Annotated in this window: 57 protein-coding genes, 2 tRNA genes and 1 pseudogene (2 of these 60 cut by a window edge); 32 read left to right on the top strand and 28 right to left on the bottom strand. The window is 68.8% G+C overall.

Annotated elements, in window-relative coordinates:
* The 4 genes from ACWIHT_RS22920 to ACWIHT_RS22905 all read left to right on the top strand — a co-directional run.
* Positions 1-1,903, top strand: the 3' portion of a protein-coding gene (locus tag ACWIHT_RS22920; RefSeq protein WP_456170024.1) for an excinuclease ABC subunit UvrA. The gene continues 554 nt to the left of window position 1, outside the view; 1,903 of the gene's 2,457 nt are visible here — the last part of the coding sequence; its start codon lies beyond the left edge, outside the window; it ends in the stop codon at positions 1,901-1,903.
* Between the two features lie 75 nt (positions 1,904-1,978).
* Positions 1,979-2,626 (top strand): PadR family transcriptional regulator, encoded by a 648-nt coding sequence (locus ACWIHT_RS22915; protein ID WP_456170023.1) that lies wholly within the window; start codon positions 1,979-1,981, stop codon positions 2,624-2,626.
* Positions 2,623-3,648, top strand: coding sequence for an ATP-binding cassette domain-containing protein (locus tag ACWIHT_RS22910; protein ID WP_456170022.1), 1,026 nt, complete (start codon positions 2,623-2,625; stop codon positions 3,646-3,648). Before ACWIHT_RS22915 ends, ACWIHT_RS22910 begins: the two co-directional genes overlap by 4 nt.
* A gap of 11 nt (positions 3,649-3,659) precedes the next feature.
* Positions 3,660-4,415: an ABC transporter permease gene (locus tag ACWIHT_RS22905; RefSeq protein ID WP_456170021.1), complete on the top strand. Its 756-nt coding sequence runs from the start codon at positions 3,660-3,662 to the stop codon at positions 4,413-4,415.
* 441 nt (positions 4,416-4,856) lie between these two features.
* On the opposite strand, the gene ACWIHT_RS22900 is transcribed toward ACWIHT_RS22905, so the two are convergent.
* Positions 4,857-5,816, bottom strand: coding sequence for a hypothetical protein (locus ACWIHT_RS22900; protein ID WP_456170020.1), 960 nt, complete (start codon positions 5,814-5,816; stop codon positions 4,857-4,859).
* Between the two features lie 51 nt (positions 5,817-5,867).
* On the opposite strand from ACWIHT_RS22900, the gene ACWIHT_RS22895 reads away from it, so the two are divergent.
* The gene (locus tag ACWIHT_RS22895; protein ID WP_456170019.1) at positions 5,868-6,359 is read left to right on the top strand and encodes a DUF4365 domain-containing protein; all 492 of its coding nucleotides are present in this window, start codon (positions 5,868-5,870) and stop codon (positions 6,357-6,359) included.
* A 243-nt stretch (positions 6,360-6,602) separates the two neighbouring features.
* On the top strand, positions 6,603-7,196 hold the full coding sequence (locus ACWIHT_RS22890; RefSeq protein WP_456170018.1) for a hypothetical protein: 594 nt from the start codon (positions 6,603-6,605) through the stop codon (positions 7,194-7,196).
* 89 nt (positions 7,197-7,285) lie between these two features.
* On the opposite strand, the gene ACWIHT_RS22885 is transcribed toward ACWIHT_RS22890, so the two are convergent.
* From ACWIHT_RS22885 to ACWIHT_RS22855, 7 genes are all read right to left on the bottom strand, one after another.
* Positions 7,286-8,035 (bottom strand): hypothetical protein, encoded by a 750-nt coding sequence (locus ACWIHT_RS22885; protein ID WP_456170016.1) that lies wholly within the window; start codon positions 8,033-8,035, stop codon positions 7,286-7,288.
* 13 nt (positions 8,036-8,048) lie between these two features.
* Positions 8,049-8,933 (bottom strand): DNA-processing protein DprA, encoded by an 885-nt coding sequence (locus ACWIHT_RS22880; protein WP_456170015.1) that lies wholly within the window; start codon positions 8,931-8,933, stop codon positions 8,049-8,051.
* 80 nt (positions 8,934-9,013) lie between these two features.
* On the bottom strand, positions 9,014-9,475 hold the full coding sequence (locus ACWIHT_RS22875) for a hypothetical protein (protein WP_456170014.1): 462 nt from the start codon (positions 9,473-9,475) through the stop codon (positions 9,014-9,016).
* Positions 9,476-9,545: 70 nt separating this feature from the next.
* Entirely contained in the window at positions 9,546-9,923 is a 378-nt protein-coding gene (locus tag ACWIHT_RS22870) for a hypothetical protein (protein WP_456170013.1), read from the bottom strand.
* A 595-nt stretch (positions 9,924-10,518) separates the two neighbouring features.
* A complete protein-coding gene (locus ACWIHT_RS22865) occupies positions 10,519-11,142 on the bottom strand; it encodes a flavodoxin (RefSeq protein WP_456170012.1) in 624 nt (207 codons plus the stop codon).
* Positions 11,143-11,234: 92 nt separating this feature from the next.
* Positions 11,235-12,053 carry an SDR family oxidoreductase gene (locus ACWIHT_RS22860; RefSeq protein ID WP_456170010.1) on the bottom strand — a complete coding sequence of 273 codons (819 nt, stop codon included), beginning with the start codon at positions 12,051-12,053 and terminating at the stop codon, positions 11,235-11,237.
* A 92-nt stretch (positions 12,054-12,145) separates the two neighbouring features.
* Positions 12,146-12,997 carry an aldo/keto reductase gene (locus ACWIHT_RS22855; protein ID WP_456170009.1) on the bottom strand — a complete coding sequence of 284 codons (852 nt, stop codon included), beginning with the start codon at positions 12,995-12,997 and terminating at the stop codon, positions 12,146-12,148.
* Between the two features lie 151 nt (positions 12,998-13,148).
* Between ACWIHT_RS22855 and ACWIHT_RS22850 the strand changes: the two genes are divergently transcribed.
* Positions 13,149-14,063 (top strand): helix-turn-helix transcriptional regulator, encoded by a 915-nt coding sequence (locus ACWIHT_RS22850; protein ID WP_456170008.1) that lies wholly within the window; start codon positions 13,149-13,151, stop codon positions 14,061-14,063.
* A gap of 81 nt (positions 14,064-14,144) precedes the next feature.
* On the opposite strand, the gene ACWIHT_RS22845 is transcribed toward ACWIHT_RS22850, so the two are convergent.
* Complete coding sequence (locus ACWIHT_RS22845; protein WP_456170007.1) at positions 14,145-15,071, bottom strand: helix-turn-helix transcriptional regulator; 927 nt, start codon at positions 15,069-15,071, stop codon at positions 14,145-14,147.
* Positions 15,072-15,225: 154 nt separating this feature from the next.
* Positions 15,226-15,633 (bottom strand): winged helix-turn-helix transcriptional regulator, encoded by a 408-nt coding sequence (locus tag ACWIHT_RS22840; RefSeq protein ID WP_456170006.1) that lies wholly within the window; start codon positions 15,631-15,633, stop codon positions 15,226-15,228.
* A gap of 151 nt (positions 15,634-15,784) precedes the next feature.
* Here ACWIHT_RS22840 and ACWIHT_RS22835 point away from each other — a divergent pair, with 151 nt between their 5' ends.
* The 3 genes and pseudogenes from ACWIHT_RS22835 (at position 15,785) to ACWIHT_RS22825 (ending at position 18,319) form a co-directional block, all read left to right on the top strand.
* Positions 15,785-16,237 carry an NAD(P)-dependent oxidoreductase gene (locus ACWIHT_RS22835; RefSeq protein ID WP_456170005.1) on the top strand — a complete coding sequence of 151 codons (453 nt, stop codon included), beginning with the start codon at positions 15,785-15,787 and terminating at the stop codon, positions 16,235-16,237.
* 31 nt (positions 16,238-16,268) lie between these two features.
* A pseudogene (locus ACWIHT_RS22830) lies at positions 16,269-17,027 on the top strand (NADPH-dependent F420 reductase); the annotation flags it as partial.
* 443 nt (positions 17,028-17,470) lie between these two features.
* Complete coding sequence (locus tag ACWIHT_RS22825; protein WP_456170004.1) at positions 17,471-18,319, top strand: SDR family oxidoreductase; 849 nt, start codon at positions 17,471-17,473, stop codon at positions 18,317-18,319.
* Positions 18,320-18,744: 425 nt separating this feature from the next.
* Here ACWIHT_RS22825 and ACWIHT_RS22820 read toward each other — a convergent pair whose 3' ends face one another.
* Positions 18,745-19,674: a helix-turn-helix transcriptional regulator gene (locus ACWIHT_RS22820; protein WP_456170003.1), complete on the bottom strand. Its 930-nt coding sequence runs from the start codon at positions 19,672-19,674 to the stop codon at positions 18,745-18,747.
* Positions 19,675-19,903: 229 nt separating this feature from the next.
* On the opposite strand from ACWIHT_RS22820, the gene ACWIHT_RS22815 reads away from it, so the two are divergent.
* Together ACWIHT_RS22815 and ACWIHT_RS22810 are read left to right on the top strand one after the other, a co-directional pair.
* Positions 19,904-20,317 (top strand): (R)-mandelonitrile lyase, encoded by a 414-nt coding sequence (locus ACWIHT_RS22815; RefSeq protein ID WP_456170001.1) that lies wholly within the window; start codon positions 19,904-19,906, stop codon positions 20,315-20,317.
* 25 nt (positions 20,318-20,342) lie between these two features.
* Positions 20,343-21,377, top strand: coding sequence for a zinc-binding dehydrogenase (locus ACWIHT_RS22810; protein WP_456170000.1), 1,035 nt, complete (start codon positions 20,343-20,345; stop codon positions 21,375-21,377).
* Between the two features lie 25 nt (positions 21,378-21,402).
* Here ACWIHT_RS22810 and ACWIHT_RS22805 read toward each other — a convergent pair whose 3' ends face one another.
* Positions 21,403-22,311, bottom strand: a complete 909-nt coding sequence (locus ACWIHT_RS22805) for a helix-turn-helix transcriptional regulator (RefSeq protein ID WP_456169999.1) — start codon at positions 22,309-22,311, stop codon at positions 21,403-21,405.
* Between the two features lie 189 nt (positions 22,312-22,500).
* On the opposite strand from ACWIHT_RS22805, the gene ACWIHT_RS22800 reads away from it, so the two are divergent.
* The 6 genes from ACWIHT_RS22800 (at position 22,501) to ACWIHT_RS22775 (ending at position 28,167) form a co-directional block, all read left to right on the top strand.
* On the top strand, positions 22,501-23,907 hold the full coding sequence (locus tag ACWIHT_RS22800; RefSeq protein WP_456169998.1) for an MFS transporter: 1,407 nt from the start codon (positions 22,501-22,503) through the stop codon (positions 23,905-23,907).
* The gene (locus ACWIHT_RS22795; RefSeq protein ID WP_456169997.1) at positions 23,904-24,296 is read left to right on the top strand and encodes a DUF2255 family protein; all 393 of its coding nucleotides are present in this window, start codon (positions 23,904-23,906) and stop codon (positions 24,294-24,296) included. Before ACWIHT_RS22800 ends, ACWIHT_RS22795 begins: the two co-directional genes overlap by 4 nt.
* Positions 24,297-24,352: 56 nt before the next feature.
* Positions 24,353-25,396, top strand: a complete 1,044-nt coding sequence (locus ACWIHT_RS22790) for an NAD(P)-dependent alcohol dehydrogenase (protein ID WP_456169996.1) — start codon at positions 24,353-24,355, stop codon at positions 25,394-25,396.
* A 249-nt stretch (positions 25,397-25,645) separates the two neighbouring features.
* Positions 25,646-26,029: a DUF2255 family protein gene (locus ACWIHT_RS22785; protein WP_456169995.1), complete on the top strand. Its 384-nt coding sequence runs from the start codon at positions 25,646-25,648 to the stop codon at positions 26,027-26,029.
* 138 nt (positions 26,030-26,167) lie between these two features.
* Positions 26,168-27,760 carry a Na+/H+ antiporter gene (locus tag ACWIHT_RS22780; protein ID WP_456169993.1) on the top strand — a complete coding sequence of 531 codons (1,593 nt, stop codon included), beginning with the start codon at positions 26,168-26,170 and terminating at the stop codon, positions 27,758-27,760.
* 23 nt (positions 27,761-27,783) lie between these two features.
* Complete coding sequence (locus tag ACWIHT_RS22775; RefSeq protein WP_456169991.1) at positions 27,784-28,167, top strand: nuclear transport factor 2 family protein; 384 nt, start codon at positions 27,784-27,786, stop codon at positions 28,165-28,167.
* Between the two features lie 24 nt (positions 28,168-28,191).
* Here ACWIHT_RS22775 and ACWIHT_RS22770 read toward each other — a convergent pair whose 3' ends face one another.
* From ACWIHT_RS22770 to ACWIHT_RS22755, 4 genes are read right to left on the bottom strand one after another with little or no spacing between them, the layout of a single operon-like run.
* Positions 28,192-29,139, bottom strand: a complete 948-nt coding sequence (locus tag ACWIHT_RS22770) for an alpha/beta hydrolase (RefSeq protein WP_456169989.1) — start codon at positions 29,137-29,139, stop codon at positions 28,192-28,194.
* Positions 29,136-30,242 (bottom strand): alpha/beta hydrolase, encoded by a 1,107-nt coding sequence (locus ACWIHT_RS22765; RefSeq protein WP_456169987.1) that lies wholly within the window; start codon positions 30,240-30,242, stop codon positions 29,136-29,138. The genes ACWIHT_RS22770 and ACWIHT_RS22765 overlap by 4 nt, the downstream gene beginning before the upstream one ends.
* Positions 30,232-30,645 carry a (R)-mandelonitrile lyase gene (locus tag ACWIHT_RS22760; protein ID WP_456169985.1) on the bottom strand — a complete coding sequence of 138 codons (414 nt, stop codon included), beginning with the start codon at positions 30,643-30,645 and terminating at the stop codon, positions 30,232-30,234. The genes ACWIHT_RS22765 and ACWIHT_RS22760 overlap by 11 nt, the downstream gene beginning before the upstream one ends.
* 16 nt (positions 30,646-30,661) lie before the next feature.
* On the bottom strand, positions 30,662-30,988 hold the full coding sequence (locus ACWIHT_RS22755; protein ID WP_456169983.1) for a carboxymuconolactone decarboxylase family protein: 327 nt from the start codon (positions 30,986-30,988) through the stop codon (positions 30,662-30,664).
* Positions 30,989-31,524: 536 nt separating this feature from the next.
* Between ACWIHT_RS22755 and ACWIHT_RS22750 the strand changes: the two genes are divergently transcribed.
* Positions 31,525-32,304 (top strand): hypothetical protein, encoded by a 780-nt coding sequence (locus tag ACWIHT_RS22750; RefSeq protein ID WP_456169981.1) that lies wholly within the window; start codon positions 31,525-31,527, stop codon positions 32,302-32,304.
* 511 nt (positions 32,305-32,815) lie between these two features.
* Positions 32,816-33,100: a hypothetical protein gene (locus tag ACWIHT_RS22745; protein WP_456169979.1), complete on the top strand. Its 285-nt coding sequence runs from the start codon at positions 32,816-32,818 to the stop codon at positions 33,098-33,100.
* Positions 33,101-33,295: 195 nt separating this feature from the next.
* On the opposite strand, the gene ACWIHT_RS22740 is transcribed toward ACWIHT_RS22745, so the two are convergent.
* A tRNA-Leu gene (locus tag ACWIHT_RS22740) sits at positions 33,296-33,379 on the bottom strand.
* Between the two features lie 443 nt (positions 33,380-33,822).
* Between ACWIHT_RS22740 and ACWIHT_RS22735 the strand changes: the two genes are divergently transcribed.
* From ACWIHT_RS22735 to pknB, 6 genes are all read left to right on the top strand, one after another.
* Positions 33,823-34,671 (top strand): FhaA domain-containing protein, encoded by an 849-nt coding sequence (locus ACWIHT_RS22735; RefSeq protein ID WP_200713817.1) that lies wholly within the window; start codon positions 33,823-33,825, stop codon positions 34,669-34,671.
* A 10-nt stretch (positions 34,672-34,681) separates the two neighbouring features.
* The gene (locus ACWIHT_RS22730) at positions 34,682-35,203 is read left to right on the top strand and encodes an FHA domain-containing protein FhaB/FipA (RefSeq protein WP_200713818.1); all 522 of its coding nucleotides are present in this window, start codon (positions 34,682-34,684) and stop codon (positions 35,201-35,203) included.
* Between the two features lie 98 nt (positions 35,204-35,301).
* Complete coding sequence (locus ACWIHT_RS22725; RefSeq protein ID WP_456170061.1) at positions 35,302-36,855, top strand: Stp1/IreP family PP2C-type Ser/Thr phosphatase; 1,554 nt, start codon at positions 35,302-35,304, stop codon at positions 36,853-36,855.
* Between the two features lie 30 nt (positions 36,856-36,885).
* Positions 36,886-38,325, top strand: coding sequence for an FtsW/RodA/SpoVE family cell cycle protein (locus tag ACWIHT_RS22720; RefSeq protein WP_456169978.1), 1,440 nt, complete (start codon positions 36,886-36,888; stop codon positions 38,323-38,325).
* Positions 38,322-39,809 (top strand): peptidoglycan D,D-transpeptidase FtsI family protein, encoded by a 1,488-nt coding sequence (locus ACWIHT_RS22715; protein ID WP_456169977.1) that lies wholly within the window; start codon positions 38,322-38,324, stop codon positions 39,807-39,809. Before ACWIHT_RS22720 ends, ACWIHT_RS22715 begins: the two co-directional genes overlap by 4 nt.
* Before the next feature lie 170 nt (positions 39,810-39,979).
* The gene (gene pknB / locus ACWIHT_RS22710) at positions 39,980-41,971 is read left to right on the top strand and encodes a Stk1 family PASTA domain-containing Ser/Thr kinase (RefSeq protein WP_456169976.1); all 1,992 of its coding nucleotides are present in this window, start codon (positions 39,980-39,982) and stop codon (positions 41,969-41,971) included.
* A 74-nt stretch (positions 41,972-42,045) separates the two neighbouring features.
* On the opposite strand, the gene ACWIHT_RS22705 is transcribed toward pknB, so the two are convergent.
* The 6 genes from ACWIHT_RS22705 to ACWIHT_RS22680 are packed head-to-tail and all read right to left on the bottom strand — an operon-like array spanning position 42,046 to position 46,241.
* Entirely contained in the window at positions 42,046-42,801 is a 756-nt protein-coding gene (locus ACWIHT_RS22705) for a class E sortase (protein ID WP_456169975.1), read from the bottom strand.
* 6 nt (positions 42,802-42,807) lie between these two features.
* Complete coding sequence (locus ACWIHT_RS22700; protein ID WP_456169974.1) at positions 42,808-43,911, bottom strand: class E sortase; 1,104 nt, start codon at positions 43,909-43,911, stop codon at positions 42,808-42,810.
* A complete protein-coding gene (locus ACWIHT_RS22695) occupies positions 43,908-44,546 on the bottom strand; it encodes an aminodeoxychorismate/anthranilate synthase component II (protein ID WP_456169973.1) in 639 nt (212 codons plus the stop codon). Before ACWIHT_RS22695 ends, ACWIHT_RS22700 begins: the two co-directional genes overlap by 4 nt.
* Entirely contained in the window at positions 44,543-44,740 is a 198-nt protein-coding gene (locus tag ACWIHT_RS22690) for a hypothetical protein (protein ID WP_174479444.1), read from the bottom strand. Before ACWIHT_RS22690 ends, ACWIHT_RS22695 begins: the two co-directional genes overlap by 4 nt.
* Positions 44,741-44,756: 16 nt before the next feature.
* Complete coding sequence (locus ACWIHT_RS22685) at positions 44,757-45,440, bottom strand: class E sortase (protein WP_456169971.1); 684 nt, start codon at positions 45,438-45,440, stop codon at positions 44,757-44,759.
* A gap of 21 nt (positions 45,441-45,461) precedes the next feature.
* Positions 45,462-46,241 (bottom strand): DUF881 domain-containing protein, encoded by a 780-nt coding sequence (locus tag ACWIHT_RS22680; RefSeq protein ID WP_456169969.1) that lies wholly within the window; start codon positions 46,239-46,241, stop codon positions 45,462-45,464.
* Between the two features lie 142 nt (positions 46,242-46,383).
* Here ACWIHT_RS22680 and crgA point away from each other — a divergent pair, with 142 nt between their 5' ends.
* On the top strand, positions 46,384-46,638 hold the full coding sequence (crgA, locus tag ACWIHT_RS22675; RefSeq protein ID WP_019073554.1) for a cell division protein CrgA: 255 nt from the start codon (positions 46,384-46,386) through the stop codon (positions 46,636-46,638).
* Between the two features lie 247 nt (positions 46,639-46,885).
* On the opposite strand, the gene ACWIHT_RS22670 is transcribed toward crgA, so the two are convergent.
* Both ACWIHT_RS22670 and ACWIHT_RS22665 read right to left on the bottom strand, forming a co-directional pair.
* Entirely contained in the window at positions 46,886-47,797 is a 912-nt protein-coding gene (locus tag ACWIHT_RS22670) for a rhomboid family intramembrane serine protease (RefSeq protein WP_456169967.1), read from the bottom strand.
* Positions 47,798-47,895: 98 nt separating this feature from the next.
* Complete coding sequence (locus ACWIHT_RS22665; RefSeq protein WP_456169966.1) at positions 47,896-48,423, bottom strand: peptidylprolyl isomerase; 528 nt, start codon at positions 48,421-48,423, stop codon at positions 47,896-47,898.
* Positions 48,424-48,773: 350 nt separating this feature from the next.
* Between ACWIHT_RS22665 and ACWIHT_RS22660 the strand changes: the two genes are divergently transcribed.
* Complete coding sequence (locus ACWIHT_RS22660; RefSeq protein WP_456169965.1) at positions 48,774-49,484, top strand: DUF5324 family protein; 711 nt, start codon at positions 48,774-48,776, stop codon at positions 49,482-49,484.
* A 427-nt stretch (positions 49,485-49,911) separates the two neighbouring features.
* On the opposite strand, the gene ACWIHT_RS22655 is transcribed toward ACWIHT_RS22660, so the two are convergent.
* Positions 49,912-49,984: transfer RNA gene (locus ACWIHT_RS22655), tRNA-Ala, on the bottom strand.
* 179 nt (positions 49,985-50,163) lie between these two features.
* On the opposite strand from ACWIHT_RS22655, the gene ACWIHT_RS22650 reads away from it, so the two are divergent.
* Positions 50,164-50,712 (top strand): helix-turn-helix domain-containing protein, encoded by a 549-nt coding sequence (locus ACWIHT_RS22650; protein ID WP_019073558.1) that lies wholly within the window; start codon positions 50,164-50,166, stop codon positions 50,710-50,712.
* Positions 50,713-50,864: 152 nt separating this feature from the next.
* Positions 50,865-52,265 carry a serine/threonine-protein kinase gene (locus ACWIHT_RS22645; protein WP_456169964.1) on the top strand — a complete coding sequence of 467 codons (1,401 nt, stop codon included), beginning with the start codon at positions 50,865-50,867 and terminating at the stop codon, positions 52,263-52,265.
* 32 nt (positions 52,266-52,297) lie between these two features.
* On the opposite strand, the gene ACWIHT_RS22640 is transcribed toward ACWIHT_RS22645, so the two are convergent.
* Both ACWIHT_RS22640 and ACWIHT_RS22635 read right to left on the bottom strand, forming a co-directional pair.
* Positions 52,298-53,689 carry a hypothetical protein gene (locus ACWIHT_RS22640; protein ID WP_456169963.1) on the bottom strand — a complete coding sequence of 464 codons (1,392 nt, stop codon included), beginning with the start codon at positions 53,687-53,689 and terminating at the stop codon, positions 52,298-52,300.
* Positions 53,690-53,841: 152 nt separating this feature from the next.
* Positions 53,842-53,970, bottom strand: coding sequence for a DLW-39 family protein (locus ACWIHT_RS22635; RefSeq protein WP_003999697.1), 129 nt, complete (start codon positions 53,968-53,970; stop codon positions 53,842-53,844).
* 337 nt (positions 53,971-54,307) lie between these two features.
* Between ACWIHT_RS22635 and ACWIHT_RS22630 the strand changes: the two genes are divergently transcribed.
* Together ACWIHT_RS22630 and ACWIHT_RS22625 are read left to right on the top strand one after the other, a co-directional pair.
* Positions 54,308-54,673, top strand: a complete 366-nt coding sequence (locus tag ACWIHT_RS22630) for a DUF6344 domain-containing protein (protein WP_456169962.1) — start codon at positions 54,308-54,310, stop codon at positions 54,671-54,673.
* Positions 54,674-54,930: 257 nt separating this feature from the next.
* Positions 54,931-55,580, top strand: the 5' portion of a protein-coding gene (locus tag ACWIHT_RS22625; protein ID WP_456169961.1) for an NERD domain-containing protein. 259 nt of this gene lie beyond the right edge of the window; the window shows 650 of its 909 coding nt (coding positions 1-650); its start codon is at positions 54,931-54,933; the stop codon falls past the right edge of the window.

The raw sequence follows: 55,580 nt of genomic DNA, 5'->3' as shown, positions 1-55,580 counted from the left end.
CACTCCCGAGCGAGCCGCGATGACAGCGCTGGCCCGGCGGTTCGGGACGGATCTCGCCCTGCCCTGGCGGGAGCAGCCCGGGGATTTCCGGGACGCGGTGCTGTACGGCACCGGCGAGGAGGAGCTGGAGATCGCCTACGAGACGACCATGAAGAAGAGCGGCACCGCGGTCAGCGTCCGCAACAGCCGTTCCTGGCCGGGAGCGGTCACCGAGGCCGAGCGGCTGTACACCGGCGCCCCCAGCCCGGCCGTCCGGGAGTCCTACGCGCCTTTCGTCAGGAACGAGCCGTGCGGCGAGTGCGAGGGGACGGGCCTGGGCGCGATCGCCCGTACGGTCCGTCTCGGCGGGCGGCGCCTGCACGATCTGCTCGGCAGCCCGGTCCAGGAGGTCCTCGGCTGGGGCGAGGACCTGGCAGCGACCCTCGGACCGACCCAGCAGGAAGCGGCCCAGGCCGTACTGCCCGCGCTGCGGGCGCGGCTGCGGCTGCTGGTCCAGCTCGGCGTCGGACACATCCAGCTCTCCCGCCCGGCCCCGACGCTGTCCGGCGGGGAGCTCCAACGCGCCCGGGTGGCAGCCCAGTTGTGCACCAATCTCTCGGGCGTGGCGTTCATCCTCGACGAACCCTCCTCAGGACTGCACCCGGCCGACAAGGCACTGCTGGGCGAACTCATCGAAGAACTGCGCGGCGCCGGGAACACCGTTCTCATGATCGAGCACGACCCCGAGCTGATCAGGCGGGCGGACTGGGTGATCGACGTCGGTCCGCGGGCCGGACGCGGCGGTGGCCGGCTCGTGGCCCAGGGCACGCCACAGGACGTGGCGGACTCGGCCGAGTCGCTGACCGGGCACTACCTCGCCCTGCGCGGCGGACGGGTGCGGCGTGACCGGCGCCCGGTCCGTGCCGACCGGATGCTGACGTTGACCGACGTCACGGTGCGTACGGTGCGTGCCGACCGGATCGACATCCCGCTGGGGGCACTGACCTGCCTCACCGGAGTGAGCGGCAGCGGCAAGAGCACGCTGCTCGTCGAGGGCGTGGCCGACGCGGTGCGGGCCCGGCTGAACGGCACGGCCGCACCCGGTGTGGGCGGGGTGACCTGGACGGGCCCGCTGCACTGGACGACCGTGGTCGACCAGGAGCCCATCGGCCGCACCCCGCGCTCCAACCCGGCCACGTACACCAAGGCCTTCAACCTGATCCGCGACCTCTTCGCGGCCACCGACGCCGCCGCGCGCCGCGGGCTGACGGCGGCCTCCTTCTCCTTCAACTCGCCGGGCGGCCGCTGTGAGCCGTGCACCGGGTACGGCGTGCGCCAGGTGGACATGAACTTCCTGCCCGATGTCTGGGTCACCTGCGACGTCTGCGAGGGCAGGCGGTACGGGCCCGATGTGCTCGCGGTGACCTACCAGGACCTGGCCATCGACGAGGTGCTGGACCTGACCGTCGACGAGGCGGCCCAGGTGCTCGACACGGCCGCGCTGCGACCGGTCCTCACGGCTCTGCGGCAGACGGGTCTGGGCTATCTGCGGCTGGGTCAGAGCGCCACGGTGCTCTCCGGCGGGGAAGCACAGCGGCTGAAGTTGGCGACAGCTCTGACCAAGGGCTCGCGACAGCCCGGCCTCGTCGTGCTGGACGAACCGGTCACCGGCCTGCACCCGGCGGATGTCCAGGTTCTCGTCGACGCGTTCGACGCACTTCTCGCCGCGGGCAACACCGTCACGCTCGCCGAACACGACCTGCACCTCGCGGCCGCCGCGGACTGGCTGATCGACCTGGGGCCCGGCAGCGGAGAGGCCGGCGGCAGGATCCTGCACTGCGGCCGTCCGGACGCTCTCGCGCCGGATTCCGGCCCTACGGGGGAGTACCTGTCGCGGCTCCGCTCGGAGTCCGCCACGGCTTGACCATCAGCCGACGTGCCGGCCGGTCCGCAATCTAGTCGATGCCGTATAGTCGGAACCGACTAAAGGAGTGGAAAGATGGCGACACCCAAACGACCGGTCTCCAACCTGCTCGGGCTGGCGGTCCTCGGACTGCTCCTGGAGCAGCCGATGCATCCGTACGAGATGGCCACGACCCTGCGGCAGCGCAACAAGGACACCAGCTTCAAGCTCAAGACCGGTTCGCTCTACGACGTCATCGAATCGCTCGCCCGTGCCGGCTGGATCGCGGAGCACAGCACCGAGCGCGAGGGACGCCGACCGGAGCGCAAGGTGTACGCCCACACCGAACTGGGACGCGAGGAATTCATGAGCTGGCTGGACGAACTCGTCCGCACGCCGGTGAAGGAGTACCCCAGCTTCCTCGCCGCGGTGAGCTACCTCGGCGCCCTGGGACCCGAACGCGCGGTCCTGGCCCTACAAGAACGCATCGCGCGGCTCGACGAGGAGATCGACCAGGCCCGCCGGGCACACGCCGAGGTACTGGCCCAGCAGACGCCACGACTGTTCGTGATCGAAATCGACTACGCCCTGACGATCGCCGATGCCGAGCGGGACTGGGCCCGCAGGATCGTCGACGAGATCCAGGACGGCACCCTCACCTGGCCCGAACTGACCACCAAGGAAGGCCGTCAGGTATGGACCGACCAGGAGGACAAGCGGGAACGCGAAGGACTGAAGGCATGACCCCACCATCCGCGCCCTACCGGCGCGCCGTACACGATCCGTCACGAGAGGCGTTACCCATGATCGAGGCCAAGGGGCTGGCCAAGACCTTCCACACCAAGCAAGGCCGCGTCGAGGCGGTGGCAGGAGTCGACTTCACCGTGCGGGCGGGGGAGATCGTCGGCTTTCTCGGCCCCAACGGTGCCGGCAAGACGACCACCATGCGAATGCTCACCACCCTGCTCGGCCCGAGTTCGGGCACGGCCACCATCGCCGGCTGCGACCTCCTGCACGAAGCGGCAAAGGTCCGCATGCACATCGGCTACGTCTCCCAGACCGGAGGCTCCAAGCCCAGTTCCCCGGTCCGCCGGGACATCGTCCTACAGGCACGCCTCTACGGTATGAGCCGCCGCGCGGCCGAGGCCCGTGCCGACGAACTGATCAGCCAGCTCGGTCTCGAAGACCTGGCGGAACGTGTGATCCAGACCCTCTCGGGCGGCCAGCGCCGCCGCGTCGACATGGCACTCGGTCTGGCGCACCAACCGAAACTGCTCTTCCTCGACGAGCCCACCGCCAACCTCGACCCCGAAAGCCGCAACACCGTCTGGGAGCACATCCGCCGCCTGCGCGACGAGCAGGGCACCACCGTGTTCCTCAGCACCCACTACCTGGACGAGGCCGACAACCTCTGCGACCGGGTCCTGATCATCGACAAGGGCCGCATCATCGCCGAGGACAGCCCGCAGAACCTGAAGTCCGCCATCGCCCACGACACCATCGAGATCGAGGTCGACGGCGAAGCGGCACGAGCCGCCGACCTGATCGGCGCCCACCCCGAGGTCCACGATGTGACGGTGAACGGGAGCGGTCTCACGGTCAGTTGCCGAGGTGCCGAGCGCATCCTCGCGGACCTGCTGCGCGAGTTGGAGTCCGCGCACATCCGGGCCGAGTCGCTGCGCGTGGCGAGGCCCTCGCTCGACGACGTCTTCATGACCATGACCGAGCGCCGTCCGCAGTCCGACGCCGACGCCGTCCACGCCTGAGGAGAATCCCCATGATGCACACGATCCGGGATGCGGGAATCGTCTTCCGGGACGAGGCCTCGGCCGCGGCGCAGAAGAGAATGGGCCTCCTCATCGGCCTCGTCCAACCGTTCGTCTACATGGCCCTGTTCGGCCCGGTCCTGGTCAAGATGCTGCCCGAGAGCGGCGCGTCCGCCTGGCGGGTCTACATTCCCGGCCTGCTCGTGCAACTGGGTCTGTTCGCCACCGGCTATGCCGGGTTCGGCCTGATCCCCGATGTCCGCTCCGGCTATCTGGAACGGCTCCGGGTGACCCCGGCGAGCCGGCTCGGCCTGCTGCTGGGGCGGGTGCTCTGGGACGTGCTGGCCCTGCTCGTCCAGTCGTTCGTCATCGTCCTCATCGCCCTGCTGTTCGGCCTGCGCGCTCCCGTGGGAGGCGTCCTGGCCGCCATCGCCATGATGATGCTCGTCGGGGTCAGCCTGGCCTTCCTCTCCTACTCACTGGCACTGAAGCTGACCTCGGAATGGCTCTTCGCGCCCGTCCTCAACGCCATCGCTCTACCGCTGATGCTGCTGTCCGGCATCCTCCTGCCCCTCTCGTACGGTCCCGACTGGCTGAAGGCCGTCGGCTCCGTCAACCCCTTGCGATACGCGGTGGAGGCCATGCGCGGATTCTTCGCCGGCCAGTACGGCTCACACACCGCCCTGACCGGACTGGCCGTAGTGGTGGGCCTCATGGTCGTGTCGGCGACGGCCGGTACCCGCGTCTTCGCCAAGTACAACGCCTGAGTTCTCCCCGGACCTGAAGAGGGCTCACCGCCGCCCCACCCGCCGCCGCAAGACCAAGCCACAGGGCATCTGGAGCCCCAAGGGCTATGCCACCGGGCCGGAAAAGACCGAGCCCGATGAGTGAAACTGCCCACACTTCAGCAGCCCACCAAAGATCAACAACCACAAAGATCGACTGCCCGGCGGCTCACCGGCCACCGGGCAGTCATACGTGTAAGCACCGTCACACAGCACCCGCCCTGCCCAGGCACACCAAAACGGGCTCATCGTGATCACGATGAGCCCGTTTCGTCGGTGCTACCAGGACACTCGTCGGTGTCCGGTTGTGGGGAACCGACGGAATGCTCTGGTCAGGCATTACGCCGAGGCTCTTGGAGATCGTTTCCCGCGACCTTGGTGACCATTTCCCACAGCCCTGGCCAGAGACCGTTCCAATGAGACTCACGACCGGGAAACGGCGCCACGTCCGCCGCCGCGGGATCCACTCGCCTGAAGGCGCAAGGCCAGCACTGTCATGTAGGAAAGCAGCGCTACCAGCCCGGCCATGAACAAGCTGAAGACGGTATCCGCCATCGTGCTGGTCAGGTCCTTCGGCGCCGTACTCATGATGAACAGCGGCACGGCCACACCGACCACCGTGAAGAAAATCAGGATGACAAGGCCGAGGGCGAGTCCCTTCGGTCTGACGATGGCTTCCCGAGCCTGCCTCAGCCGCGCAACCTCGCCCTCAAGATCTTCCAGTTGTTGCTGCGACCGCTCTTCCTGGGCTTTTAGAGCATCTCGTCGCATGCCGCGCCGCAAGATCACCGCGTCAGACAGACTCGCGCTGGTCAGCATCGAAGGAAGACGACCAGAACCGAGGCCGGGCAGGTTCCGGCTCCTGACAGGAGGCAGGGTGAGTACCGCGAACTTGATCTCCCACGCTTCCTCGATCTCGATCTGAAGCTCGGGGTGGGTCCGCCGGAAGTCCTCCCAACCGGTGGGCTCAGGCATCCCGTCGGAGGACAACAACGCCCTGCAGGTCTCCTCGGCTCGTGACAACTCCTCCGCTACCACAGCGGCATGGTTCTCGATCTCTGCGTCCGTCAGAACCGAATACCGGCCCACCTCGCGCAGTCCAGCAGCATCAACGACACCGTTACTGACAGCCACGATCACCTCTCTGCTGAAGAAGTAGTCAAGGTCGAAGTGCAGCCGCTTCCTGTGCGCCTTCTCTGCTCGGGTCTTCACTACCGCGAGTCGTGCCTCGGCATCGACCAGCACACGCTGGGCGCCCTCCTGCTCGGACCCCAGAGTCACGAACCTGGCGACGAGAAGGCCTCCCACGATGGCGACAAGGGCTGAACTGGCGGTCGTGATCGTGGACAGAAACGGAGCGGGATCCGTCGGCACGCTTGGCATGGCGAACAAGCTACGGCGTTCCGCTGAAGGCGAAGGCCCTTCACGTCCTGCATGGAGCAGCTCCAGGAGGGCTACGTGCAGAGTGTCGCCGCGACCGCAGGCTGCCTGTTCATCAGGCAGGAACGAGACATGTTCGGCATGGACGCCATGCTCGTGCGTCCGTCCACAGACCCTGCGGGGGAAGAAACCAGCTTCTATGTCCAGCTCAAGAGCACCACGATGGTGGCGCCCAGCCCGGACGCGGAGGACTTCAGCTACCGCTTCAACAAGCGGGAGTACATGAGCCGGCTCGCCGCGCCACGACGAACGGTGAAGGCAGTGCTGATCGTCATGGCCGTGCCGCCGGGCCAGGCCGACTGGACAGATGTCCGGCACTCCCATCTCGCTGTCAAGCAGGCTTGCTACTGGATCTGCCTGGAGGGGTATGAAGTCCCCGACGTCCAGAAGCCCTCCGTGAGAGTTCCCACCGCCAATTTGTTTGACGCTCAAGCGCTGACCGCCATGATGGGAAAGATCGAGAGGGGTGAGCCACTCCATGACTGACCTTTCGTCGACTGATCTCGATCTCTGGCGCGTCGACCCCGATCGACTCACCGCACTCCTCATCGAAGCGGGATGGCACGTCGTCGGCCGGCGATCAGGCATCTACAACCGGCTCGCCCCTCCAGGCGAGACCGAGGGCCGACTGGGATCGTTTGTCATCCCTCTGGACCGCGAGGCGCCGGAATTCGTCGAACTCATGCAGCACGTCCTTCGTCAGGCCAGTGCACCCACTTTTCGGAGCTTGTGGGCGAGGAGTATCGCGCCAAGGCAACAAGCGGATCCCTCGCTGGTTTCGACGAGGGCGTTCGGCATGGCGTCTCCTACGAGATGGCGACTGCGATTCTCGGGATCACAGAAAATTCCGACGGTTCCGACATCACGATCGAGTGGGACACATCGGTACCAGGGGACGTAGAAGATCAGATCTCACGCTACGAGTTTTCTGGCGGAGATACTCCCATCCTGGAGAAAGCGGCACACAGACTAGCTGCCGCAGAGGAGTCGACTTTCACATCTGTAGTTGGACGAGTACATCTACTCGCCCGAAAAGAGGCCGATAGTCCAGGCGTATTCGGGGTTGAAAACCTACAAGGTAATCAGCCGAAGAAGGTACGGGTCCGACTGGCTGACGATGATGAGTACCACGAGGCCATTCGCGCCTACGAGGAGAACCTTGCTGTCCAGGTGAGCGGAAAACTGGAGAGAGAGGGAAACCTGCACTGGCTCTACAATGCGCATCTGGTGCGCACTGTAGGCCACCTGGAGGAATTCACCAACACGCGCCATAGCGAGTCAGGACACATCGAGGGACAGACCAGCCTTGATGATCTGAGCTGACGCGAGTTCATCTATTCGAGTTGCCTCAGTGGACGATGGAGAAATGCTCCTGACCGCCAGGTCACCATCTGGCGGGCGTAGGTCCGAACTCAGCCGTGGTGCCAAGGCCGGAGCACACACGTGTCCCAGGAGAACCTGCGTAGCCGCGCCTGCTGGACGAGCGTGGCTGTGTCGCCGTACGAGTTGTTCAGGTGCCGTCCGAGAACGACTACCGCCACGCTCCCCGCCCCCGCTGCCTTCAGTGCCGCAGAGGCGGACTGAGCATGGTTTCCGCTGGTCCACGTGTCGTCGATGACCAGGACGTTCTCGCCCCAGAGTGCGGCCGAGGTATAGCGCGAGCGCGACGGATTCCGACCAAGAGCGGCTGCGTCCGGAGCTGATCTGAGCAGGTCGCGATAGCGGTCGCGGGTGGTTTCGACCATCTCGGCGGCCATGGTCCGCAGAGGGTGGTTCTCTCGGCCGCTTGTACTAGGTGCCGTAGTGACGATGTCGAAGCGGGGCACGGCGCAGTGGGCTGCAACGCAGGCTTCGTGAAGGGCGAGAAAACGCCACAGAACAGCCGCAAGGCCTGTTCGAAAGTACAGCTGCTGTGGGCCGGGGGCGTTCTTGTAGCGCCACAGTTCGTTCGCGTACTGCTCGCCTTTGAGGGCCAGACTCACCGGGACAATCGCGTCGGCGACACCCGGGCCGAGAAGGTTACTGGTCTGCTGGCACTGCCTGCAGCTCGGATAGCCAGGATTCGCGGTACCACGACAAACCTGGCATACGCCCTGACCGGACAGTAAGGGATGGACAAGGAAGTTGGCGTAGCGGTCGGACAGGCCGACAACGGTTGCCACCCGGGTCCGCCGACTATGCCCAGGTAAGCTCGCCCGTGGTGGGGACGAGAGAGTCGAGTACGTTGAAGACGTCATCCGCGCCGTCGATGACAGTCGTATTCGGCCTGGTCGCGTACTCCCGGGCCCACTCATGGATCATCAGAGAGCGCATCAGGAAGACCCGGCGCCCGTGCTCCAAGGCGAGACGAGCCTGCATACGGGCTCCGCTTCGATACGCGGCCTCAACCACAACCGTGGCCAGGCTGTAGCCGCTCATTACAGCATTGCGCATGGGGAAAGACGCCTTCGACGGCGGTGCGTCGGGCCAGAACTGGGAAAGAACCAGCCCTTTCTCGGCAATCTCCTCCTGCAGACCTGTGTTCTGTGTCGGGTAGGAGCGGCGCAAACCAGTACCGATGACTGCGACCGTGCGTCCGCCAACTGCAAGAGCGGTTCCGTGTGCGGCGGTGTCGATTCCGGCAGCCAACCCGCTGACCACCGTGACACCACGCTCAGCGAGCCCTCCCGCGATGGCCTGGGCGTGGGCGATTCCCTCCGGTGTGGGCCTGCGAGTCCCGACGACGGCAACCCGCAGGTCGTCCTCAATATGCGCGCCACGCAGAAACAAGAACGGTGGGCGCTGGTGCACCAGCCGCAGACACAGCGGATAGTCCTCATCCATGATCGTCACCAGCCGCATGCCTTCGCGTCCCCAGGCAGCGATCTCGGCGGCGATCGACTCCAGGTCCACGGCCGGCTCGGTGTCGAAGAGGGCGCCTTGCCCCGAAGCGTCGAGCGCGCTCTCCAGGACGTCCCGCGCGCTGCCGACGGTCTCGACCTGGTCGGTCAGCTGGGGCCATGAGCGGTCCCCGCGCCGCAATAGTGCGACGAGCGCGGCGTGCTCCAGCTCCTGGTCCATGCCATGAGTATAGGAACGGGCCACCTGAGCGGTAAGGGAATGGAGGGACCCGGACCGCAAAGACTCCGAGGAAGACCAGGTCACTCGTTGATCCGCCGCGCCGCTGCACCGACGACTTCCTTCGGGCTGTAGGTGCGCAACAGTTCGTTCAGCGAGCACTCCAGTTGGGCCCGGCGCGTCGACCGGTCGCGGGCCAGTGCCTCTGTGATCGCCTGCTGGAGGTACTCCTCCGGAGTCTTCCGCTCGGCGGCGGCACACTTCCGGATCCGCTCCTGGAGTTCTGCACTCATGGGGATGCTCATCAGGTACTTGCCGTCGGGTCCCGGAAACAGACTGCAGAGCACGTCGATCGGAAGCGAGTCCTCCAACCGCTTCCAGATCTTCCGCATGGCCCGCCGTTCATCCCTGGCGGACACCAGGACTACGAGGCATCTGCCGTCGTCAGCGGCCGCCATAGGCAGGGAACGGGCCTGCTGCGCTGCCTTCACTTCGACGGCTTCAACCGTACGGGTCAGGGTGATCTCGATGGCGTGCAAGGTCATTTCTTGCCCTCCTGCTCCTACGAGTTCGGTGTCGGTGTCGGTGTCGGTGTACGAGATACGGCGCGGACGGTCATTCGAGGGAGATCTCGCCGTCCGGCAGCCACCCGTCCCAGTAGCCGTCCATGAAGTCGAGCGGCTCAGCGGGCTCGACCAGTTCTCCGGACGACCGCAGTTCGGCCGTCGTCCGCCAACGGGCTTCCGGGGCGAGCGCGAAGCGGACGGCCGACGGCCAGCTCTCCGCGGCAGGCCGCACCACGACGACGTACTCAACGCCCTGCGGTGCGTCCTTGCGGGAGAGCCGGCCGATGAGCGGCGGGATGCGAAGTGCGGGGAGATGAGCATCTCGACGCAGATGCCGGGTTGCCGCGCGGCGGATGGTCTCGCCGGGGCGCATGGGGAGTGTCGGCACGGTCCAGCGGCAGGGTTCGCTGTCAGGCTCTGCCGGCATCAGAAGGAGCCGGCGTTTCGGGGAATCGATGAGGACTGGACGTACTACGTCGCGGCCATCCGAGGTGGGCATCGTCCATGCCCCAACTCTTCCTTGCTGTTATTCGAATAGCACAGAGTGCACCTGCCACAGGATTCCCGTCGTGAGTACCGCCAAGAAGACGGCGCAGAAGCGTCGCCCACCGCGCCGCACCCTGACCGAACCCGTGGTGCAGCCAATCCCCGGGGAGTCACTGACCAGCTGGATCGGCGCACTCGCCCATCAACAGGATTTCGAGATGAAGCCGCTCCTTCGGGAACTTCACCTCGACAGAGTCGGCGGACGTTCCGGGGCAGAACTGCGGTTGTCCGATCCTGTGGTTCGGCGGATGGAGAAGTCCCTTCGTCGAACCGCTGGTGCACCGCGAGTTGATCACTCTGGGCGGGTGGCTCTGACGGCGCCTTGATTTTCAGGTGGGGAATCGGGGGCTGCCATCACCGGGCCGTGCGATCCCGCCCAGGGAACTGGGGGGGCACAAGGAGGGAGAGGACTACCAGCACACCGAACACCAGGCGTATCCGCCAAGAGGCAGGGCGGCGGGGCTCCGGCGAGCGGGTCAGTCCTGGAGAGCACCGATGCGCCGCAGCCACGATCGGACCTCGGCGTTGGCCTTGCCGACTTCCTCGCCGCGTACCGCGAGCCCTTCCCCGATGGTCGCGCCTGGGCAGAGCGCCGCGTAGTCGCGCTCGGTCGTGCCCAGTCCGCTCATCGCATACGTCGTGACCGGATGGACCGTCCTGCCGCGGAAGTCGTAGCGTTCGGCGAAGGTCGACATGATCATGGGCGCTCGGACGTTCCAGATGGGGCCAGCCAGCAGGACGACGTCGTAACGGTCGATCGAGGACAGGGGGTTGGCGATGGCCGGCCGGGCGTCGGCGTCCTGTTCGCGGACGTTGCGCGCGACCGTGGCGTCGTAGTCGTCGGAGTAGGCATCGGCGGCTTCGATGCGGTGCACGTCGCACTCGATGTGCTCGCTGATCATGCGGGCGAGGACCTCGGTGTTTCCGGTCTTGAGGTCGGTACGTCCGCCGTTGTAGTAGTTCTCGCCCGCCCGGGAGAAGTAGGCCAGCAGTACCCGTTTACCGGACGTGGACGTCGCCCCGGTTCTCTCACTGGCCTCCGGCGTCGTCGCCCCGCTCGGCTGCGACGGGGAACAGCCCGTGATCTGGACACCGGTCATGGCGGTGGCTCCTCCCAGAAGGGCGCCACGAAGGAGCGTGCGTCGCCCCAGCGTGGCTGGATTCCTCTTCGCAGTGCTGGATCCGCGCGCTGTCATCCACTGCTTCCGTTCAGGGAACGGACCGCGTCGAGATCCGCGCGCACCGCCCGCGGTTCGGCTTCGACGGGGAGGTCGGCCGGGTCCAGCACGCCGTCCACGGAGCCGGGTTCGTCGTTCTTCAGGGCGCCGAAGAGTCCGGCCCAGTCGGACGGCTCTTCGCCCTCGGTGGCGATGAGCTCGAACGTCTTACCCAGTGCCGTGTCCGTCAGCAGGCTGCGTACCAGCGTCTCGGCGATCTGGTCGCGGGCGATCCCGCCGTCGGCCGTGCCGCCCTGCTCCAGGACGAGGCGCCGCTGGGTGGGTCCTGCCTGGTCGAACCAGCCCGGTCGGACGATGGTGTAGGGGAGGCCGCCGGCCCGCAGAAGGCGCTCGGAGCGCCGCTTCCAGGGGGAGTTGCCCGGGATGTCGCTACGGGTGGCGTAGATGGAGGTCATCAGTGCCACACGCGGCTGGGCGCCATCGAGAGCCTGTAGAAGGTTGCGTACGCCGCCGTAGTCGACACGGCGGCGGGTCTCGGGGTCGCCGCCGGAGCCGTGGGTGAGGACGATGGCATCGGCTCCGCCGACCGCGTTCCGCAGGGAGGCGGGATCCTCAAGGTCGCCCTGCACCAGTTCGACGCCGGGGAGCAGTCGCTCGGCGCGGCGGACGTCGCGTACCAGTGCCCGCGGGCGCAGGCCGTGCCGTTGTGCGGCCTCGACCGCGAGCCGCCCGATGCTGCCGGTCGCGCCGACCATGAGGACGTCGGTGATGTGCTGCTTCTGGGGCATGGTGAGGTCCTGGTCCGTGAGGTGGGTGCCGTCTGACGGCGTCAAGGAGTACCCCTCCCGGGCGGGTGCTCGGGGCCGTACGGGAGGAGTGCTCGCGCGAGAGCTTGTCCGGTGCGGTGGCGCGGCCGCCTGTCGGCTCAGGCCTCCAAGCGCCGTGCGCTGAGCCAGTTGACCATCGCCGGGTCGTGGTGGTCGAAGAACAGCGTCGCCCCGGTCTCCAGCGTGGCGATGGCCGCCATCTGGTCGCCGGTGAGCTCGAAGTCGAAGATGTCGAAGTTCTCCGCCATGCGGTCGGCACGGACCGACTTGGGGATCGCGACGACGCCGCGCTGGGTCAGCCAGCGGAGCACGACCTGGGCCACGGACTTGCCGTGCTTCGCGCCGATCTCGCTCAGGACCGGGTGGGTGAAGATGTCGTTCTTGCCCTCGGCGAACCCGCCCCACGACTGGATCTGGACCCCGTGCTCGCGCATGAGCTCCTGGTCGGCCGTGCGCTGGAAGAACGGGTGGGTCTCGATCTGGTTGACCGCCGGGGTGATCTCGTTGTTGAGGACGAGGTCGAGGAGCCGGTCGGGGTAGAAGTTGGCGACGCCGATCGCCTTGACGCGGCCCTCGCGATTGAGGGCCTCCATGGCGCGCCACTGGCCGTACACATCGCCGAAAGGCTGGTGCATCAGGTACAGGTCGAGGTGGTCCAGGCCGAGTTTGGCCAACGACGTCTCGAACGCCCGCTTGGTGTTCTCCTCGGCGGGAGCGTCCTGGACCCACAGCTTGGTGGTGACGAACAGCTCCTCGCGGGGGATGCCACTGTTCTTGATCGCGCGGCCGACGGCCTCCTCGTTCCCGTAGGCGGCAGCCGTGTCGAGGAGGCGGTAACCCGCGGCGAGGGCATCGCTGACGGCCTGCTCGGTCTGCTCCGGCGGGATCTGGTAGACGCCGAACCCGAGGATCGGCATCTCGACGCCGTTGTTGAGGGTGACGGTCTGCATGGGGCGTTCCTTACCTTTCGCGGGTTCTTCGAGCATCCCGCCTTCGCGCCCCAGGTGGCAGGTCGAGCTGTGCCGGGGAGCGGCGTTCGGGGTAATGACAGGGCCCCCCACGCGCCTGCCGCCCAGGTCAGCGCGGGGTGACACTGGCGGCATGGCATCCGAGCAGAGCACGGCCAGGGGCGACGGCGGAGAGCTGGGCCGGTTCCTGCGCGCGCTACGTACCCGGACGAGCCCCGACCAGGTCGGTCTCACCGTGGGGACCGGCCTGCGCCGCACCCCCGGTCTGCGCCGCGAGGAAGTGGCCACGCTCTCCGGCATCAGCATCGACTACTACGTCCGCCTGGAGCGCGGCAAGGAGACCCGTCCCAGCCCGGCCGTACTCGACGCTCTCGCCCGTGCCCTGCGTCTCGACGACGCCGAACACCAGCACCTGCGCGAACTCGCCACCCGAGCCGCGCAGTACGCCCCCGAGCCCTCGCCGCCCAGCCGCACCGTGCCCCCGCACCTGAAGCTGGTCCTGGAGACACTGCGGCCGAGCCCCGCCTACGTCATCAGCCGCAGCATGGACCTGCTCGCCTGGAACCCCGGCGGCCTCGCCCTGTTCGCGGGCCTCGCCGACTGGCCCGCCACCCAGCGCAACATCGCCCGCTACCTCTTCCTGCACCCGACCGCGCCCGCCCTCTTCCCCGACTGGGACTACCAGGTACGCGGCTGCGTCGCCCGGCTGCGCGCCCAGTCCGGCATCGACCCGGACGCCCCCGACCTCACCCACCTGGTGGGCGAACTCCTGCTCAAGAGCCCCGACTTCGCCAAGCTGTGGGAGCGCTACGACGTCGTCGGCCGCAAGAAGATCCAGAAGACCTTCCACCACCCCGAGGTCGGCGTCCTCACCCTGAGCGGCCAGAGCATGCACCTCGAAGACACCCCCGGCCAGCGTCTCGGCGTGTACACCGCCGAACCCGGCACCCCGGACCACGACGCGATGCTCCTGCTCGACCTGACCGCTCCCCGGCCGGCCGCGCATCCGGACGTGACGGCCGAACAGCGACGGCGTACACGGTCGTGACGGAGACACCTTCCGGCTCCCTGGACTTGGTGGCCGAGGGCGGCCTTGCCGGCGTCGGCATGAAAAGCCTGGCCGTCGGCGCTATCGGTTGGCCATGGGGGTGCCAGTGGCCAACCCGGTCCCGTTCTGGGGCTGGTCCATGTCGAGGAGCACCATCACGTCATGGGCGGGGGTGCCTGGTTCGGCGTAGTAGAAAATCACTCGGTGACCGTCGGTGCCGTCCAGGTCGAGGGCTTGAAAGCCGAGCGTGAAGACGCCGAACTCCGGGTGGTGGAAGGTCTTTGTGCCTGTGGTGTGGCCCTGGACGTCGTAGTGCTCCCACAACTCGGCGAAGTCCGCGCTCTTGTCACGCAGTTCAGCGATGAGGTGGCTGAGCCCCGGGGTGTCGGGGGCGGTGCCGGCGAGTGCGCGCAGCCGGGCCACGCAGCCGCGGATCTGGTTCTCCCAGTCGTCCGGATACAGGGCGCGAGCCCCTGGATGCAGGGCGAGCCACCGTACGACGTTGCGTTCCTCGGGCGGGGTGTCCTTCATACCGGGCAGCAGGCGCAGGCCGCCGGGGGTGGCGGCGAGCAGTTCGTAGGTGCGGCTGACGACGTGGACGGGGTGGGGCCGCAGTGTCCGGAGGAGCAGTTCGACGCCCCGGTTCACGGCCGGACGCTGCCCGGCACGATCCGGCTGGCCGCCTCCGTTGGCGCCACGGGCCGTCCTGGCGGCCAGGTCGCGCAGGTAGGCGCGCTCCGTCTCGCCCAGCCGCAGAGCGGAGGCGAGGGCCTCGACGACGGACGGGCTGGGCCGGGTCTCCTTGCCGCGTTCGAGCCGGGCGTAGTAGTCGATGCTCACCCCGGCGAGCGTGGCGAGCTCCTCGCGACGAAGGCCTGGTGTCCGGCGCGGCCCCGGACCGATGGACAGGCCGACGTCCGCAGGCTTGACCCGGGTTCGGCGGGCCCGCAGGAAACAGCCCAGCTCACTGTCGGCGCTCCGGCCGCCGGTCTGCCGCTCGGGATCCATTCGTTCAGTCTGGCACTTCCGTGAGTCCTGCGTTCGGTGGCAACGGTCGGACGCACATCCGCGCTGCGCCCCGGAAAGGGCACTCCCGCCCTCCGACTCCCTGCCGCGATCATGCTGCCGACGCCGATCCCGCCGGCGGACTTCAAGAACGGCCTCAGCCCGCCGTGTCTTCCGTGGGTGGAGCCGAGCCGGTGCCGTTCGCGCGCTGGTGGGCGACGATGCCGGGCAGTTGCTCGTAGATGGCGTCGATCAGGTCGCAGATCCGCTCGGCGATCGGGCGGCCGAGAGCGGTGAGTTCGTAGTCGACCCGCCTGGCGACCGTGGGGTGCGGTGTGCGGGTGACGAGGCCGTCGTCCTCCAGTCGCTGGAGGGTCTGCCACAGCATGCGGTCGGAGACCCCGGACACGTTACGACGTACCTCGGCGAACCGCAGGGGGCCTTCGACCAGGGCGGCGAGGGTCAGGGCGCCCCACCGGCCCGTCGCGTGCTCCAGCACCTCCCGCGACGTGCACTGCGGATCGAACACGCTCATCCCGGCCACGCGGTCCGTCCCTCGGCTCATGCGTTCATGCTAAACGGGCAATGTACTTATTCCTAGTAAGTACTATATTTTCGTAAGCATGAGCCACCACGGGCTCCCGAAGGGAGAAGTCGTCCGATGAAATTCCTCCTCCTTGGCGCTACCGGCGCCACCGGCACCCTGTTCACGGAGCGTGCCACCGCGGCCGGACACCACGCTCGGACTCGGCAAGGCCAAAGACCCGGGCAACTTGATCGCCGACACCACGCTCGCGCTGGTCCGGGCCGCCGAGGACAGCGGAACCAAGCGCGTACTGATCATGTCGGCGTTCGGGGTCGGCGAGTCCCTGGCCAAGGCCTCCGCGTTCGCCCGGTTCCTCTACAAGGGCGGCAAGGCCACCTTCGCCGACAAGGCCGCGGGCGAGCGGATCCTCACCGCCTCCGGCCTGGACTGGACGCTGGCCTATCCGGTGCTGCTCACCAACAAGCCCGCCACGGGCAACGTCCACGCCGTCGACCTGACCGCACTCGACCGCGTGCCCGGCCTGCCCAGGATCTCCCGGGCCGACGTCGCCGCCTTCCTGCTGGAGGCCGCCGTCGAAGGCGCGTGGTCCCGGCGCACCGCAGTGCTCACCGTCAGCCGCTGACCTCTCGTCACCCCACCACACACACCCACAAGGAGATCGCCCCATGACCAAGACCCTCGGCCTCATCGGCGCCGGCAACATCGGCAGCGCGCTGGCCCGCCTGGCGGTCGCCGCCGGCCTGAACGTCGTACTCAGCAACTCCCGCGGCCCCGAGACCCTCGCCGACCTCGTCGCCGACCTCGGCGAACAGGCCCGCGCGGTCACACCCGCCGAGGCCGCGCAGGCCGGTGACCTGGTGGTGGCGACCGTCCCGCTGAACGCATACGGGCAACTCCTCACCGCCGCCCTGGCAGGCAAGACCGTCATCGACACCATGAACTACTATCCCGAGCGCGACGGCAGGATCACCGAACTCGACTCCGGCGAGCAGACCTCCAGCGCCCTGGTCCAGCGACACCTGGCCGACTCCCAGGTGGTGAAAGCCTTCAACAGCATCGACTTCGTGCGCCTGTTCAGCTCCGCCCGGCCCGCGGGCGCCGACGACCGCAGCGCCCTGCCCATCGCCGGTGACGACCCGGCCGCCAAGGCACAGGTGGCCGAGCTGCTGGACGTCCTGGGCTACGACGCCGTGGACATCGGCACGCTCGCCGACAGCTGGCGCAGCGAGCCGGGCACCCCCGTCTACGTCCAGCCGTACCTGCCGGCACGGCCTGAGGGGCTGAGCCAGGAGGAGGCGGGGCGCTGGTTCTTCGAGGCCCCGGGCGTCCCGGTGCCCGCCGACACGGTGCGGGAACTGACCGACACCACCGTCCGGCGCGCCGCGGGCGACGCCAGCGCGACCCTCGGCTAGGGCGGCCTGTCCGGCGGGTGGGGGGCCGTGCCACAGCCTGGAACACGGCTCCCCCGTACAGCCCGGCCTGTCACCGACCAGGTCAGGCCCCTACCTTGGCATTGGGCCAAGTGGCCACGCGCGACACTGCGGATCGAGGACACCGGACACATCGCGTGGGCTCGCACAACGCCGACGCGGGGACACCGAATCGAACGCCGCCGACGTGGCCGAGCCCGACGAGCTGCCCGCTCTCGTGGACGGCCGCCAACGGATCCGCCTGGTGGGTGCGCCGAGCCCCGGGACGCGAAACTGCAGCAGGGAAGATCAACTTTTGTGCTCTGTTCGCCGCTTCCGCGTCCTGACCGGATCCACGGCGCCTGCGACGAGCAGCCGACCGGTCCGCCCACCCTGTCCCGGGCACCCGAACCCACCCCGAGAACATGGATTGAAGGAGCCGAAGCATGAGCACGGACAACAGGCCCGCGAAGGAGATCGTCGTCGTCATCGGCCCCGGCAGCATCGGCCTGGCCATCGCCCGCCGCGTCGGTTCCGGCCGCACCCTGCTGCTGGCCGCCCACGACGAGAAGGCCTCGCAGGTTGCCGCCGAGCAGTTGCACGGCGAGGGCTACGACGTCGCCGTCCAGGCCACCGACATCTCCGACCTGGCCCAGGTCGAGGCGCTGGCCGCCACGGCGACCGGGATGGGCGCGGTCACCCAGGTGATCCAGGCCGCCGGCGTCTCGCCCACCCAGGCGACCATCGAGCGGCTGCTGCACGTCGACCTGCTCGGCACGGCGTACGTCCTGGACGCCTTCGCCCGGGTGATCGCGCCCGGCGGGGCCGGCATCGTGGTCGCCAGCATGGCCGGGCACCGGGAGAGCCCCTACGCACCCGAGATCGAGCACGCGCTCGCGACCACCGAGACCTCACAGTTGCTCGCGCTGCCGTTCCTTCAGCCGGAGCAGCTCGGCTCGTCCGTCCACGCCTACGCCATGTCCAAGCGAGCCAACTCGCTGCGCGTGCAGACCGCCGCAGCCGCGTGGGGAAAGCGTGGCGCCCGCGTCAACGCCGTCAGCCCCGGCGTGATCATCACCCCGCTGGCCCTCGACGAGCTCTCCGGCCCACGCCGCGAGTGGTTCGACAAGGTGCGCGAGACCTCGGCGGCCAAGCGGTTCGGCACCTCCGAGGAGGTCGCCGCTGCCGCCGCCTTCCTGCTCGGGCGTGACGCCGGCTTCATCACCGGCGCCGACCTCCTGATGGACGGCGGTGTGACCGCGGCCCTGCGCGCCGGTGAGCTGACGACGCCGTAACGAGCCGAGAGCCACGGCCGCCAGTCCGCCCAGATCCGCGCCCGCAGTCCGGGTGGGGCGGTTCAGCCTGTGCGGTCCCGGCGCATGGGCCGTCGATCGAGAGTGCCGCGCCGGGACAACTGAGGCGGCGGCGTGACGGCCCTGACGACGGTGGTGCCGCGCCCGGTTGAGGCCGTGGTGGTCGAGGTGCCGAGGACGTTTCGGCTCTCGATGAGGCCTCCGCCGTCGACGACGCTCACATCGTCGTCCTCGTCCGGCCGGAGTCGCGGGCCCCGCGCGGTGCGGCGGTTTCCGGCGCGCGAAGGATGGCTGATCGACCGGGGCGCGGGGCGAACGCCATGGCCGTAGAACTCGTCGTCGGGCCTGTGATGCCCGTGAGCGTCCGAAGCGGAGCGGGTGGCAACAGGTCCACTCGCGTTCGACTGTCAGGGCGAGGCGGGGTGCCCCGCCTCAGTCGTCGACCGGTCGTCGCCCGCCGACGTCCCCTTGGCGAGGTGCTCCTGCCCCAGCAGGTCGAGCAGGGTCATCGCGTCGTGATCGGCGGTACCGGGCTCGGCGTAGTACGTCACCAGGCGATGGCCGGGGGTGCCTTCCAGCTCCATGGACTGGTAGCCGAGGGTGAGGTCGCCCACCTCGGGGTGGTGGAAGGTCTTGCGGCCGTGGGAGTGCCCCTTGACGTCGTAGCGCTCCCACAGGCGGGCGAACTCCGGGCTCTTGAGGAGGAGTTCACCGGCGAGCCGGGTCAGGTCCGGGGCATCGGGATCGGTGCCGGCCAGGGCACGCAGCCGCGCCACGCAGCCGCGGACCTGGAGGTTCCAGTCGTGGAACAGGTCACGCGAGGCGGGGTGGAGGAAGAGATAGCGGGCGATGTTGCGCTCCCTGGCCGGCCAGTCCTGGATGCCGGGAAGGAGTCGCATTCCGCCGGGGTTGGCGGCAAGCAGGTCGTTGGTACGGCTGACGACGTGCGCGGGATGGGGGCGCAGGCTCTCCAGGAGCAGCTTCACACCGGGCCGGACGGTGCGGCTGGGGGCGGCGGGCGGCTCGGGCGCACTGCGCGCGGCACGGGCGGCCAGGCTGCGCAGGTGCTCGTGCTCGTCGTCCTCCAGCAGGAGGGCGCGGGCGAGGGAATCGACCACGGACGCGCTGGGCCGGGTCTCCTTGCCGCGCTCCAGGCGGACGTAGTAGTCGATGCTGATCCCGGCCAGGGTGGCCAGTTCCTCGCGCCGCAGCCCGGGCGTACGGCGCAGACCCGAACCGGCCGTCAGACCGGCCTCCTCCGGGGCCACGCGGGCCCGGCGGGCGCGCAGAAAGGTCCCCAGCTCGTTGCCCCCGCCGTTCCGCTGCTCGCTGTTCATGTCTTCCAGTCTGCGGGCCCCCACCACCTCCTCGGCATATGCGTGGGGGGCCCTGTCACACCCCGGAATACCGCTCCCCTGCACAGCCCGCCCTGCCACCCGGCGGGTGATGGGGGAAGGGTCGATGTCATCGGAGATTTCCGTTCGGCGTCCCGCGCCGGGCGGCTCGACGCCATGAGCGCGATCGTGCACCTCAAGGACATCGTCGAGGACAGCAAGGAGCAGAGCGTTGGAAATCCTGAAGAAGCAGCCCACCGTCAAGGCACCCGCCGACTGGTTCACCGGGGACGTCTGGTTCGACGTGATCCACGCCGGCGAGGAGCCCTCACGGATGCGCGCCAACATGGTGCGTTTCTCGCCCTGCGCGCGCACCGACTGGCACTCGCACGTCCTGGGCCAGACCCTGCACATCGTCTCCGGCACCGCCCTGATCGGCACGCGCGACGGCACCGTCATCGAGGCTCACCCGGGCGACACGATCCACACGCCCCCGGGCGAGGAGCACTGGCACGGCGCGACCTCCGACCACTTCATGACCCACCTCGCGATGTGGGAGGGCGCAGGCGACGGCGGCCCGGAGACGACCTGGCTGGAGAAGGTCGACGACGCCGAGTACAACGCGCCGCGCAGCAGTACCCGCTGAACAGCGACCCCCTGGGAGAAGGCTCATGCGAGCAACAGTGATGTACGGCGCCGGCGATGTCCGCGTCGAGAACGTACCCGACCCCAAGATCCAGAACTCCACGGACGCCGTAGTACGCGTCGTGCGCTCCTGTGTCTGTGGCAGCGACCTGTGGCCGTACGGCTCGATGCCCGCCTCCGAGGAGGGCCGGCGCATGGGTCACGAGTTCCTCGGTGTGGTCGAGGACGTCGGCTCCGACGTGTCCGGGCTGACGAGCGGTGACCTGGTCGTCGCACCCTTCGTCTGGGCGGACAACACCTGCGACTTCTGCCGCGAAGGCCTTCAGACCTCCTGCCGTCACGGCGGCCAGTGGGGCCCGAACGGTGTGGACGGCGGCCAGGGCGAGGCCGTCCGCGTGCCGCAGGCGCAGGGCACGCTGGTCAAGCTGCCGGTGGCCGAGGACTCCGCCCTGCTGCCGTCTCTGCTGACTCTGTCCGACGTGTACTGCACCGGCCACCACGGAGTCGTGACGTCCCGGGTCACCCCCGGCAAGTCCGTCACCGTCATCGGTGACGGTGCGGTCGGACTGTGCGCGGTGCTGGCCGCCAAGCGGCTCGGCGCCGAGCGGATCATCCTCATGGGGCGGCACACGGACCGTACCGACCTGGGCCGCGACTTCGGCGCCACCGACATCGTGCCCGAGCGCGGCGAGGAAGGCGTCGAGCGCGTGCGGGAGCTGACCGGCGGCGACGGCACGCACGCGGTGATCGAGGCCGTCGGCGCCACGGAGGCGATGGACACGGCGCTGAGCATCGTCCGCCACGGCGGTGTGATCAGCCGGCTCGGCGTCGCGCAGTACACGGAGATCCCGCTCGGGTTCGAGTCGATGATGGGCAACATCACGGTCACCGGCGGCGCCGCCCCGGCCCGTGCCTACATCGAGGAACTGCTGCCCGACATCCTCGACGGCACGGTCGAGCCCGGCCGGGTCTTCGATCACACCGTCGGCTTCGACGGCGTACCGGACGGCTACCGGGCCATGGCCGACCGGACCGCTCTGAAGGTCCTGATCCGGCCCTGACCCGGTCGACAGCCCCCGTCGGACGTCAGTTCCGCTTCTCCTCGGCGGGTTCGGCGTCCGGCCCGTCCGACCCGGTGGCGACCATGTCCAGCAGGACCATCTTGTCGTGGTCGGAGGTGCCGGGCTCGGCGTAGTGGGCGACCATCCGGTGACCGGGGAAGCCCTCCAACTGCATGGACTGGTAGTCGAGGGTGAGGGTCCCGACGTCCGGGACGTGGAAGGTCTTGCGGCCGTGGGTGTGCGCCCGGACGTCGTAGCGGTCCCAGAGCTGTACGAACTCCGGGCTCTCGGCCAGGAGTTCGTCGACGAGCCCGACGAGGTCGGGGGCGTCCGGGTCGGTGCCGGCCAGGGCGCGTAGCCGCCCCACGCATGCGCGGACCTGCTCGTCCCAGTGGTCGAACACGGTGCGGGCGCCGGGGTTGAGGAAGATCCAGCGCGCGACGTTGCGCTTCTCCACCGGCCACTGCTCCATGCCCACGAACAGCCGTAGCCCGCCCGGGTTCCACGCGAGCAGGTCCATCGTGCGGCCGACCACGACGGCGGGGTGAGGCCGCAGGCTCTCCAGCAGCAGCCCGACCCCGGGCCCCACCGAAGAAGTGGGCGCCGTCGGTGGCCCGGCCGCGGTGGGGCGGGCGGCGCACACCGCGAGGTCCCGCAAGTGCTCGTGGGCGTGTTCGTCCAACAAGAGGACGCGGGCGAGCGCGTCGACGACGGACGGGCTGGGGTGGGACTCCTTGCCGCGTTCCAGGCGTGTGTAGTAGTCGATGCTCACACCGGCGAGGGTGGCCAGCTCCTCACGGCGCAGCCCCGGTGTGCGCCGCAGGCCGGGGCCGGCCTTGAGACCGGCCTGCTCGGGTGTCACGCGGGTGCGGTGGGCGCGGAGGAAGCGCCCCAGTTCGGTGCCGTCGCTGCCGTCGCGCTGCTCACGTGCCATGCGGCCAGTGTGTCAGGGCTGGCAGGACTGAATCCATGGGTCGGCCCTGGGGGGCCCTGTCACACCCCCGAACAGCGCTCCCCGGCACAGCTCGGCCTGCCACGCGAGACGTCCGGCACGCAGGCTGGATGACGGTTCGAAGAGCTCATTCCGTACCGCCCCGTCGTTTCCTCATCAGGAGATCCACCCGTGTCCAGTTCTGTCGCATCGGACAAGCCGTCGGCGCCGGCCGATACCGCCGCCGGGCAGCCCCGCACCGCGAACGGTGCCCGGTGGGCGCTGGCGGCCGCGCTGCTCGGCTTCTTCGTGATGACGCTCGACGCCCTGATCGTGAACGTCGCGCTGCCCGAGATCGGACGCGGCTTCGGCGGCGGGATGACGGGACTGCAGTGGGTGGTGGACGGCTACACCCTGATGTTCGCCGCGCTGCTGCTGTCCGCGGGATCGGTGACCGACCGGATCGGCGCGGGCCAGGCGTTCGGGGCGGGACTCGTGGTGTTCACCGTCGCCTCGGCGGCATGCGGATTCGCACCGAACCTGGGCGTGCTGGTCGCGGCCCGGCTGGTGCAGGGCGCGGGCGCCGCGGTGATCGTGCCGGCCTCGCTCGCGCTGATCCGCGAGGCGTTCCCCGACCCCGCCGCGCGTGCCCGGGCGATCTCGGTGTGGGCGATGGGCGGCTCGGTGGGCGCCGCGGCCGGACCCGTGCTGGGCGGTGTGCTGAGCGAGCTCAGCTGGCGGATGATCTTCTTCGTCAATCTGCCGGTGGGCGTGCTTGCGTTGTTCCTGCTCACCCGGACCGCCCGCTCGCCCCGCCAGAGTGACACCCCGTTCGACTGGACCGGGCAGATCGCCGCGGTGGCGGCGATGGGCGGCCTTACCTACGCCGCGATCGAGGCCGGTGCCGTCGGCCTGCTCGCACCGCGCGTGCTGCTCGCCCTGGCGGTGTCCGTGCTGGCGGGTGCGGTCTTCCTGCTGGCCCAGGCGCGCGGCCGTCACCCGATGGTTCCGCTGGAGCTCCTGCGCGCCCGGACGATGGCACTCTCGGCGACCATCGGGTTCGCGCTCAACGTCGGCTTCTACGGGATGATCTTCCTGCTCGGCCTGTACCTCCAGCAGGAACAGGACCTCTCGCCGATGGCCACCGGGCTGGCGTTCCTGCCGATGACGCTGCTGACCGCGGTCGTCAGCCCGACCGCCGCCCGACTCACCGCACGCTTCGGGCCGCGCATGCCGATCATCACCGGGCAGCTCCTGATGGCCGCGGGCCTGGTGGCGCTGTGCGTTCCGCCGGCGTCGGCGCCCGCCTGGCTGCTGGTCCTGCTGATGATCCCGGTCGGAACCGGCGGCGGCCTCGCCGTACCGGCGGTGACCTCACTGCTCCTCGACCGGACTCCCGCCCAGCGCGCCGGCACCGCGAGCGGCGTACTGAACGCCTCCCGCCAGCTCGGAGGCGCCCTGTCGGTGGCCGTCTTCGGCGCCCTGGTCTCGAACCACACCCACTTCCTGCACGGACTGCGCACCAGCCTCCTGATCGCCGCGCTGCTGGTGGTCCTGACCGCGGCGGCCTCCGTACTCCTCAAGGAGAAGACCTCATGACCTCGACATCGGCGCCATCGGCCTGGACGAGCCAGGAGCTCGACAGCGTCGAACACGCGGAGGAACTGGAGATCGCGTCCCTGCGGCGCGGCGGCGAGCTGAGCAGCCGACGGACGATCTGGGTGGTCCGGGTCGGCGACGGCATCTACGTCCGCTCCGTCCACGGCCCCGGCTCCGACTGGTACCGCGGCACCCGAGCCCGCCAGGAAGGCCGTATCCAAGCCGGCGGGGTGTCGAAAGACGTGACGATCGTCGACGCCGACGACGAGGTCAACGACGCCGTGGACACCGCCTACCGGACCAAGTACGGGCACTACGCCGCGTACATCGTCAAGGCCATCACCAGCCCCGAGGCGAGCTCCACCACGTTGCGCCTCGAACCGCGCTGACCGAATTCCCTTACGCACAAGCGCAGTTGAAACAGATCCACCAGACCGGAGAAGTCATGCTCACCGTCCCTGCCTACGCCGCCACATCCGCCACGGAACCTCTCACCCCCACGACCGTCGAGCGCCGTGACGTCGGCCCGCACGACATCCTGATCGAGATCAGGTTCGCCGGCATCTGCCACTCCGACATCAGCAACGCCCGCAGCGAGTGGGGCCCGTCCACCTACCCCCTGGTCCCCGGCCACGAGATCGCCGGCGTGGTCACCGAGGTCGGCGCCGAGGTCACCCGGCACGCGGTCGGCGACCGGGTCGGCGTCGGCTGCATGGTCAACTCCTGCCGCGAGTGCGCGTCCTGTCTGAAGGGCGAGGAGCAGTACTGCCTCAAGGGCAACACCCTCACCTACGGCTCCGTCGACCAGGACGGCACGGTCACCCAGGGCGGCTACTCCACCCATGTCGTCGTGACCGAGGACTTCGTCGCACGGATTCCCGAGGGCATCGGCCTCGACGAGGCCGCCCCGCTGCTGTGCGCGGGCATCACCACCTACTCCCCGCTGCGCCGCTGGGGCGCGGGCCCCGGCAAGAAGGTCGCCGTCATCGGTCTCGGCGGTCTCGGCCACATGGCTGTGAAGCTCGCGCACGCGATGGGCGCCGAGGTCACCGTGCTGTCCCAGTCGCTGAAGAAGATGGACGACGGCCTGCGCCTGGGCGCCGACCACTACTACGCCACCAGCGATCCGGCGACCTTCGAGCAGCTGGCCGGCACCTTCGACCTCATCGTCAACACGGTCAGCGCGAAGCTCGACCTCGACGCCTACCTCGGCCTGCTGGCCGTGAACGGCGCCCTGGTCAACGTCGGCGCCGCCGCCGAGCCGCTGTCGCTCAACGTGTTCTCGCTGATCATGCGCGGCCGCTCCTACGCCGGTTCCCTGATCGGCGGCATCCGCGAGACCCAGGAGATGCTCGACTTCTGCGCCGAGCACGGCATCGGCTCCGAGATCGAGGTCATCCCGGCCGAGAAGATCAACGAGGCCTACGAGCGTGTCCTCGCCTCCGACGTGCGCTACCGCTTCGTGATCGACACCTCGACGCTGAACTGATCGCAGCGGTCTCAGACCACCCCGTACGAGGAGCCGCGCCCCCGAGAGCACTCGTACGGGGTGCCGCGTGAGGGGCCTTGACACACCCTGGAACACCGGCTCCCGGCATGGCACGGTCTGCCGTGGTGCGAGAACGGTGACCAGGCTCGATGCTCGTGGAAGATCCTCCCGCACCCGCAGAAGTCCGCCTCCCCGTTTCCCTTTCCCGCCCCACAGACACAGCCGTACGAGAACCGAGGAGATGACCGGATGACCACCACCGCTCCCTGGACCGACGACGAACTCGACCGCGTCGGAGCGGCCGAGGAACTGGACGTCGCCTCCCGGCGGCCGGACGGCGAGCTGAGCGGCCCGCGCACCATCTGGGTCGTGCGCGTGGGCGACGACATCTACGTCCGCTCCGTCAACGGCCCCACCTCGGCCTGGTTCCGCGGCACCCGGGCCCGTCACGAGGGCCGTGTCGAAGCCGGCGGGGTCGAGAAGGACGTGGCGTTCGAGGACGTCGACGGCGAGATCAACGACGCGGTCGACGCCGCCTACCGCAGCAAGTACGGGCGCTACTCCGCCAACACCATCCAGCGCATCACGAGCTCGACCGCGGGCTCGACGACCATGCGGCTCCTGCCTCACTGACCGACGCGGGAGAGGAACGATGTTCACCGTCAAAGCCCCTGAGGCCGCTGCGCACTGCGCCCCGACCAGGGACGAGCACGGTCCCCACGATGTCGCGCGGTCGACCGTACGACCCCCGAACCGGCCGGGAGACATGCCGTGATCGGTCTCGAACTCGTAGTTGTCCTCGGTCTGGCGGTGCTCCTGGGCAACGTCGCGGGTGACCGCTACCGGATCGCCGCGCCTGTCGTGCTGCTGCTCTTCGGCGCGCTGCTCGGCTTCGTGCCCGCGCTGCGCGAGGTGGAACTGCCGCCGGAGGCGGTGCTGCTCATCTTCCTGCCGGTGCTGCTGTACTGGGAGAGCCTGACCACCTCCCTGCGGGAGATCCGGCGCGATCTGCGGGGCATCATCCTGATGAGCACCGTGCTGGTCATCGGCACCGCCGGCGCGGTGGCGACCGTGGCACACCAACTGGGCCTGGCCTGGGGACCGGCATGGGTGCTGGGCGCAGCCGTGGCCCCCACCGATGCGACCGCCGTGGGCGTCCTCGCCAAAGCGCTGCCCCGCCGCAACGTCACCCTGCTGCGCGCCGAGAGCCTCATCAACGACGGCACCGCGCTGGTGGTATTCGGGCTGGCCGTCGGCATCACGGTCGGCGAGGAGCACTTCACCGTCCCCCACGTCACCTGGCTGTTCGCCCTCTCCTACCTCGGCGGAGCAGCGGCCGGAGCCTTGATCGCATGGCTGGTGATCAGGGCTCGGCGGGTCTTCGACGACCCCCTGCTGGGCAACGTGGCCATGATCCTCACCCCCTTCACCGCCTATCTCCTCGCCGAACTCATCCACGCTTCCGGGGTCCTCGCGGCCGTCTCCGCCGGGCTGATCATGAGCCAGGCCGGACCGCGCATGGCCGCCGCCGCGATGCGCCGCCAGGCGGAGGAGTTCTGGTCGCTGGCCACCTTCCTGCTCAACGGCTCCCTGTTCGTCCTCGTCGGGCTTCAGGCACAGGCGGCCGTACGCGAGCTGCACGGCAGTGATCTCACCCGCGCCCTCATCGCTGTCGCGGCCGTCTCCGCCGTCCTCGTCGCCGCGCGCTTCGCCTTCAACTTCACCGTCCCCTACCTCATCCGCCTCCTCGACCGCCGTCCCCAGCAGCGGCTGCGCCGCATGAACTACCGCGCCCGGGTGGTCACCTCGATCGCCGGCTTCCGAGGCGCGGTCTCCCTGGCCGTGGCCCTGTCGGTGCCGACGGCGCTCGACTCCGGCGCGCCCTTCCCGGACCGGGACACGATCGTCTTCGTCACCTCCGGAGTCATCGTCACCACGCTCACGGTCCAGGGCCTGCTGCTGCCGGCTGTGGTGCGCTGGGCCCGGCTGCCGCGCGACACCTCGGTGGAGGAGGAGCGCTTCCTCGCCGAAACGACCGCCACGGAGGAGGCCCTCAAAGCCCTCCCCGCACTCGCCGAGGAACTGAACACCGACCCGGCGGTCACCGAACGCATGCGCGAGGAGTACGAGACCCACCTGCTCGTCGTCCGTGCCAGGGACGGCGAGACAGACGACGAGGACGAGGACGTCCTGCGCCACGACCGGCACTACACCGCACTGCGTCTGGCCCTGCTGGCCCACAAACGCGCCACGGTGCTCCGCCTCCGCGACGACCACGAGATCGACGACACCGTGCTGCGCCAGGTCCAGCGCCGCCTCGACCTGGAGGAAGTACGGCTGTCCCGACGGCCGGCCGCCGAATGACCCCCACCAGGACAGGAGAAACCATGCCCGCATCCCCGGACGCGAACGCCCGCGACGAGGTCCTGGCCGCCTACCGCGCCCACCTGCGGGCGATGGCCGACGGCGACACCGACGCCCTGGGCGACCTGCTCGACGACGGCTTCACCCTCACGCACATCACCGGCTACCAGCAGCCCAAGGCCGAGTGGCTGTCCCAGATGCGGGCCGGCCAGTTCGTCTACCACCGCGTGACCGAGAAGAACGTCACCGTCGACGCGGAGGGCGACACGGCCCGCCTCGTAGGCCGCATCGTCACCGAGGCGACGGTCTACGGCACCCACGCCGACTGGCCACTGCAATTCACCATGGACTGGGCCCGGAGCGGCGCAGAGTGGATCGCCCTGCGCTCCGTGGCGACAACCTGGTGACCCCTGCGTGGCCGGCGCGCCGGATCAGAGGTGCTTGGCGTAGAAGTCCGTCAGCTTCGCGAGGACCTGTGGGACGAACTCCGGCTTGTCGTAGAGGTCGATGTGCGTGGCGCCGTCGATGACGAACACCTCCCTCGGCTCCTTCGCCTGGGCGACGGCCTCCTCGCTGAAGTAGCGGGTGTCCGCCTTGGAGCCGGCGATCATCAGCAGCGGCCGCGGCGAGATCGACTCGACGTGCGTGAAGGCGTCGAACGCCATCTGCTTGTCCAGGCTGGTGAAGACGTACTTCCCCGGCGCGTTGGGGTGCTGCCCGCGGGGGGTGCAGTAGTAGTCGTAGCCCTCGCGGTACAGCTCCGGTGTGTCCGGCGTGATCTCGTCGGCGAACGCGGGCACGAAGTTGATCATGCGGAGGGGCTCGCCCGCCGCCTCCTTGGTGCGCTGCTCGCCGATCTCCTTGAACCGCCGCACGCGGAACTCCTCGGAGAACAGCCCGCGCGGCACGCCCTCACGGCGGGCGGAGCCGACGTTGAACGCGCTGACGGTGCCGACGGCCTTGATCCGTACCTCGGTCTGCGCCGCGTTGACGGTGTAGCCGCCGCCCGCGCAGATGCCCAGGGCGCCGATGCGGTCCGGGTCGACCTGGGGGTGGTTGCTGAGGTAGTCGACGGCGCAGCGGATGTCCTCGACGCGGTCGCCGGGGACCTCGTACAGGCGCGGCTCGCCGCCGCTCTCGCCGTAGTGGGAGGCGTCGTAGGCCAGGGTGATGAAGCCCTGTTCGGCGAGCTTCGCGGCGTACAGGCCGGAGGTCTGCTCCTTGACGCCGCCGAAGGGGTGGGTGGCGACGACGGCAGCGTACGTCTTGCTTTCGTCGAAGCCCGGGGGCAGGAAGAGGTTGCCCACCACCTGGTGCCGGCCATGCGGGAAGCTGACCTTCTGGGTGGTCACGCCGTCGTTCTGGGCAGCAGGGGTCATCGGGTCAGGCCCTTCTTGGCGAGGAAGTCGGAGATCTGGTCGGCGATCTGCACATTGTTGAGGTCCGAGAAGAGGAAGTGGGAGTTGCCGGTGATGCCGATCTCCGGCAGGTGGACGAGGGTGGCGTCGCCGCCGTGGCGGTTGACTGCGTCGACCCAGAGCCGGGCCATCGCAAGCCGGACGCGCCAGTTGTCCCGGCCGGCGATGTCGGTCGGCTCGGTCGGGATGTTGTCGCCGTAGTAGACGACGATGGGGACCTTCGTCAGCCGCTGGAAGTCCTTCAGCGGTACGGCCTCGCCAGCGAGGGTGCCCGCGGAGCTCGGCATCGGGTCGGGTGCTTCGCCCTCCGGGAAAACGAAGCCGCTGCCCGGCTCCAGCGCGACGACCGCCTTGATGTTCTTGTTCCTCATCGTCGTGTGCCAGCCGAAGCCGCCGGCGTGCGAGTGGGTGACGAGGATGCCCGGGCCGATCTCGTCGAAGAGCGCCGAGACCCCGTCGGCGAGGACCTCTCCGTCGATCGGGCCGGTGTCGGGGAGCATCGACCGGAAGAACTGTTCGCGCGCTTCCGGGCCCTGCGGGAACTGGCCGCCGGGGTAGGTGTCGGGCCAGAGGCCGAACCGGAACTGGTTGTAGAACCATTGGTCGGAGGTCGAGGCATCGGTGGCGGTACTCACCGTGGTCTGCCCGGCACTGCCCCGGCGCGGCTGGTCGAGGGTGTACACGGTGAACCGGCGGCGCAGGAAGATGGTCTGGAAGCCTTCGCGCCCGTCCGGAGTGGTTCCCCAGCCGGTCCCGGACTGCTTGTAGCCGTGCCACAGCACCAGCGGCAGGGTGCGTGCGCGCACCGGCTTCTGGAAGAAGACGCGGGCGTGGTCGCCGTGCAGCGTCTGGCCGGCAGGGTTGGTCGGGTTGCGGGGATCGAAGGTCCCGGGCGTGGTGATCACGGTGCCGCCGACCGCGAAGCTGCCCTGTTCCTGGATCGTCAGCGGTGCGGAACCACCCCGGCCTCCGCCCGCACCGGATGCCTGCGCGTCGGTGGCCAGTCCGACCGCCGGTACCGCGGCGGCCGCGGTGAGCCCCATGACGATGTCTCTACGCTTCACGGCCGTTTCCTTCGTACTCGTCGTCGCTTACGTGCTCGCCCCACTCGACGTCGGGCACGGCGGGATCTCCCGTGCTGTCCGAGAGGGCGAAATGGGTCATGAAGTGGCCGGGGGCGGCGCCGTGCCAGTGCCATTCGCCCGGTGGTGTGTGGACGGTGTCGCCCGGCCGCATCACCAGGACCTCGCCACCGCGGCTCTGCACCAGGCCGATGCCCTCGGTGACATGCAAGGTCTGCCCGAGCGTGTGCCGGTGCCAGGCGGTACGGGCGCAGGGCTCGAACCGCACCACGGCCGCCCGCAGTCGTGAAGGCGCCTGGGCCTCCGTGATCGTGTCCACCCACACTTCGCCGGTGAACCGTTCCGCAGGGGCCTTGGCCGAGGGCTTCCTGTCGAGGAACCTCATGGGACCCCGCCCCCCGCTACTTCGTCTCGTCTTCGACGATGGCCTTGAGCTGGGTGAGCGCGCCCATCCCGCTCGGCCATCCAGCATAGAACGCCAAATGGGTAAGGGCTTCGACGAGTTCCTCCCTGGTCAGCCCGTTCTCCAGCGCCAGCCGCAGATGGCTGTTCAGCTGTTCGGGGCGGTATGTCGCGGCCAGCACGGAGACGGTGATCAGGCTGCGATCGCGCGGGGACAGGCCCTCGCGCTTCCACACGTCGCCGAACAGCACGTCGTCGGTCAGCTGAACCATCTTCGGCGCGAGGTCACCGAGCAACTGCTGTGCCCGCGAGGGTTCCTGTGCCATGTGTGTGCCGCCCTTCCTCGTATTTCGTCTCGCGCTCGGACACCATCGGGCGGCAGTGTCAGGCTCGATGCCCGCTGTACCGCTTGAGCTACGGCGGGCCGACCGGCCCGCGCGTCGGCGGTCCGGCACCTCCGTGCGGGGAGGGAGTGGCCTGCGCCTGAAAACTCAGCCGCTGCCCTGAATCGCAGCCCCGATTCGATATCTTCGCGACGCGGCGAAGGTCCGGCGACCGGAGGCATTTCACGCGGATGACGTCGTTGCCCGGACAAGTGATCTTCGTTTCGCGTACAGCTTGCTCGACGCCGACGGCGCGTGACAGACCGTGCCGTGCCGGGGAGCAGCATTCAGGGGCATGACAGGGCCCCTCAGAGGTTCGGCGGGCGAGCGCACACTGGTCGGTTTCACGTACCGGTTTCGCACCGCGACCGCATCCCGCGGGGTGGAGCCGCGTCGGCGACGAAGTACGCCGCGTCGTCCGCCTCGCCGATCCCCTTCTGCCCTACCGAGCCCGTAAACTGCTCACCGCGCTGGCCCAGTTGGCACTCTTCTGCAACGGCGAGGGCCTGCCGGGAAAAGCCGAGGTGTGGCTCGCCCGGGAGGTGATCGAGCGGTTCATCGCGATCGGCTGCCCCAACGTGAGGGAGAGCACCCGCGGCAACTACCGGACCAGACTGCTACGGCTGAGCGAGATCGTCCTGGGCGGCGAATGCCGGACCGGAAAGCCCGCCAAACTGTCGGCCTCGGTTCCCAACAGCCCGTACAGCCGGACGGAGCTCGCGGACCTGTGGGGCTGGACCAGTGGGCAGCCCACCGAGGAGCTTCGATGGGGCTGCAAGACGCTCATGGCACTCGGTCTCGGTGTCGGCCTCGACTCACCGGAAGTCATCCGGGTCCGCGTCCATGACGTCCGCAGATCCTCGGAAGGTGCCGGCCCAGTCGTCGTGGTCACGCGCGGCTCCCGGAAACGGGAAATCCTCTGCCGCCGCCCCTGGGAAGCAGTCCTGGCCTCCGCCGCCGACCGTCTTGAGACCGTCGGCGCCGCGCAGTACCTGTTCCGCCCCAACTCCTACAGCCGTGGCACCAACAGCGTCACGAACTTCCTGGCCCGCACCCAGCCCAGCCCGAACGTCCCTCGCCTGGTCATGGGCCGCCTCAGGTCCACGTGGCTGGTCGAGCTCTTCGAAGCGCGGCTTCCCATCACCGTCATCGTGGCGGCGGCCGGCGTCGACACCCTCCACGGCCTCTCCCGCATCCTGCCGTTCCTGACTGCCATCCCCGCCGAAGAAGCCGCCCGCCTGCTGCGAGGCAGCCAATGACCGCGCCGCGCAGCCTGCCCACCGATCGCCACGAGCGCCTCCTGGCGATGCGCACCGAGCGCCGGTTCATCGACGACGCCGACGTCGAAGCCGCGATCGAGGAAGTCGACAACAGCCAACTCGTCCCGCTGTTGGAGGAGTTCGTCCACCTCCCGCGCGGCCGCCATCGCACCCTGCATCTCAGAAGCCTCCTGGTCGGCCTGCACCTCTGCACCCAGGACACCGTCGGCAAGATCGTGCTGGAACGGGTCACGGACATCCTGCACTTCCGCGTCAGCCCGCGCCTACGCGCCCGGCTCGGCATACCCGAGTACGAAGACCACGACCGGGGATTCGAGGCGGCCTACGCCGTTGTCCGGCGTCTCTTCCACTCCATGAAGGACGCCATGAACCCCTCCCCACTGCCGCCCAACAAGCACCTCTCACGCGGCGAGGCCCACGCACTGACCGCAGCGGCGGACACGGACGACCTGGCGGAGCACGAACGGCGTCTGGCCCTGTTCACCGAGTCGTGCCGGATGCCTCCGTACGTCCTCTCCACAGCCTCCTGGCGGAGCTGGCAGAGGTCTCCATGGGCATCGACGCCACCCCCATCCGCACGTTCTCGCGCGGTCGTGTCACGAACGGGCCCGAACTCGCAACCGACCCCGCCGCCGGCTGGTACGTACGCTACGGCGACCACCGCGACCCCGACGCCCCGGTCTCCGACTCCATGCGCCCGCCTCCACCGCCCGCCAAGAAAGGCAAAACCCAGACCTCCAAGCGCAAGAAGAAGTATCTGGCGCCGGCCTCCTGACCCGAGCCGGCACCACCCCAGCACCACCCGGAAAACAACCAGCATCAGACGAAGCAGGGCCCCGACCGTGAGATACCTCACCGCCGGGGCCCTGCCACGTCCTCGTCCGGGCCGCAGCCCGGCACACCAACGAGAAACAGGCCCTCACCATGACTTTCGTCACTGGTGAAGACCCGTTCCGTCGGTTCTTCGTTGTGCGCGAGGGGGGAGTTGAACCCCCACGCCCTTTCGGGCACTGGAACCTGAATCCAGCGCGTCTGCCTATTCCGCCACCCGCGCATTGGGTGTGTCCTCGGGCTGTTCCCCCAAGGGGCTGGCGCCTTCCGACATGCAGAAGATTAGCACGGTGCCCGGGGTGGATTCACATCGCTTATCCGCACCCCGTGACCTGCCCCGGGGACCACCGGAGCCCCCTCCGAACACCCCGCACCCCCCGCTACGTATCAACGTGGGCAGGTTCACGTATCAACCTCGTACCGGTAGCGGCCATCTCCCCAGGAGGCGGGCAAGGTCCACAGTCAGGTGCGGGACACTTGTCTGCGGCCCCCTCTACGATCCTGGGCAGGAGTAGTGGCAGGAGTAGTGCAGAAGGAGTTCGACGGGCCGACAAGGGGGAACCAGCCGATTTACCGGCGCGTGGATACGATCAGTAAGCAGTACCAAGGCAGCCGGCACGGCGGTCGGTACGACAAGCAGTGCGGCGACGACGGAGGAGGTGCCCCATGGGAGTCCTGAAGAAGTTCGAGCAACGCCTCGAAGGTCTGGTCAACGGCACCTTCGCCAAGGTGTTCAAGTCCGAGGTCCAGCCCGTCGAGATCGCCGGCGCGCTCCAGCGCGAGTGCGACAACAACGCGACGATCTGGAACCGCGACCGGACCGTCGTACCCAACGACTTCATCGTGGAGCTGAGCACGCCGGACTTCGAGCGGCTCAGCCCCTACTCCGGCCAGCTCGGCGACGAGCTCGCCGGCATGGTGCGCGACTACGCCAAGCAGCAGCGCTACACCTTCATGGGACCCATCAAGGTCCACCTGGAGAAGGCCGAGGACCTCGACACCGGTCTGTACCGGGTGCGCAGTCGTACGCTCGCCTCCTCCACCAACCAGCAGGCACCCGGGGCCGGCGCCCCGGCGGCGCCCCCGGCTCCGGCCGCGGGACGGCCCGGCGGCTACGGCTATCCGCCCGCCGCCGCCCCCGCGGGCGCGCCGCCCATGCCGCCCTCGCCGCCGCCGGGCCGTGGTTCCGCGCCGTATCTCCAGTCGGCCCCGGCCGCCCCGGCGGCAGGCGCGCGGATGCGGTACTGGGTGGAGATCAACGGCGCCCGCCACCAGATCTCCCGCGCGACGTTGGTGATGGGCCGCAGCACCGAAGCCGACGTGCGGATCGACGACCCCGGCGTATCCCGCCGGCACTGTGAGATCCGGACCGGAACGCCCTCGACGATCCAGGATCTCGGATCCACCAACGGCATCGTGGTGGACGGGCAGCACACCACCCGCGCTACGCTCCGCGACGGCTCGCGGATCGTCGTGGGCAGCACCACCATCATTTACCGGCAAGCCGAAGGGTGAAGCGGGGGCAATGTCAGAGCTGACCCTCACGGTCATGCGGCTGGGTTTCCTGGCCGTACTGTGGCTGTTCGTGATCGTGGCCGTGCAGGTCATCCGCAGCGACCTGTTCGGAACGCGTGTCACACAGCGCGGCTCGCGACGGGAAGCCGGACGACCGCAGCAGCAGGCCGCCCGGCAGGCGGCGCCTCCGCAGCAGCGCCAGCAGCAAGCGAGCGGGGGCGGCCGGCGGGGCCGTAACGCCCCCACCAAACTCGTCGTCAGTGAGGGAATCCTCACGGGTACGACCGTCGCCCTCCAGGGCCAGACCATCACCCTGGGCCGGGCGCACGATTCGACGATCGTGCTGGACGACGACTACGCCTCCAGCCGGCATGCCAGGATCTACCCGGACCGCGACGGCCAGTGGATCGTCGAGGACCTCGGATCCACCAACGGCACGTACCTGGACCGGTCCCGGCTGACGACCCCCACACCGATTCCGCTGGGCGCGCCGATCCGCATCGGCAAGACCGTCATCGAGCTGCGGAAGTAGTGCCACGTCATGAATGAGCGCGAGCGGAGCGAGCACGCACCGGCGGACCGCCTGGCGGACCCCGGCGCGCTCCCGACCGGAGGGTGGGCACCGTGCGGATGTACCCGGAGCCGACGGGCGAGGTGCGCATGAGTCTGTCACTGCGCTTCGCCGCCGGATCGCACAAAGGCATGATCCGCGAGGGCAACGAGGACTCCGGCTACGCCGGTCCGCGTCTCCTCGCGATCGCCGACGGGATGGGCGGCCAGGCCGCCGGTGAGGTCGCCTCCTCCGAGGTGATCTCGACCATCGTCTCGCTCGACGACGACGTGCCGGGCTCCGACATCCTCACCTCGCTCGGCACCGCCGTGCAGCGGGCCAACGACCAGCTGCGCATGATGGTCGAGGAGGACCCCCAGCTGGAGGGCATGGGGACCACCCTGACCGCCCTGCTGTGGACCGGGCAGCGGCTCGGCCTCGTCCATGTCGGGGACTCCCGCGCCTACTTGCTGCGCGACGGCGTACTGACCCAGATCACGCAGGACCACACCTGGGTGCAGCGCCTCGTCGACGAGGGCCGGATCACCGAGGAAGAGGCCACCACCCACCCGCAGCGCGCGCTCCTGATGCGCGCGCTCGGCAGCGGCGACCATGTCGAGCCGGACCTGTCGATCCGTGAAGTCCGCGCCGGCGACCGGTACTTGATCTGCTCGGACGGGCTGTCCGGAGTCGTCTCCCACCAGACGATGGAGGACACCCTCGCCAGCTACCAGGGCCCCCAGGAGACCGTGCAGGAGCTGATCCAGCTCGCGCTGCGCGGCGGCGGCCCCGACAACATCACGGTGATCATCGCCGACGTCCTGGACCTCGACACCGGTGACACCCTCGCCGCGCAGCTGTCGGACACCCCGGTGATCGTCGGCGCGGTCGCCGAGAACCAGCTCCACCTGCACGACAACGGCATCATGCAGACCCCGGCGGGACGCGCCTCCGGGCTCGGCCGCCAGGTGCCCGGACAGGGCGGCGGGGGCGGCGAGTTCGGCCCGCCCGGCTCCGGCGACACCACCGGCTACGTCCCCTCGGGCAGCTTCGGGGACTACACCGACGACGACTTCGTGAAGCCCTCCAAGGGCCGCAAGTGGCTCAAGAGATCCTTCTACACCGTGCTCACGCTGGCCGTCATCGGCGGCGGTCTCTACGGCGGCTGGCGCTGGACGCAGACGCAGTACTTCGTCGGCACCAACGGCGAGCACGTGGCGCTCTACCAGGGCATCAGCCAGGACCTCGCCTGGGTCTCGCTCTCGAAGGTGGAGAAGGACCACCCCGAGATCGAACTCAAGTACCTGCCGCCCTACCAGCAGAAGCAGGTCAAGGCGACGATCGCCGAGGGCGGTCTCCAGGACGCCCAGAAGAAGATCGCCGATCTGGCCGTCCAGGCGTCCGCGTGCAAGAAGGAGTCCGAGCGCGCGAGCGCCTCGGGCACGACCGGCACGACGGCGGGTCAAGGCCAGGCAGGCGGCACCACGGGAACCACCAGCACCTCCCTCACGTCCAAGGCCACGCCGTCACCTTCGGCCTCGACGTCCCCGTCCCCGACCAAGTCTGCAACTCCCAGCCCCGGTCCCAGTCTTTCGGAGGAAGAGCAGCAGGTCGTCTCGCAGTGCAGCAAGTAATAGGCAAGCCGTGAGAGGCCCCGTCACACGATGAGCAGTTCAACCAATTCGCCGACGCACCACACGTCCACGATCGGCTCCATCGGCGCACCGAGCAGACGCAACACCGAGTTGGCGCTCCTGCTGTTCGCAGTCGTCATCCCGGTCTTCGCCTACGCCAACGTGGGCCTCGCCATCAACGACAAGGTGCCGGCCGGTCTGCTGAGCTACGGCCTGGGCCTCGGCCTGCTGGCCGGCGTCGGCCACCTGGCCGTGCGCAAGTTCGCGCCGTACGCGGACCCGTTGCTGCTGCCCCTGGCCACCCTGCTCAACGGCCTCGGACTGGTCGTCATCTGGCGGCTGGACCAGTCGAAGCTGCTCCAGTCGATCAACCAGGCGGGCAACGCGGCGCCCCGGCAACTGCTGTACACCGCGATGGGCATCGGACTGTTCGCCGTCGTGCTGATCTTCCTCAAGGACCACCGCGCGCTTCAGCGCTACACGTACATCTCCATGGTCGGCGCGCTGGTCCTGCTGCTGCTGCCGCTCGTGCCGGGTCTCGGCGCCAACATCTACGGCGCGAAGATCTGGATCTCGGTCGGCGGATTCTCCATCCAGCCCGGTGAGTTCGCGAAGATCGTGCTGGCGATCTTCTTCGCCGGCTACCTGATGGTGAAGCGCGACGCGCTCGCGCTGGCCAGCCGCCGCTTCATGGGCCTGTACCTGCCGCGCGGGCGCGACCTCGGCCCGATCCTGGTGGTCTGGTTCATCTCGATCCTGATCCTGGTCTTCGAGACGGACCTCGGCACCTCGCTGCTGTTCTTCGGAATGTTCATCATCATGCTGTACGTCGCCACCGAGCGGACCAGCTGGATCGTCTTCGGTCTGCTGATGTCGGCGGCGGGCGCGGTCGGCGTGGCCAGCTTCGAACCGCACGTCCAGCAGCGTGTGCAGGCCTGGCTCGACCCGATGAAGGAGTACACGCTCAGCCAGGCGCAGGTGGCCGGCCACTCCGAGCAGTCGATGCAGGCCCTGTGGGCCTTCGGCTCCGGCGGCACGCTGGGCACCGGCCTCGGCCAGGGCCACTCCGACCTCATCCGGTTCGCCGCCAACTCCGACTTCATCCTCGCCACCTTCGGCGAGGAACTGGGCCTCGCCGGCATCATGGCGATCCTGCTCATCTACGGCCTGATCGTGGAGCGCGGTGTCCGCACCGCCCTCGCCGCCCGCGACCCCTTCGGCAAGCTCCTCGCCGTGGGCCTCTCCGGCGCCATGGCCCTCCAGGTCTTCGTCGTCGCCGGCGGTGTGATGGGCCTCATCCCGCTGACCGGTATGACGATGCCGTTCGTCGCGTACGGCGGTTCCTCCGTCATCGCCAACTGGGCGCTGATCGGCATCCTGATCCGCATCAGCGACACCGCCCGCCGGCCGGCCCCCGCGCCCGCCCCCAGCCCCGACGCCGAGATGACCCAGGTGGTCCGCCCGTCATGAACAAGCCCCTGCGCCGGATCGCGCTCTTCTGCGGTCTGCTGGTCCTCACTCTGCTGCTGCGCGACAACTGGCTCCAGTACGTCAAGGCCGACAGTCTCAAGGACGACCCGAAGAACCGCCGTGTCACCATCGCGCGTTACTCCACCCCGCGCGGCGACATCATCGTGGACGGCAGTCCGATCACCGGTTCCACCGAGACCAGCACCTCCGGGCTGAACGACCTCAAGTACAAGCGCACCTACAAGAACGGCGCGATGTGGGCGCCGGTCACGGGATACGCCTCGCAGGCCTTCGGCGCCAACCAGCTGGAGTCCATCGAGGACGGCATCCTCTCCGGCACCGACGACAGGCTGTTCTTCCGCAACACCCTCGACATGATCACGGGCAAGGACAAGTCCGGCGGCGACGTCGTCACCACCCTCAACGAGGCCGCGCAGAAAGCCGCGTGGAGCGGTCTGACGAAGCAGGGCGGCAAGGGCGCGGTCGTCGCCCTCGACCCGTCCACCGGCAAGATCCTGGCGCTGGCGTCCTACCCGTCGTACGACCCGTCGTCGTTCGCCGGGAACTCCACCACCACGGACGCCAAGGCCTGGCAGAAGCTGCAGAAGAAGTACGACCCGAACGACCCGATGCTCAACCGGGCGCTGCGCGAGACCTACCCGCCGGGCTCCACCTTCAAGGTGGTCACCGCGTCGGCCGCGCTGGAGAACGGGCTGTACGACTCCGCCGACTCGGCGACGGACTCGCCGCTGCCGTGGGTCATGCCGGGCACCACGACCCAGCTGAAGAACGAGGGCAACATCCCCTGCAAGAACGCGACCCTGCGCGTGGCGTTGCAGTACTCCTGCAACACCGTGTTCGGCAAGGTCGGCGCCGACCTGGGCAACGCCAAGATGCTGGCCGAGGCGAAGAAGTTCGGCTTCGACGCCGAGCAGTTCACGCCGGTCCGCTCCAGCGCCTCGATCTTCTCCGACAACATGAACGCCTCGCAGACCGCGCTCTCCTCGATCGGCCAGTTCAACACCGCGGCGACCCCGTTGCAGATGGCCATGGTCGCCTCCGCGGTCGCCAACGACGGCAAGCTGATGAAGCCGTACATGGTCGACAAGCTCCAGTCGTCGAACGTCGACACCATCGCGCAGACCGAGCCGCAGGAGCTGAGCCAGCCCCTGTCGTCGAAGAACGCGCAGATCCTCCAGTCGATGATGGAGACCGTCGTCAAGGACGGCACCGGCAAGAACGCGCAGATCAGCGGCGTCACCGTCGGCGGCAAGACCGGTACCGCCCAGCACGGCGTCGCCAACAGCGAGAACCCTTACGCCTGGTTCCTGTCCTACGCCAAGCTCGCCGACGGCAGTTCGCCGGTGGCCGTGGCCGTGGTCATCGAGGACTCCAGCGCCAACCGTGACGACATCTCCGGCGGCGGCCTCGCGGCCCCCATCGCGAAGAGCGTGATGGAGGCGGTCATCAACAGCAAGAAGTGACCCCGCTCACGTCCCCTTCACATCGGTGCACGTTGCGATACCGGTCCTGTATCGGGTGACGGGCTTGGCCAGGTCACACAGAGCCAGCCGGGTACGGTAGGCCCGGACGGCTAGCCTCCGACCGCACACCCGTGCGGGTCGGGACCGACGGAGAGGGCTGGTAGGGAACTATGGAAGAGCCGCGTCGCCTCGGCGGCCGGTACGAGCTGGGCCAGGTGCTCGGCCGTGGTGGCATGGCGGAGGTCTACCTCGCCCATGACACACGCCTCGGCCGCACGGTGGCGGTGAAGACGCTGCGCGTCGACCTTGCGCGCGACCCTTCCTTCCAGGCCCGGTTCCGCCGGGAGGCCCAGTCGGCCGCCTCGCTCAACCATCCCGCGATCGTCGCGGTCTACGACACGGGCGAGGACTACGTCGACGGGGTCTCGATCCCGTACATCGTCATGGAGTACGTCGACGGTTCCACCCTCCGTGAGCTCCTCCACAGTGGCCGCAAGCTGCTGCCGGAGCGCTCCATGGAGATGACCATCGGCATCCTCCAGGCCCTGGAGTACTCGCACCGCAACGGCATCGTGCACCGCGACATCAAGCCGGCCAACGTCATGCTGACGCGCACCGGCCAGGTCAAGGTGATGGACTTCGGCATCGCCCGCGCGATGGGCGACTCCGGCATGACGATGACGCAGACCTCCGCGGTCATCGGCACCGCCCAGTACCTCTCCCCGGAGCAGGCCAAGGGCGAGCAGGTCGACGCCCGCTCGGACCTCTACTCGACGGGCTGTCTCCTCTACGAACTCCTGACCGTACGGCCGCCGTTCGTGGGCGACTCCCCGGTCGCGGTCGCGTACCAGCACGTGCGCGAGGAGCCGCAGCCGCCGTCGGTCTTCGACCCCGAGATCACGCCCGAGATGGACGCGATCGTGCTGCGGGCCCTGGTCAAGGACCCCAACTACCGCTACCAGTCCGCCGACGACATGCGCATCGACATCGAGGCCTGCCTCGACGGCCAGCCGGTCGCGGCGACGGCGGCGATGGGTTCGGTCGGCTACGGCGGTTACGGCGACGACCAGGCCACCACGGCCCTGCGCGCCGACCCCGGCGCCACCACGATGCTGCCGCCCATGAACCCGGACGACGGCGGCTTCGGCTACGACGACCGCCCCGACCGGCGCCGCCAGCAGAAGAAGAAGTCGAACACCTCGACGATCCTGCTGGTCGTGGCGGCCGTTCTGGTGCTGGTGGGCGCGATCCTGATCGGGAAGTGGGCGTTCAGCGGCAAGGGCGGCGCGGACAAGCCGTTCGCGGCGCCCAACTTCGTCGGCCAGACCTACGACACGGCGAAGACCATGGCCGTCAACTCCGGCCTGAAGCTGGCCGAGCCCACCCGCAAGGCCTGCGCGAACGCGCCGAAGGGCAGCGTCTGTTCGCAGGACCCGAAGGAGGGTGTCGACGTCAACAAGGGCGACACCATCAACCTGGTCGTGTCGACCGGTGCCCCGAAGGTGGTCGTACCGAGCGTCCTCGGCCAGAACGTCGACGACGCCACGGCGACGCTCGAAGGCGACAAGTACGGGTTCAAGGTGGAGACGAAGCAGAAGGTGTCCGCCGAGGACCCGGGCACCGTCCTGGACCAGGACCCGAAGCTCGGCGCGGAGGTGGAGAAGGGCACCACCATCACCCTCACCGTCGCCAAGGCCCAGGCGAAGTCCACGGTCCCGGACGTCAGTGGCAAGAGCTGTGACGACGCCAAGGCGCAGATGACCGCGAACAACCTCGTGGGCAACTGCACCGAGGTCGACACCAGCGACCCGAACCTGGTCGGCAAGGTCGTCTCGACCGATCCGCAGGCCAACACCCAGGTCGACAAGAACTCCACGGTCAACATCCAGATCGGCAAGTCGACGCAGGTCCAGGTCCCGGCTGTGCTCGGCCAGACGGTGAAGAACGCCAAGCAGACGCTTCAGGCACAGGGCTTCACCAACATCCAGTTCGCCGACGGCAGCGACCAGAGCGACAACGCGCTCGTGAGCGGGATCGACCCGGGTGTGGGCAACACGGTCGACCCGAGCAACACGACGATCACCCTCACCACCGTGAGTGTCGGAAACGGCAACAACAACGGCGGGAACAACGGGGGCTTCTTCGGGGGCACGAACGGCTAGCGGTACCCCGCGAGATACACGCGAGAGCCCCGGCACCCTCTACAGGGTGCCGGGGCTCCGTCATGCCGGCGGTCTCAGCGCAGTTCCTTCGGCGGGGTCCGTGCGCTGTCCACCTTGTCGACGCGGACCAGTTCGCCCCACACCACATACCGGTACCGGGACGTGTAGACCGGTGTGCAGGTCGTCAGCGTGATGTAGTGGCCGGCCTTCTTCTTGCCGGACTCCACGGGGATCTGGGCGAGGGTCTTCACGTTGTACTTCGAGGTCTCGGGAAGGATGTCGTAGACCTTGTAGACGTACCACTTGTCCTTCGTCTCGAAGACGATCGCGTCGCCCTTCTTGAGCTTGTCGATGTTGTGGAACTTGGCGCCGTGGCCGTCGCGGTGGGCGGCGAGCGTGAAGTTGCCGGTCTTTCCGGTGGTGGGGAGGGCGGCCTTGACGGGGTCGGTGTAGTAGCCGGCGACGCCGTCGTTGAGGACGTCCGTCCCGGTGCCCTTCTCGACCAGCACCTCGCCGTTCTTCATGGCGGGCACGTGCAGGAAGCCGATGCCGTCCTTGGTGTCGAGCGCGCCGGGGCCGGTATCCTTGTCCTTGGACCAGTTGTCGCGGACCTTGTCGGCCTGTTTGTCGGCCGTGCGGTCGGCGACGACGTTCGTCCACCACAGGGAGTAGACGACGAAAAGGCCGAGGATCAGGCCCGCCGTGATGAGGAGTTCACCGAAGAGGCTGATCAGTTTCGCGACCGGGCCGGTGCCGCGGGGGCGGTCCGGCGGCGACGCGGGCGTGTCGGTCTGATCTTCGGTGTCGTCGGTGGTCGCTGCCACGTTCATCTGCCCCTACTCGATGAGCGCATCCGGCTTGCCCTTGCTGCGCGGCCGTTCCTCGACCATCTTGCCCCAGACGATCAGCCGGTACTTGCTGGTGAACTCCGGCGTACAGGTCGTCAGCGTGATGTAGCGGCCGGGTTTGGTGAAACCCGAGCCCTTGGGGATGGGGTCGATGACGCTGGTGTTGCTCGGCGCCGTCACGGGCAGCGTCTTCGTCATCTTGTAGACGTAGTACGTGGTCTGGGTCTCGACGACGACCTCGTCGCCGGGCTTGAGCTGGTTGATGTACCGGAACGGTTCGCCATGGGTGTTGCGGTGCGCCGCCAGCGCGAAGTTGCCGGTCTTGGCGTCCGGCATCGCGGTCTTGAGGGCGCCCTCGCTGTAGTGCCCGACCATGCCCTTGTCGAGCACCTTCTTGTTGCTGACGCCCTCGGCGATCGGCGCCACCACGTCCAGCTTGGGGATGTGCAGGATGGCGAAGCCCTGCCCCGGCGAGAACTCCCCCGGGGCGCGCTTGCCGCTCGCCCAGTCGTTCTGGAGCTGGCTCGCCTCGCTGCCGGCCTGCGCGTGCGCCCGTACGTTCGTCCACCACAGCTGGTAGGTGACGAACAGCAGCATCAGCACGCCGGTGGTGATGAACACCTCGCCGATCGCGCGGCTCGCGACGACCGCGGCACCCGGCTTGTTGGCCCGCTGCCGCCGCCGTGCCTCGACCCGCGAGACGGGCGCGCCGGATCCGCCGGAGGCACCGGCAGACGCGCCGACGGCACCGGATTCGAGCCCCTCGGCGGTCTCCTCCGCCGACCCGGGGCCCCCATGACGCCCGTGACGGCCCTTGGCGGCCTTTCTGCGGGCCGCACGGCCACCCGACGGGGTTCCTGTGACGGAGGAGGCGGATGGGGCGTCAGAGGCCGGTATGGACCGGCCGTGGCCTCGCCGTACCGGCGGCTCCGGTATCCGCAGCGCCATGGTCTCTTCGTCGATCGGACCGTACGGCACGCCGGACGCGCCCTGGGCCGACGCGTCGTACCACTCCTCGAACGCGCCCGGCTCCCCGTACGGCTGCTCCCCGTACGAGGCCTCGGACTCGCGCTCGGGGCGCAGCGCGGTCACGCCGTGGCCCTGCCCACCACCGGGGCGAGCCCCGCCGACCTCGCCACGGCACCCTGGTCGCCGCACTCCACCAGCCAGTTGGCCAGCATCCGGTGGCCGTGCTCGGTGAGCACCGACTCCGGGTGGAACTGGACGCCCTCGACGGGCAGTTCGCGGTGGCGCAGGCCCATGATGATGCCGTCGTGCGTCCGGGCGGTGACTTCCAGCTCGGCCGGTACAGTCGCCGGCTCGGCCGCCAGGGAGTGGTAGCGGGTCGCGGTGAAGGGCGAGGGCAGTCCGGCGAAGACGCCTCCGCCCTCGTGCTCGACGAGCGAGGTCTTGCCGTGCAGCAGTTCGGGGGCGCGGTCCACGACGCCGCCGTAGGCCACCTGCATCGACTGCATGCCGAGGCAGACGCCGAAGACGGGCACCCCGGTCGAGGCGCAGTGCCGCACCATCTCGATGCAGACGCCGGCCTCCTCGGGGGTGCCGGGGCCGGGCGAGAGGAGGACGCCGTCGAAGCCGTCCTGGGCGTGCGCGGTCGACACCTCGTCGTTGCGCAGCACCTCGCACTCGGCGCCCAGCTGGTACAGGTACTGGACCAGGTTGAAGACGAAGCTGTCGTAGTTGTCGACGACGAGAATCCGTGCACTCACTGGTTGTCCACCGTCACATCGTTGAAGGGCAGCAGCGGTTCGGCCCACGGGAAGACGTACTGGAAGAGGATGTAGACCACGGCCAGGGCAAGGACGAGCGAAATCAGCGCCTTGACCCACGCGTTGCCCGGCAGATGCCGCCAGATCCAGCCGTACATGCCGTCCCTTCCGTCGCACCACGGCACCAGACTCACGCCGTACGCCACCAGACTAACGGCGCAGCGCGGCTGGTTTCCCGGCCTCCACAGGCTGTGTGGAGTCAAGGTGTGCCCAGACGATCAGCCGGTGGCTGTGCCCCCACTCCGGATCGCACGTGGTCAGCGTGAGATAGCGGCCCGAGGCCGTGTACCCGGACTTACGTGGCACAGGATCGATCACCTCAATGTCAGTCGGCACTGTTTTGTAAGGCCCTTTGTCGATCCGATACGTGAACCAGGTCGTCCCGTCGGTCAGCACGATCGCGTCACCCTTGCGGAGCTCGGGAAAGTTCACGAAGGGGTTGCCGTAGGTCCGCCGGTGCCCGGCCACCGCGAAGTTCCCGACCTGCCCGAGTCGCGCGGTTCCGGCGTAGTGCCCGAGCCCCTTCTGGAGGGTGCTGACGTCGGTGTCCTCAAGAACCGGCTTGTTCCACGTGAAACCAAGCCGCGGGATGTACATGATCGCGAAGGGCCTGCCGTCCTTGTACGCGGCCGGTTTCGCCGGGGCGGTGGGTGTGGGGGCCGCCTTGGGGCGGGCGGTCTGCCGCGACCACTGGTTCTGGAGCTGGTGGATCTGATCGCTCATCGTGTGGTCGGCCTTCACACCGGTCCAGAAGAGCACGTAGACCACGAAGAGGACGATCAGGGTGCCCACGGTGATGCAGAGTTCGCTGACGCTCCTGACGATCACGCGCACCGGCAGCTCCCGTACGGACGCCTACTCCACTGGCTTCGCGTAGTGCAGATCCACTGTGCCCGAGTACCCGGGAAGAGTCACCGTCCCGTCGTCGGTCACTTTCCACCCGAGCCCGTAGACGTTGACGTACACCATGTAGTTCTGGATCGCCTTGGACGCGGCCAGCGCCTGCTGGAGCTTCCCCGGGTCGCCGACGGCCGTGATCTTGTACGGCGGTGAGTAGACCCGGCCCTGGAGGATCAGGGTGTTGCCCACACAGCGCACGGCACTGGTCGCGATCAGCCGCTGGTCCATGACCTTGATGCCCTGGGCGCCGCCCTGCCAGAGGGCGTTCACCACGGCCTGGAGGTCCTGCTGGTGGATGACCAGGTAGTCGGGCTGCGGCTCGGGATAGCCGGGGAGCTTGGCGGTGGCGTTGGGCGGGGCGTCATTGAGGGTGACGGTGACGGCCTTGCCCTTGAGCTGCTGCGCGCCCGCGCTCCGCTCCAGCTTCGTCAGCTTCTCGTCGTCGGCGCCCGTGCCGGTGTCGTCCTCCTTGCGGAGCGCGTCGACCTCGTCGCGCAGGACGCTGTTGGCGTCGTCGAGCCGGCCGTTCTTCTCGCTGCGGTTCTGGATGAGGTCGGACAGCTTCAGCAGGGAGGCGTCCGTGCGGATGTTGGTGCCCTTGGCGGTGTTGAAACTGGTGAAGAAGATGAGCCCCGCGAGGGCGAAGACGGCCACCGTGAGAATCCGCACGGGACGGAAACGGCGGATACCGGCAGGACTGGTACCCGTCCCGGGGGAGTCGGCAGAATTGCTCAACGTACCCTTATCTCCTTCGGCGCCGCGGAAGCACTACGCTAACGGACGCCCGGGGGAGCACTCAGTGTCCCCTTGTACGCTGCCCCGGAGCCCGCCCCAGTTCCCTGCGCGGCCACGCAGCGCATCGACAGGAGAGACCCTCGTGCCGAAGTCACGTATCCGCAAGAAGGCCGACTACACGCCGCCGCCGGCGAAGACGGCGACCGCCATCAAGTTGAACAGCCGTGCCTGGGTCGCTCCGGTCATGCTGGCCATGTTCGTCATCGGACTGGCCTGGATCGTCGTCTTCTACGTCACCGACGGCTCCATGCCCATCGACAGCCTGGACAACTGGAACATCGTGGTGGGCTTCGGCTTCATCGCCGCCGGGTTCGGCGTCTCGACCCAGTGGAAGTAGCTCTGCCCACGGCTTTCCACTGAGTTATCCACAGGCCAGAGAAGTATCCACAGCGAGCCTGGGGAAAAAGAACGACGATCTGTGGATAACCCACTGGGTGTTGACGCTGGTGTGACTGACACACCGGCAACCGCAAGCCTGTTCGCCCCCTGCCTGACCTGCACAAACACGGGTCGGTGACAGGGGGCACAGCTGTTCTCCACGGTATGCACAAGATCCGCCACGCACTGTGGACAACGGTTTGATATCAGCTGAGCTGAGCCGTCCTGATCAGCGTCAACACCACGACGATCACGAGTACGACCGCACAGGTGCCGTACTGGATCAGGGCCCGCCGCTCGCGGGGGGCGTGGACCATCGCGTAGCCCGTGATGAATCCGGCTACGAGGCCGCCGATGTGGGCTTCCCAGGCGATGTTCATTCCCGGGTTGAAGGTGAAGATCAGGTTGATCACCAGGATGGCGATGAGCGGCCGCAGGTCGTAGTTGAGGCGGCGCAGCAGAATGCCAGTCGCTCCCAGAAGGCCGAAGATGGCGCCGGAGGCGCCGAGCGAGGGCTGGTTCGGGGCGGCGATCAGATAGGTGAGCGCGCTGCCCGCGAGACCCGAGACGAAGTAGAGCGCGAGATAGCGGGCGCGGCCGAGGGCCGCCTCCAAGGGACCGCCGATCCACCACAGGCTCATCATGTTGAAGATGATGTGGATCGGGCTGGCGTGCAGGAACATCGCGGTCAGCAGCCGGTACCACTGCCCCGCGGATACGCCGTCGTAGGGCGGCAGACCGGTGGCCGAGACCTTGCCGATCAGATCGAAATTGTCCGTGAACTGGCCGCCAACCCGCTGAACCAGATACGCGGCGACGCAGATCCCGATCAGGATCTTGGTCACGAGCCGCGGGTCCGCCGCCACCCTGCCGCCGGCGATCGTGCGGGGCTGGGCCGCGGTCGGGGCGTGCCCCGTGCCGGAGCCGCCGCGCACGCACTCCGGGCACTGGAAGCCGACCGAGGCGCTGACCATGCACTCGGGGCAGATCGGGCGCTCGCAGCGGGTGCAGCGGATGCCGGTCTCGCGGTCCGGGTGGCGATAACAACCCGGCAGGCTCTGGGCGTCCGGGGGCCGCTGTTCCTCCGGGCCCTGCGGGCTGCCTGGCGCCTGGTCCATGGGGTCCCCTCAATCCTTCGTACGCAATGCACCGCCCCGCCCATCCTTACGGATGAACGGGGCGTTTGGTTCCCGTCGGTAAGAGCCGGTGTCCTGCCCTAGCGGGTCTCGACGACGACCGACTCGATGACCACGTCCTGGAGCGGGCGGTCGGTGCGCGGGTTGGTCGCCGCGGTCGCGATGGTGTCCACGACCTTCTGGCTCGCCGGGTCGGTGACCTCACCGAAGATGGTGTGCTTGCGGGTCAGCCAGGCCGTCGGGGAGACGGTGACGAAGAACTGCGAGCCGTTGGTGCCCGGACCGGCGTTGGCCATGGCGAGCAGATAGGGCTTGTCGAAGCGCAGGTCCGGGTGGAACTCGTCCGCGAACTGGTAGCCGGGGCCGCCGGTGCCGTTGCCCAGCGGGTCCCCGCCCTGGATCATGAAACCGCTGATCACCCGGTGGAAGACCGTGCCGTCGTAGAGCTTGTCCTTGGACTTCTCGCCCGTCTCGGGGTTGGTCCACTCACGCTCACCCGTGGCGAGCTCGACGAAGTTCTGGACCGTCTTGGGAGCGTGGTTCGGCAGCAGCCGGACCTCGATGTCGCCAAGGCTGGTCTTCAGGGTGGCGTAAAGCTGCTCAGCCACGATCTGCCTTCCGTTGTCTTTCTGTGACCCCCAGATCCTCGCACGCCGACCGCGCCGAGTCGCCCGCTGTCCCAGGCCCTGTCCGGCGGGTCGGGTCCGGTCGGGGCGGGTCGGGTCAGGGCGGGTCGCAGAAATCCGGCCGAGTGACTCCGGGACGGGGGCAGGCGGCGAGGATCCGTGGCATTGTCGACGACAAGCCCCCGTTCCCCCAGTTCCCCCGTATTCATCCGCTATTACCCGTGATCGTGACCCGGATGCCCGCCCTCACATGCCCGGTAGCCGTCTGGCAGGCATGATCCCTATTTGGGTGGACAGACGAAGAAACGTACGCCACCGAGGAGGAGGAACCCGTGACCCGCATCGACAGCGTGCGCTCCGCGACCGGCTCGGCGAAGGACAGCGTGCTGCACGCCGCGGAAGTGGTGGCGCCCTACGCCGACACGGCCAAGGACAAGGCCGCGTACTACGCCCACGAGGCACGTGTACGACTCGCGCCCAAGGTGTCCCTGGCCGCCGACCAGGCCCGTGTGCAGTACGACGCCCATCTCGCACCACGTCTGGAACTGGCCCGCACCCATGTGCCGCCGAAGGTCGACCAGGCGGCCCAGGAGGCCGCCGTCCGCACCCGCAGGGCCGCCCAGCAGGCCGCCGAGTACTCCCGGCCGCGGATCGAGCAGGCGGTCGCCGCCGCCGGTCCGGTCAGGGACGAGGCAGCCGCGCGCGGTGCGGCGGCGCTCGCCGCGCTGCGTGGCCAGGTCTCGCCCGAGGAGATCCAGAAGCTGGTCCGCAAGCACGAGCGGCGGGCGAGGGCGGGCCGGCTCGCGAAGGGGCTGGCGGTGCTGGGCATCCTGGCGGGCGGTGCTTTCGCCGCCTGGAAGTGGTGGGACAAGCAGGCCAACCCGGACTGGCTGGTCGAGCCCCCCGCCGCGACCGAGGTGCCCGAGACGGGCCGTCTCTCCTCAGTGGACGGCAGCGGTCGGTCCGTGCTCGACCCCGAGGTCCAGGCGAAGCAGGCCGAGGACGAGGCCGCGGAGGCCGTGGACCGCGACGAGCACCGCTGACGTCCCGACATCAGACGCACCGTCAACATCGAGGTGGGGCAGGAGACTTGAGGGTTTCCTGCCCCACCTCGATGTTTCACGTGGAACAGTCGCGCGGGCGGAGGAACTCCCTTGATTTACGCAATCTGCCCGCGATGACGTTTGCAACGCCCCAGGTGAACAAGTACCGCAGGGACTCCCTTAACGGACCGCACACCCCTGACTACACGATCGTATTCAGCCAGCTCACACACGTCCCGCACACGGGGACACACGTTCCCCACACTGTGCCGACCACCGCCCCACCACCCCGGCGGACCTCACCCGGCACCGATATTTGCGCAAACAACTGCAACGACGAGCCGCCATTTATATGACGCACGTCACCTCGCGAGCACAAACAAACACCGGCCGGACGCCACTGAGGGCGACCGGCCGGTGCGGGATGTGGAGCCTAGGGGAGTCGAACCCCTGACATCTGCCATGCAAAGACAGCGCTCTACCAACTGAGCTAAGGCCCCGCTAGGGAAGCATCCGACCGGTGAACCACACACCGGCGGGCTTCGGAGACCAGCGTACCGGGTCACCCCCGGTATCTCGCAAAAACTTGGGGCTCCCGGTGGACGACCACTCTCCGTAAGATGCTCGTCGTGGTTCGCTAGAGCGAACCGCGGTTTTGGGGAAGCGATGGGGAGACGCAATGGACGCCGCACAGCAGGAAGCCACCGCCAGAGCGCGGGAGCTGCAGCGGAATTGGTACGGGGAGCCTTTGGGGGCGCTCTTCCGTAAGCTCATCGACGATCTTGGCCTCAACCAGGCTCGTCTCGCGGGGGTGTTGGGACTGTCCGCGCCGATGCTGTCCCAGCTGATGAGCGGTCAGCGGGCGAAGATCGGCAATCCCGCGGTGGTGCAGCGGGTGCAGTTGTTGCAGGACCTGGCGGGACAGGTCGCGGACGGCAGCGTGAGCGCGGCCGAGGCGACCGAGCGGATGGACGAGATCAAGAAGTCCCAGGGGGGCTCGGTGCTCAGCAACACCACGACCACGACGAGCAGTTCGGGCGCGCCCACGGTCAAACGGGTGGTCCGCGAGATCCAGTCACTGCTGCGCTCGGTGGCCGCCGCGGGCGACATCATCGACGCGGCCGACACCCTCGCCCCGAGCCACCCCGAACTGGCAGAGTTCCTCCGGGTGTACGGCGCCGGCCGTACCTCCGACGCGGTCGCGCACTACCAGTCCCACCAGAGCTGAGCACCACGGCCCGGCCGTCGATCGGGGGTTCGACAGCCGGGCTCACGGCAACTGCCGCGAGCGGGACGCGAGGGGAACACAAGGGGGAGTCGTATCGCTCGTCTCGGGGGAAGCAACGGAGGTAGCCACAGGGGGAGGAGCGACGTACAGCCATGGGTGAGGTCTTCGCCGGCCGGTACGAACTGGTCGACCCGATCGGGCGCGGAGGTGTCGGCGCGGTCTGGCGCGCCTGGGACCACCGCCGGCGCCGCTACGTCGCGGCCAAGGTCCTGCAACAGAGCGACGCACACTCGCTGCTGCGCTTCGTACGCGAGCAGGCGCTGCGGATCGACCACCCCCATGTGCTCGCACCGGCCAGCTGGGCCGCCGACGACGACAAGGTCCTGTTCACCATGGACCTGGTGGCCGGCGGTTCGCTGGTCCATCTCATCGGGGACTACGGCCCGTTGCCCCCCTCGTTCGTCTGCACACTGCTCGATCAGCTCCTCTCCGGCCTCGCCGCGGTGCACGCGGAAGGTGTCGTGCACCGGGACATCAAGCCCGCCAACCTGCTCCTCGAAGCCACCGGCACGGCCCGTCCACGGCTGCGCCTGTCCGACTTCGGCATCGCGATGCGGCTGGGCGAAGCGCGCCTGACCGAGACCAACCTCGTGGTGGGCACGCCGGGTTACCTCGCGCCCGAACAGATGATGGGCGCCGAACCCGACTTCCCCGCCGACCTGTTCGCCGTAGGACTGGTGGCGTTGTATCTGCTGGAGGGGGCCAAGCCGGACGCCAAGGCGCTCATCCAGTACTTCGCCGAGCACGGGACCCCGGGGGCGCCCAAGAGCGTTCCCGAGCCGCTGTGGCAGGTCGTGGCGATGCTGCTACAGCCCGATCCAGGGGCTCGCTTCCGTACGGCCACGGGGGCGCGCAAGGCGCTCGCGGCGGCCGTGGAACTCCTGCCGGACCCCGGCCCCGACGACGAGTTGATCGAGATCTTCGACCAAGTGGGGCCGCTGCCAACGGGGTTCGCACCCGAGGGACCGCTGACGCGGGCTTCCGGGGTGGACACGGGGTCGACACCGTCGCGTGGGACGGGACCTGAGACCGGTGCGAGTACGGGTACAGGTGCGGGTGTGGGTACGGGTGTGGCTGCGGGTACGGGTGTGGCTGCGGGCGGCGCGGGCTCCGGCCTCCTCGACCCTCAACAGGACGTCGTCCCCCAGCCGTCCATCCCGACCCCAACCCCGACCCCGACCTCAACCCCTACCCCTACCCCCACACCGACCACGATGTCGGACACCGGCAGCTTCCATCTGCCGCCCCCGCAGACTCCGCAGATCCCCTATGTCCCCCATGTCCTGCCCTCCCCCCAGCCGCGCGGCGAAGCCTCCACCGCTTCATACACCGCCCAGGTCCCGCTGGTTCCGCCCACCGCGTCGCCGTTCCCGCAGCACCGTGGCAGGCGTGCCCGGCGTCGCCCCGGGCCGCCCGCGAAGGTGGCTATACCGGTCCTGCTGCTGGCGCTGGCCTGCTACGCCGTGGGGTTCTGGGCGCTGGCCCGCGTCTGACCGACAGGTGTCAGGAGGGGTACGGCGGGCCGCTACGTCGCGGTCCGGCGCCGGGCCGCCACCGTCCACGCGCCGAGCGTCGCCAACAGCACGCTGCCCGCGCCGATTCCGGCCACCGCGAGCACCTTCATCGCGGTGTCGCCTCCCCCGCCGCTCCCTGTCACGGCCGCCGCGCGGTCCTGTGCGGTGAGGTCGAAGGCGTTCCGGGGTTCGGACCGCCCCGCGTACCCGGGCCCCGAGTGCGCCGTACCGGCGACCCGCACGCGCAGCGTCACCTGGAACGGCCCCTGGCCGAAGTCGTCGGCCACCTGCGGGGCCAGGTGCACGACGAGGTAGTACGACCCGGCGAAGCGCATCCCGCTCGCGTGGTCGACGACGAAATAGCGGTTGCGGTACTCGACGGGCGGCAGGGCGTCGAGGGCGGCCGATCTCCGACCGCCCTGATAGCTGACGCCCGCCTCGTCGACGGAGGCCCGCACGGGGTTGTAGAGCGCCAGGTCGAGCGCGCGGCTCACATAGCCGCTGCCCGCGTCCGAGGCCTCCAGGTCGGCGGTGACGGACAGCTGCCGGCCCCAGTCGACCGGCACCTTGTAGAAGAGGGTCCCGCCGGGCGCGATGTCACCTCGCCAGACGCCCTGTCCGACGGCGACCGCCCCGGCGAACCCCGAACCGCCCGCACGGCTCCTGACCTCGCCCGTGACGGGCTCGGGCGAGGCGGAGTTCCAGTCCTGGGGCGCGTCGGAGGTACCGGCCTCGGTGAGCGGCGGCTCCGACACCACGGTGAGTTCCAGCCCCCAGGTGTCCGACGAGGAAGTCGACGCGTCGACGCGTTCGACGACCACGTAGTACTGGCCGTCCCCCTTGCACAGCGCGTTGCCCGGCTCCCGCACGGCCCAGGCGGCCACCGGGTACGGGCTCCTGCTGGCCCCGAAGGTGGCGCTCCGGTGGGTGCAGGCGGTTCCGGCGGCGTTCCGCAACGACACCCTGATGCCGTCGGTGGCGGCGACCGTGGTGCCGGCCGGGGGCACGGCGGTGACGGAGGCGTAGACGTCGGACACGGCGTCGAGCGTGAGGCCGTAGTAGAGGGTGGCGCCCTGCGGAAGGGAACTCCGGTACGTCCCCCCGGTTTTCAGGCCTACGGCGTCCGCCGGACCGGTCGCGCCGTTGACGGCCCGGTCGCCCTTGTCGTACCCGTAGGAGCCCGGCGCCCCGGCCGCGACGGCGGGCTGCCCCACCAGGGCGACGGTCGCGCACAGCACGGCGACGACGACACCGGCACGTCGTACGACACCGGGGGTACGGCCGCCCTGTGCTCGCGTCCACGCCCACGCCCACGCCCACGTGCGCGTCCGGGTCCGCCACCACGCCGTACGCCGCCGCCCCATCACGCGCCACCCCTCGTCGTTGCTCCGGACGTGGCCCATCCTGCCCCGCACGCGCGCGTGGCATCCCGGCAATTAGTGCAAGCGTCCGAAACGCCCGGGTCGTGGCGGCGGTAACCGGGTTCGCGTGACGGCGCAACACAAAGCCCCGACCGCCAGGCGGTCGGGGCGTGCTCAGAACTGGATCTCGGTACTCACGAACCCGTGGGCACGGAGTCGGTCGCCTCCGTCCACAGATCCTGCTCGGCGCGATCCGCCTGGATCTGGCGGTACACGAGGAGCCCGCCGATGGCGGCCAGTGCGACCAGGAGAAGCTTCTTCACCGCGCGACCTCGTCTTTCCTTGACGTAGGGGACCTCTGTCGCCCGACTATACACACCGACCGAGACCGATCGGTGACCTGCCTCCGCGGCCAACTCCCGCCCGGGACAGCGCAGTAGAAGCGGATGGAACCGCTCCGATCGGAGGGTGATCACACCCCCACGGACCGTTAATTTGGCCCCGATTCCTCCTCTTCCTTCACTTTCCTTCCCTCTTGCACCCATCCGAGTGGTGTTCATCAGAACATCGACGCGCCACGACCGGCGGTCCCACACTTCGCGACGCCCATACACATCATGAGGAAAGTACGCAAATCGCCCAACCTGAAAGTGAGGGGCCATGACCCAGATCAAGGTCATGAAGCTGTGGACCGCCTTCGTCACCGCCTTCATCTCGCTGTGCACCGCGCTCGGACTCATCACGATCACCGCGACGGCCGCCACCGCGGCGACGCTCCGCTCCGGGGCGACCGCCACCAGCGCCACCGCACAGCCGGCGGCACCGACGATCTCCCCCTGGTCCGTCACCAGGTCCCTGCCCCCCACGATGAAGCAGCGCATCCGGGCCGAGGCCCACGGCAAGTCCCCCAGCTGCCGCCACCGCCCGCCGACGGACACGGACGAGGCCACGGAGACCACCACCGACTCCACCGACCCGGCCCACACCGAGCAGACGGCACCCCTGGCGGCCCCCCTCCAGCGCTGACGCCCGACCCGCGCCACCGCACCACTCACCCACCGCCCCGACATCTCTGACACAGCGGCGAACTTGCGTACAACGCTCCAGAGAAGCCCCTGAAGTGAATACCCCCGGCCGGTCGCGGTCGGGGGTCTCAGTGCTGCCATTACTCGGCCATGTTGCCCCGGCGCTCTTGTCCGTCACCTGGTCTGCTGCTGCCATGTATGTGCGGACGGCACATATTCGGGGGCGGGCCAATGGGCGATCTCACGGTGAATCTCACGGTGAAAGCGTGGAAACGACACGGCAAGGATCGGCTCTACGTCAACCTTCCGGATGGCACCACCGTCGCCTGGGCGGACCGGCCGACGAAGGTGGTCACGATCAAGGAGCAGCGGTATCAGGGCGAGGCCCTGGCCCTGCTGCGGCACCATCTCGGCGCTTCGCTGACTCTTCGTTCCACTGCGCCCACACACTCGGCTGAACGCCCGGAAGCACCCCCCGGAGAGCCTGTTCGGCACCCCGAGCCGACCGCCCCGCGCCTCCCCGCTCGGCCGGTGGAGCTGCCGAAGGCGACCGTCGCCGACGATCTCGCGGAGAACCGCCCGGGCGCGGCCCTGATCGAGGCGATAGCCGCCCGTGGCCCGTCGCCGGCTCAGCGGCTCTTGACGAGGGTGCTGAGACGCCCCTCGGAGTGGGACAGCTGGTACGTCGGACTCGAAGGGGAACGGCGGGTGGGCCGGGAGCTGGCGCGGCTCTCCCGTCATGGCTGGCGCGTCCTGCACGGCGTACCCAAGTCCAACGGTGGTGACATCGACCACTTGCTGATCGGCCCCGGCGGAGTGTTCAGCATCAACACCAAGTGCCACCAGGGCGCCTCGGTCTGGGTGGGCGACACCATGGCCAAGGTCAACGGGGGTCAGCCGACCCCGTA

The organism is Streptomyces sp. NPDC002276 (assembly GCF_053891435.1).
This window is presented reverse-complemented; position numbering and strand designations above follow the sequence as displayed.

Bases quoted from the DNA above. Each gene is read 5' to 3' on its own strand.
- ACWIHT_RS22915 (WP_456170023.1), top strand. From the start codon at position 1,979: ATGGCGACACCCAAACGACCGGTCTCCAACCTGCTCGGGCTGGCGGTC.
- ACWIHT_RS22910 (WP_456170022.1), top strand. From the start codon at position 2,623: ATGACCCCACCATCCGCGCCCTACCGGCGCGCCGTACACGATCCGTCA.
- ACWIHT_RS22905 (WP_456170021.1), top strand. From the start codon at position 3,660: ATGATGCACACGATCCGGGATGCGGGAATCGTCTTCCGGGACGAGGCC.
- ACWIHT_RS22900 (WP_456170020.1), bottom strand. From the start codon at position 5,816: ATGCCAAGCGTGCCGACGGATCCCGCTCCGTTTCTGTCCACGATCACG.
- ACWIHT_RS22895 (WP_456170019.1), top strand. From the start codon at position 5,868: ATGGAGCAGCTCCAGGAGGGCTACGTGCAGAGTGTCGCCGCGACCGCA.
- ACWIHT_RS22880 (WP_456170015.1), bottom strand. From the start codon at position 8,933: ATGGACCAGGAGCTGGAGCACGCCGCGCTCGTCGCACTATTGCGGCGC.
- ACWIHT_RS22875 (WP_456170014.1), bottom strand. From the start codon at position 9,475: ATGACCTTGCACGCCATCGAGATCACCCTGACCCGTACGGTTGAAGCC.
- ACWIHT_RS22870 (WP_456170013.1), bottom strand. From the start codon at position 9,923: ATGCCGGCAGAGCCTGACAGCGAACCCTGCCGCTGGACCGTGCCGACA.
- ACWIHT_RS22865 (WP_456170012.1), bottom strand. From the start codon at position 11,142: ATGACCGGTGTCCAGATCACGGGCTGTTCCCCGTCGCAGCCGAGCGGG.
- ACWIHT_RS22855 (WP_456170009.1), bottom strand. From the start codon at position 12,997: ATGCAGACCGTCACCCTCAACAACGGCGTCGAGATGCCGATCCTCGGG.
- ACWIHT_RS22850 (WP_456170008.1), top strand. From the start codon at position 13,149: ATGGCATCCGAGCAGAGCACGGCCAGGGGCGACGGCGGAGAGCTGGGC.
- ACWIHT_RS22845 (WP_456170007.1), bottom strand. From the start codon at position 15,071: ATGGATCCCGAGCGGCAGACCGGCGGCCGGAGCGCCGACAGTGAGCTG.
- ACWIHT_RS22840 (WP_456170006.1), bottom strand. From the start codon at position 15,633: ATGAGCCGAGGGACGGACCGCGTGGCCGGGATGAGCGTGTTCGATCCG.
- ACWIHT_RS22825 (WP_456170004.1), top strand. From the start codon at position 17,471: ATGAGCACGGACAACAGGCCCGCGAAGGAGATCGTCGTCGTCATCGGC.
- ACWIHT_RS22820 (WP_456170003.1), bottom strand. From the start codon at position 19,674: ATGAACAGCGAGCAGCGGAACGGCGGGGGCAACGAGCTGGGGACCTTT.
- ACWIHT_RS22810 (WP_456170000.1), top strand. From the start codon at position 20,343: ATGCGAGCAACAGTGATGTACGGCGCCGGCGATGTCCGCGTCGAGAAC.
- ACWIHT_RS22805 (WP_456169999.1), bottom strand. From the start codon at position 22,311: ATGGCACGTGAGCAGCGCGACGGCAGCGACGGCACCGAACTGGGGCGC.
- ACWIHT_RS22795 (WP_456169997.1), top strand. From the start codon at position 23,904: ATGACCTCGACATCGGCGCCATCGGCCTGGACGAGCCAGGAGCTCGAC.
- ACWIHT_RS22790 (WP_456169996.1), top strand. From the start codon at position 24,353: ATGCTCACCGTCCCTGCCTACGCCGCCACATCCGCCACGGAACCTCTC.
- ACWIHT_RS22785 (WP_456169995.1), top strand. From the start codon at position 25,646: ATGACCACCACCGCTCCCTGGACCGACGACGAACTCGACCGCGTCGGA.
- ACWIHT_RS22775 (WP_456169991.1), top strand. From the start codon at position 27,784: ATGCCCGCATCCCCGGACGCGAACGCCCGCGACGAGGTCCTGGCCGCC.
- ACWIHT_RS22770 (WP_456169989.1), bottom strand. From the start codon at position 29,139: ATGACCCCTGCTGCCCAGAACGACGGCGTGACCACCCAGAAGGTCAGC.
- ACWIHT_RS22760 (WP_456169985.1), bottom strand. From the start codon at position 30,645: ATGAGGTTCCTCGACAGGAAGCCCTCGGCCAAGGCCCCTGCGGAACGG.
- ACWIHT_RS22755 (WP_456169983.1), bottom strand. From the start codon at position 30,988: ATGGCACAGGAACCCTCGCGGGCACAGCAGTTGCTCGGTGACCTCGCG.
- ACWIHT_RS22735 (WP_200713817.1), top strand. From the start codon at position 33,823: ATGGGAGTCCTGAAGAAGTTCGAGCAACGCCTCGAAGGTCTGGTCAAC.
- ACWIHT_RS22730 (WP_200713818.1), top strand. From the start codon at position 34,682: ATGTCAGAGCTGACCCTCACGGTCATGCGGCTGGGTTTCCTGGCCGTA.
- ACWIHT_RS22725 (WP_456170061.1), top strand. From the start codon at position 35,302: ATGTACCCGGAGCCGACGGGCGAGGTGCGCATGAGTCTGTCACTGCGC.
- ACWIHT_RS22720 (WP_456169978.1), top strand. From the start codon at position 36,886: ATGAGCAGTTCAACCAATTCGCCGACGCACCACACGTCCACGATCGGC.
- ACWIHT_RS22715 (WP_456169977.1), top strand. From the start codon at position 38,322: ATGAACAAGCCCCTGCGCCGGATCGCGCTCTTCTGCGGTCTGCTGGTC.
- pknB (WP_456169976.1), top strand. From the start codon at position 39,980: ATGGAAGAGCCGCGTCGCCTCGGCGGCCGGTACGAGCTGGGCCAGGTG.
- ACWIHT_RS22705 (WP_456169975.1), bottom strand. From the start codon at position 42,801: ATGAACGTGGCAGCGACCACCGACGACACCGAAGATCAGACCGACACG.
- ACWIHT_RS22670 (WP_456169967.1), bottom strand. From the start codon at position 47,797: ATGGACCAGGCGCCAGGCAGCCCGCAGGGCCCGGAGGAACAGCGGCCC.
- ACWIHT_RS22650 (WP_019073558.1), top strand. From the start codon at position 50,164: ATGGACGCCGCACAGCAGGAAGCCACCGCCAGAGCGCGGGAGCTGCAG.
- ACWIHT_RS22645 (WP_456169964.1), top strand. From the start codon at position 50,865: ATGGGTGAGGTCTTCGCCGGCCGGTACGAACTGGTCGACCCGATCGGG.
- ACWIHT_RS22640 (WP_456169963.1), bottom strand. From the start codon at position 53,689: ATGGGCCACGTCCGGAGCAACGACGAGGGGTGGCGCGTGATGGGGCGG.
- ACWIHT_RS22630 (WP_456169962.1), top strand. From the start codon at position 54,308: ATGACCCAGATCAAGGTCATGAAGCTGTGGACCGCCTTCGTCACCGCC.